Source organism: Lentzea sp. NPDC037011 (assembly GCF_055607425.1).
This window is the reverse complement of record NZ_JBVJRT010000001.1, coordinates 543,247-598,616: the sequence shown is the minus strand read 5'-3', so window position 1 is coordinate 598,616 and position 55,370 is coordinate 543,247. Positions and strand designations below refer to the sequence as shown.

At 71.4% G+C, this 55,370-nt stretch carries 57 protein-coding genes and 3 tRNA genes (2 of these 60 only partly in view); 24 read left to right on the top strand and 36 right to left on the bottom strand.

Annotated elements, in window-relative coordinates:
* The 11 genes from ACZ7CH_RS03045 to ACZ7CH_RS02995 all read right to left on the bottom strand — a co-directional run.
* Positions 1-322, bottom strand: partial view of a hypothetical protein gene (locus ACZ7CH_RS03045; RefSeq protein WP_470373055.1) — the 5' portion only. 1,055 nt of this gene lie to the left of the window's left edge; the window shows 322 of its 1,377 coding nt (coding positions 1-322); its start codon is at positions 320-322; the stop codon falls past the left edge of the window.
* Positions 322-1,302 carry a Ppx/GppA family phosphatase gene (locus ACZ7CH_RS03040; protein WP_360399876.1) on the bottom strand — a complete coding sequence of 327 codons (981 nt, stop codon included), beginning with the start codon at positions 1,300-1,302 and terminating at the stop codon, positions 322-324. The genes ACZ7CH_RS03045 and ACZ7CH_RS03040 overlap by 1 nt, the downstream gene beginning before the upstream one ends.
* A 27-nt stretch (positions 1,303-1,329) precedes the next feature.
* The gene (locus tag ACZ7CH_RS03035) at positions 1,330-2,010 is read right to left on the bottom strand and encodes a response regulator transcription factor (protein ID WP_360399879.1); all 681 of its coding nucleotides are present in this window, start codon (positions 2,008-2,010) and stop codon (positions 1,330-1,332) included.
* Positions 2,007-3,179 (bottom strand): sensor histidine kinase, encoded by a 1,173-nt coding sequence (locus ACZ7CH_RS03030; protein ID WP_360399882.1) that lies wholly within the window; start codon positions 3,177-3,179, stop codon positions 2,007-2,009. Before ACZ7CH_RS03030 ends, ACZ7CH_RS03035 begins: the two co-directional genes overlap by 4 nt.
* A gap of 188 nt (positions 3,180-3,367) precedes the next feature.
* Entirely contained in the window at positions 3,368-4,114 is a 747-nt protein-coding gene (locus ACZ7CH_RS03025; protein WP_360399884.1) for a phosphoglyceromutase, read from the bottom strand.
* Positions 4,115-4,412: 298 nt separating this feature from the next.
* Entirely contained in the window at positions 4,413-5,978 is a 1,566-nt protein-coding gene (locus ACZ7CH_RS03020; protein WP_470369915.1) for an AMP-binding protein, read from the bottom strand.
* A 395-nt stretch (positions 5,979-6,373) separates the two neighbouring features.
* On the bottom strand, positions 6,374-7,246 hold the full coding sequence (locus ACZ7CH_RS03015) for a DUF4349 domain-containing protein (protein WP_470373054.1): 873 nt from the start codon (positions 7,244-7,246) through the stop codon (positions 6,374-6,376).
* Positions 7,247-7,306: 60 nt separating this feature from the next.
* Entirely contained in the window at positions 7,307-7,786 is a 480-nt protein-coding gene (locus ACZ7CH_RS03010; RefSeq protein ID WP_360399893.1) for a type III secretion system chaperone family protein, read from the bottom strand.
* Positions 7,783-9,030: a D-inositol-3-phosphate glycosyltransferase gene (gene mshA, locus ACZ7CH_RS03005; protein ID WP_470369913.1), complete on the bottom strand. Its 1,248-nt coding sequence runs from the start codon at positions 9,028-9,030 to the stop codon at positions 7,783-7,785. The genes ACZ7CH_RS03010 and mshA overlap by 4 nt, the downstream gene beginning before the upstream one ends.
* Positions 9,027-9,791 (bottom strand): alpha/beta fold hydrolase, encoded by a 765-nt coding sequence (locus ACZ7CH_RS03000; protein WP_360399899.1) that lies wholly within the window; start codon positions 9,789-9,791, stop codon positions 9,027-9,029. The genes mshA and ACZ7CH_RS03000 overlap by 4 nt, the downstream gene beginning before the upstream one ends.
* Positions 9,792-9,912: 121 nt before the next feature.
* The gene (locus ACZ7CH_RS02995; protein WP_458434295.1) at positions 9,913-11,016 is read right to left on the bottom strand and encodes a L,D-transpeptidase; all 1,104 of its coding nucleotides are present in this window, start codon (positions 11,014-11,016) and stop codon (positions 9,913-9,915) included.
* An 88-nt stretch (positions 11,017-11,104) separates the two neighbouring features.
* On the opposite strand from ACZ7CH_RS02995, the gene ACZ7CH_RS02990 reads away from it, so the two are divergent.
* Positions 11,105-11,875 carry an SDR family NAD(P)-dependent oxidoreductase gene (locus tag ACZ7CH_RS02990; RefSeq protein WP_458430104.1) on the top strand — a complete coding sequence of 257 codons (771 nt, stop codon included), beginning with the start codon at positions 11,105-11,107 and terminating at the stop codon, positions 11,873-11,875.
* Here ACZ7CH_RS02990 and ACZ7CH_RS02985 read toward each other — a convergent pair.
* Together ACZ7CH_RS02985 and ACZ7CH_RS02980 are read right to left on the bottom strand one after the other, a co-directional pair.
* A complete protein-coding gene (locus ACZ7CH_RS02985) occupies positions 11,829-12,845 on the bottom strand; it encodes a chymotrypsin family serine protease (RefSeq protein ID WP_360396878.1) in 1,017 nt (338 codons plus the stop codon). The genes ACZ7CH_RS02990 and ACZ7CH_RS02985 overlap by 47 nt on opposite strands.
* A 91-nt stretch (positions 12,846-12,936) precedes the next feature.
* Positions 12,937-14,037, bottom strand: a complete 1,101-nt coding sequence (locus tag ACZ7CH_RS02980; protein WP_360396877.1) for a UDP-N-acetylmuramate dehydrogenase — start codon at positions 14,035-14,037, stop codon at positions 12,937-12,939.
* Here ACZ7CH_RS02980 and ACZ7CH_RS02975 point away from each other — a divergent pair.
* The 5 genes from ACZ7CH_RS02975 to ACZ7CH_RS02955 are packed head-to-tail and all read left to right on the top strand — an operon-like array spanning position 14,036 to position 18,038.
* The gene (locus tag ACZ7CH_RS02975) at positions 14,036-14,524 is read left to right on the top strand and encodes a DUF2505 domain-containing protein (protein ID WP_470373053.1); all 489 of its coding nucleotides are present in this window, start codon (positions 14,036-14,038) and stop codon (positions 14,522-14,524) included. The genes ACZ7CH_RS02980 and ACZ7CH_RS02975 overlap by 2 nt on opposite strands.
* On the top strand, positions 14,503-15,309 hold the full coding sequence (locus tag ACZ7CH_RS02970) for a class I SAM-dependent methyltransferase (protein ID WP_470373052.1): 807 nt from the start codon (positions 14,503-14,505) through the stop codon (positions 15,307-15,309). Before ACZ7CH_RS02975 ends, ACZ7CH_RS02970 begins: the two co-directional genes overlap by 22 nt.
* Positions 15,310-15,318: 9 nt before the next feature.
* A complete protein-coding gene (locus ACZ7CH_RS02965; RefSeq protein WP_470373051.1) occupies positions 15,319-16,044 on the top strand; it encodes a maleylpyruvate isomerase N-terminal domain-containing protein in 726 nt (241 codons plus the stop codon).
* Positions 16,045-16,057: 13 nt separating this feature from the next.
* Positions 16,058-16,933, top strand: a complete 876-nt coding sequence (purU, locus tag ACZ7CH_RS02960) for a formyltetrahydrofolate deformylase (RefSeq protein WP_470373050.1) — start codon at positions 16,058-16,060, stop codon at positions 16,931-16,933.
* A gap of 28 nt (positions 16,934-16,961) precedes the next feature.
* Positions 16,962-18,038 (top strand): LOG family protein, encoded by a 1,077-nt coding sequence (locus tag ACZ7CH_RS02955; protein ID WP_470373049.1) that lies wholly within the window; start codon positions 16,962-16,964, stop codon positions 18,036-18,038.
* On the opposite strand, the gene ACZ7CH_RS02950 is transcribed toward ACZ7CH_RS02955, so the two are convergent.
* The gene (locus tag ACZ7CH_RS02950) at positions 18,006-18,566 is read right to left on the bottom strand and encodes a YbaK/EbsC family protein (RefSeq protein ID WP_360396871.1); all 561 of its coding nucleotides are present in this window, start codon (positions 18,564-18,566) and stop codon (positions 18,006-18,008) included. The two genes, ACZ7CH_RS02955 and ACZ7CH_RS02950, sit on opposite strands and share 33 nt — an antisense overlap.
* A 241-nt stretch (positions 18,567-18,807) precedes the next feature.
* Here ACZ7CH_RS02950 and ACZ7CH_RS02945 point away from each other — a divergent pair, with 241 nt between their 5' ends.
* Positions 18,808-19,569, top strand: a complete 762-nt coding sequence (locus ACZ7CH_RS02945; RefSeq protein ID WP_470373048.1) for a MerR family transcriptional regulator — start codon at positions 18,808-18,810, stop codon at positions 19,567-19,569.
* A 27-nt stretch (positions 19,570-19,596) separates the two neighbouring features.
* Here ACZ7CH_RS02945 and ACZ7CH_RS02940 read toward each other — a convergent pair whose 3' ends face one another.
* The 5 genes from ACZ7CH_RS02940 to ACZ7CH_RS02920 form a co-directional block, all read right to left on the bottom strand.
* Complete coding sequence (locus ACZ7CH_RS02940; RefSeq protein ID WP_360396869.1) at positions 19,597-20,145, bottom strand: type 1 glutamine amidotransferase domain-containing protein; 549 nt, start codon at positions 20,143-20,145, stop codon at positions 19,597-19,599.
* A gap of 9 nt (positions 20,146-20,154) precedes the next feature.
* Positions 20,155-20,811, bottom strand: a complete 657-nt coding sequence (locus ACZ7CH_RS02935) for an alpha/beta fold hydrolase (RefSeq protein ID WP_470373047.1) — start codon at positions 20,809-20,811, stop codon at positions 20,155-20,157.
* Positions 20,808-21,101 carry a DUF2516 family protein gene (locus tag ACZ7CH_RS02930; protein WP_360396893.1) on the bottom strand — a complete coding sequence of 98 codons (294 nt, stop codon included), beginning with the start codon at positions 21,099-21,101 and terminating at the stop codon, positions 20,808-20,810. Before ACZ7CH_RS02930 ends, ACZ7CH_RS02935 begins: the two co-directional genes overlap by 4 nt.
* Before the next feature lie 179 nt (positions 21,102-21,280).
* Entirely contained in the window at positions 21,281-21,955 is a 675-nt protein-coding gene (locus ACZ7CH_RS02925) for a hypothetical protein (protein ID WP_360396867.1), read from the bottom strand.
* 5 nt (positions 21,956-21,960) lie between these two features.
* Positions 21,961-22,338 (bottom strand): helix-turn-helix domain-containing protein, encoded by a 378-nt coding sequence (locus ACZ7CH_RS02920; RefSeq protein ID WP_360396866.1) that lies wholly within the window; start codon positions 22,336-22,338, stop codon positions 21,961-21,963.
* Between the two features lie 117 nt (positions 22,339-22,455).
* On the opposite strand from ACZ7CH_RS02920, the gene tgmC reads away from it, so the two are divergent.
* Together tgmC and ACZ7CH_RS02910 are read left to right on the top strand one after the other, a co-directional pair.
* A complete protein-coding gene (gene tgmC / locus ACZ7CH_RS02915; RefSeq protein ID WP_470373046.1) occupies positions 22,456-23,523 on the top strand; it encodes an ATP-grasp peptide maturase system methyltransferase in 1,068 nt (355 codons plus the stop codon).
* A gap of 70 nt (positions 23,524-23,593) precedes the next feature.
* Positions 23,594-25,600 carry an NACHT domain-containing protein gene (locus tag ACZ7CH_RS02910; RefSeq protein ID WP_360396864.1) on the top strand — a complete coding sequence of 669 codons (2,007 nt, stop codon included), beginning with the start codon at positions 23,594-23,596 and terminating at the stop codon, positions 25,598-25,600.
* 169 nt (positions 25,601-25,769) lie between these two features.
* Here the strand turns inward: ACZ7CH_RS02910 and ACZ7CH_RS02905 are convergent, their stop codons facing one another.
* The 4 genes from ACZ7CH_RS02905 to ACZ7CH_RS02890 are packed head-to-tail and all read right to left on the bottom strand — an operon-like array spanning position 25,770 to position 29,958.
* A complete protein-coding gene (locus ACZ7CH_RS02905; RefSeq protein ID WP_458430093.1) occupies positions 25,770-26,486 on the bottom strand; it encodes a Long-chain-fatty-acid--CoA ligase in 717 nt (238 codons plus the stop codon).
* Positions 26,487-26,519: 33 nt separating this feature from the next.
* Positions 26,520-28,766: an FtsX-like permease family protein gene (locus ACZ7CH_RS02900; protein ID WP_470373045.1), complete on the bottom strand. Its 2,247-nt coding sequence runs from the start codon at positions 28,764-28,766 to the stop codon at positions 26,520-26,522.
* The gene (locus tag ACZ7CH_RS02895; RefSeq protein WP_470373044.1) at positions 28,763-29,437 is read right to left on the bottom strand and encodes an ABC transporter ATP-binding protein; all 675 of its coding nucleotides are present in this window, start codon (positions 29,435-29,437) and stop codon (positions 28,763-28,765) included. Before ACZ7CH_RS02895 ends, ACZ7CH_RS02900 begins: the two co-directional genes overlap by 4 nt.
* Entirely contained in the window at positions 29,434-29,958 is a 525-nt protein-coding gene (locus tag ACZ7CH_RS02890; protein WP_360396860.1) for a PadR family transcriptional regulator, read from the bottom strand. Before ACZ7CH_RS02890 ends, ACZ7CH_RS02895 begins: the two co-directional genes overlap by 4 nt.
* 85 nt (positions 29,959-30,043) lie before the next feature.
* Between ACZ7CH_RS02890 and ACZ7CH_RS02885 the strand changes: the two genes are divergently transcribed.
* Positions 30,044-30,532 carry a CGNR zinc finger domain-containing protein gene (locus tag ACZ7CH_RS02885; protein WP_360396859.1) on the top strand — a complete coding sequence of 163 codons (489 nt, stop codon included), beginning with the start codon at positions 30,044-30,046 and terminating at the stop codon, positions 30,530-30,532.
* Here the strand turns inward: ACZ7CH_RS02885 and ACZ7CH_RS02880 are convergent.
* On the bottom strand, positions 30,505-31,752 hold the full coding sequence (locus ACZ7CH_RS02880; protein WP_470373043.1) for a DUF445 domain-containing protein: 1,248 nt from the start codon (positions 31,750-31,752) through the stop codon (positions 30,505-30,507). The two genes, ACZ7CH_RS02885 and ACZ7CH_RS02880, sit on opposite strands and share 28 nt — an antisense overlap.
* 29 nt (positions 31,753-31,781) lie before the next feature.
* Here ACZ7CH_RS02880 and ACZ7CH_RS02875 point away from each other — a divergent pair, with 29 nt between their 5' ends.
* The 5 genes from ACZ7CH_RS02875 (at position 31,782) to ACZ7CH_RS02855 (ending at position 38,031) form a co-directional block, all read left to right on the top strand.
* Positions 31,782-32,945 (top strand): pyridoxal phosphate-dependent aminotransferase, encoded by a 1,164-nt coding sequence (locus ACZ7CH_RS02875; RefSeq protein ID WP_360396858.1) that lies wholly within the window; start codon positions 31,782-31,784, stop codon positions 32,943-32,945.
* Positions 32,946-33,041: 96 nt separating this feature from the next.
* Positions 33,042-33,572: an RNA polymerase sigma factor gene (locus ACZ7CH_RS02870; RefSeq protein WP_470373042.1), complete on the top strand. Its 531-nt coding sequence runs from the start codon at positions 33,042-33,044 to the stop codon at positions 33,570-33,572.
* Complete coding sequence (locus ACZ7CH_RS02865; protein WP_470373041.1) at positions 33,569-33,928, top strand: hypothetical protein; 360 nt, start codon at positions 33,569-33,571, stop codon at positions 33,926-33,928. The genes ACZ7CH_RS02870 and ACZ7CH_RS02865 overlap by 4 nt, the downstream gene beginning before the upstream one ends.
* Positions 33,925-36,042, top strand: coding sequence for a CHAT domain-containing protein (locus tag ACZ7CH_RS02860; protein ID WP_470373040.1), 2,118 nt, complete (start codon positions 33,925-33,927; stop codon positions 36,040-36,042). Before ACZ7CH_RS02865 ends, ACZ7CH_RS02860 begins: the two co-directional genes overlap by 4 nt.
* A gap of 960 nt (positions 36,043-37,002) precedes the next feature.
* Positions 37,003-38,031, top strand: coding sequence for a hypothetical protein (locus ACZ7CH_RS02855; RefSeq protein WP_470373039.1), 1,029 nt, complete (start codon positions 37,003-37,005; stop codon positions 38,029-38,031).
* Positions 38,032-38,330: 299 nt separating this feature from the next.
* Here the strand turns inward: ACZ7CH_RS02855 and yczR are convergent, their stop codons facing one another.
* Positions 38,331-39,767, bottom strand: a complete 1,437-nt coding sequence (gene yczR / locus ACZ7CH_RS02850; RefSeq protein WP_470373038.1) for a MocR-like transcription factor YczR — start codon at positions 39,765-39,767, stop codon at positions 38,331-38,333.
* 61 nt (positions 39,768-39,828) lie between these two features.
* On the opposite strand from yczR, the gene yczE reads away from it, so the two are divergent.
* Positions 39,829-40,467, top strand: coding sequence for a membrane protein YczE (gene yczE / locus ACZ7CH_RS02845; protein WP_470373037.1), 639 nt, complete (start codon positions 39,829-39,831; stop codon positions 40,465-40,467).
* On the opposite strand, the gene ACZ7CH_RS02840 is transcribed toward yczE, so the two are convergent.
* Entirely contained in the window at positions 40,433-40,960 is a 528-nt protein-coding gene (locus ACZ7CH_RS02840) for a Clp protease N-terminal domain-containing protein (RefSeq protein ID WP_360396851.1), read from the bottom strand. The two genes, yczE and ACZ7CH_RS02840, sit on opposite strands and share 35 nt — an antisense overlap.
* Entirely contained in the window at positions 40,957-41,166 is a 210-nt protein-coding gene (locus ACZ7CH_RS02835) for a helix-turn-helix domain-containing protein (protein ID WP_065915808.1), read from the bottom strand. Before ACZ7CH_RS02835 ends, ACZ7CH_RS02840 begins: the two co-directional genes overlap by 4 nt.
* A gap of 64 nt (positions 41,167-41,230) precedes the next feature.
* On the opposite strand from ACZ7CH_RS02835, the gene ACZ7CH_RS02830 reads away from it, so the two are divergent.
* Positions 41,231-41,932, top strand: a complete 702-nt coding sequence (locus ACZ7CH_RS02830; RefSeq protein ID WP_470373185.1) for a protein phosphatase 2C domain-containing protein — start codon at positions 41,231-41,233, stop codon at positions 41,930-41,932.
* Between the two features lie 46 nt (positions 41,933-41,978).
* Here the strand turns inward: ACZ7CH_RS02830 and ACZ7CH_RS02825 are convergent.
* From ACZ7CH_RS02825 to ACZ7CH_RS02805, 5 genes are all read right to left on the bottom strand, one after another.
* A tRNA-Phe gene (locus ACZ7CH_RS02825) sits at positions 41,979-42,052 on the bottom strand.
* 14 nt (positions 42,053-42,066) lie between these two features.
* A tRNA-Asp gene (locus ACZ7CH_RS02820) sits at positions 42,067-42,140 on the bottom strand.
* Between the two features lie 54 nt (positions 42,141-42,194).
* A tRNA-Glu gene (locus ACZ7CH_RS02815) sits at positions 42,195-42,267 on the bottom strand.
* Positions 42,268-42,513: 246 nt separating this feature from the next.
* Positions 42,514-43,131 carry a ScbR family autoregulator-binding transcription factor gene (locus ACZ7CH_RS02810; RefSeq protein WP_360396850.1) on the bottom strand — a complete coding sequence of 206 codons (618 nt, stop codon included), beginning with the start codon at positions 43,129-43,131 and terminating at the stop codon, positions 42,514-42,516.
* Positions 43,132-43,254: 123 nt separating this feature from the next.
* The gene (locus ACZ7CH_RS02805) at positions 43,255-43,500 is read right to left on the bottom strand and encodes a hypothetical protein (RefSeq protein WP_360396849.1); all 246 of its coding nucleotides are present in this window, start codon (positions 43,498-43,500) and stop codon (positions 43,255-43,257) included.
* Between the two features lie 154 nt (positions 43,501-43,654).
* Here ACZ7CH_RS02805 and ACZ7CH_RS02800 point away from each other — a divergent pair, with 154 nt between their 5' ends.
* The 4 genes from ACZ7CH_RS02800 to ACZ7CH_RS02785 all read left to right on the top strand — a co-directional run bounded on the left by ACZ7CH_RS02800 (position 43,655) and on the right by ACZ7CH_RS02785 (position 47,169).
* A complete protein-coding gene (locus ACZ7CH_RS02800; RefSeq protein ID WP_360396848.1) occupies positions 43,655-43,951 on the top strand; it encodes a hypothetical protein in 297 nt (98 codons plus the stop codon).
* Positions 43,952-44,007: 56 nt separating this feature from the next.
* Positions 44,008-44,214 carry a heavy-metal-associated domain-containing protein gene (locus tag ACZ7CH_RS02795; protein ID WP_360396847.1) on the top strand — a complete coding sequence of 69 codons (207 nt, stop codon included), beginning with the start codon at positions 44,008-44,010 and terminating at the stop codon, positions 44,212-44,214.
* A complete protein-coding gene (locus tag ACZ7CH_RS02790; protein ID WP_458430082.1) occupies positions 44,214-46,454 on the top strand; it encodes a heavy metal translocating P-type ATPase in 2,241 nt (746 codons plus the stop codon). The genes ACZ7CH_RS02795 and ACZ7CH_RS02790 overlap by 1 nt, the downstream gene beginning before the upstream one ends.
* Before the next feature lie 415 nt (positions 46,455-46,869).
* Positions 46,870-47,169 carry a hypothetical protein gene (locus ACZ7CH_RS02785; protein ID WP_360396845.1) on the top strand — a complete coding sequence of 100 codons (300 nt, stop codon included), beginning with the start codon at positions 46,870-46,872 and terminating at the stop codon, positions 47,167-47,169.
* 91 nt (positions 47,170-47,260) lie between these two features.
* Here ACZ7CH_RS02785 and ACZ7CH_RS02780 read toward each other — a convergent pair whose 3' ends face one another.
* The gene (locus tag ACZ7CH_RS02780; RefSeq protein WP_030473173.1) at positions 47,261-47,464 is read right to left on the bottom strand and encodes a cold-shock protein; all 204 of its coding nucleotides are present in this window, start codon (positions 47,462-47,464) and stop codon (positions 47,261-47,263) included.
* A gap of 325 nt (positions 47,465-47,789) precedes the next feature.
* On the opposite strand from ACZ7CH_RS02780, the gene ACZ7CH_RS02775 reads away from it, so the two are divergent.
* Positions 47,790-48,938 (top strand): L,D-transpeptidase, encoded by a 1,149-nt coding sequence (locus tag ACZ7CH_RS02775; protein WP_470373036.1) that lies wholly within the window; start codon positions 47,790-47,792, stop codon positions 48,936-48,938.
* Here the strand turns inward: ACZ7CH_RS02775 and ACZ7CH_RS02770 are convergent.
* Positions 48,935-49,750 carry a glutamate ABC transporter substrate-binding protein gene (locus tag ACZ7CH_RS02770; RefSeq protein WP_360396890.1) on the bottom strand — a complete coding sequence of 272 codons (816 nt, stop codon included), beginning with the start codon at positions 49,748-49,750 and terminating at the stop codon, positions 48,935-48,937. The two genes, ACZ7CH_RS02775 and ACZ7CH_RS02770, sit on opposite strands and share 4 nt — an antisense overlap.
* An 82-nt stretch (positions 49,751-49,832) precedes the next feature.
* Positions 49,833-50,648, bottom strand: a complete 816-nt coding sequence (locus ACZ7CH_RS02765; RefSeq protein WP_470373035.1) for an oxygenase MpaB family protein — start codon at positions 50,646-50,648, stop codon at positions 49,833-49,835.
* Between the two features lie 34 nt (positions 50,649-50,682).
* Here ACZ7CH_RS02765 and ACZ7CH_RS02760 point away from each other — a divergent pair, with 34 nt between their 5' ends.
* Both ACZ7CH_RS02760 and ACZ7CH_RS02755 read left to right on the top strand, forming a co-directional pair.
* On the top strand, positions 50,683-51,093 hold the full coding sequence (locus ACZ7CH_RS02760) for a PPOX class F420-dependent oxidoreductase (RefSeq protein ID WP_360396842.1): 411 nt from the start codon (positions 50,683-50,685) through the stop codon (positions 51,091-51,093).
* 72 nt (positions 51,094-51,165) lie between these two features.
* Positions 51,166-51,675 carry a hypothetical protein gene (locus ACZ7CH_RS02755; RefSeq protein ID WP_470373034.1) on the top strand — a complete coding sequence of 170 codons (510 nt, stop codon included), beginning with the start codon at positions 51,166-51,168 and terminating at the stop codon, positions 51,673-51,675.
* On the opposite strand, the gene ACZ7CH_RS02750 is transcribed toward ACZ7CH_RS02755, so the two are convergent.
* Positions 51,672-55,370, bottom strand: the 3' portion of a protein-coding gene (locus ACZ7CH_RS02750; RefSeq protein WP_470373033.1) for a DNA repair ATPase. It continues 720 nt past the right edge of the window; 3,699 of the gene's 4,419 nt are visible here — the last part of the coding sequence; its start codon lies off the right edge, out of view — the gene reads right to left on this strand; the stop codon is at positions 51,672-51,674. The genes ACZ7CH_RS02755 and ACZ7CH_RS02750 overlap by 4 nt on opposite strands.

The following is a 55,370-nucleotide window of genomic DNA, read 5'->3' as shown; positions in this document are numbered from 1 at the left end:
GGGGCTTGGGTGCCTTCGGGGGTGCGGCGGGCGGTGTCACCGGCGGCACCGGCTGGTAGGCGGTCCGCTCGGAGGACGGTTCGGGTGCGGCGCGGCGACCGGCCGGTGCCGGGTCGTCGTCGCGCACGGCCATGAGCCGGCCGCTGTCGGACAGGACGCGCTCGATGATCGACTGGGGCGCGGTCTCCGGCTGCTGGACGTCGTCGTCGTCCTCCGCGCGGCGGCGTCGCCGACGTGGCGCCTCCCCCGAGCTGCCGCCGTACTGGGCGAGCAGCTCAGCGACAGTGCGCTGCGTGTGCTCCGATCCGCTCTCTCGACTCATCAACTCCACCGTGCCCCGGTCTGGCTGGTACGTCCAGTATCGCTCTGGTCCGTCCCATCAGTGTGGTCCAGCCGCCGGAGGATGACACCCTCCCGGAGCGCCCACGGGCAAATCTCCAGCTGCGTGAGTGACAGGGCTCGCATGGTTGCCTCCGCGACCAGCGCACCCGCGACGAGCTGGTGCGCACGCGAGGTGCTGACACCTTCCAACTCGGCGAGGTCGCTGGCCGACATCCGGGAAATGAACGCGATCAGCTGCCGCAGGCCGGCGTCGGTGAGCACGCGACGCGCCCTGGGCCCGGCAGACGATGGCGCGGCCCCGGTGAGCCGCGCCAGCGTTCGGAAGGTTTTCGAGGTCGCAACCACCCGATCGGGTTCTCCCGCGCGTTTCAGCTTCCGCGCCACGGGCGCGAGCTGCTCGGCGAGCCATTCGGTGGTCTCGCGGACCTCTGACCGCCGTGGTGGGTCCTTCTTGAACCGGGTCCTGGTGAGCCGGCCGGCGCCGAGCGGCACGGAGAACGCCATCTGCGGGTTCTCGTCGCGCCCGACGGCGAGCTCGAGGGAGCCGCCGCCGATGTCGAGGCACAGCAGCTTGCCCGCCGACCAGCCGTACCAGCGGCGGACGGCGAGGAACGTGTACTTCGCCTCGTCCTCGCCGGACAGGACCTTCAGGTCGACCCCGGTCTCGGTGCGCACCCGGTCGAGCACCTCGGCCGAGTTGCCCGCCTCGCGCACCGCCGAGGTCGCGAACGCCATCAGGTCCTCGCAGCCGGAGCGCTTGGCCGACGCCTTGGCGGCGGCCACAGCGCGAACCAGCTGGTCAGCACCTGATTTGCTGAGCATTCCCCCGGCGTCCAGCTGCTCGGCGAGCCGCAGGATCGTCTTCTCGGAGGTCGTCGGGATCGGGTGGGCACCACGATGCGCGTCCACCACGAGGAGGTGGACGGTGTTCGAACCCACGTCAAGGACGCCCAGGCGCACGCCGGAAACGGTACCTGGTCGTGTCCGTCAGGACTCGAACTTGTAACCCAGACCCCTCACGGTCACCAGGTGCCGCGGTGCCGACGGGTCCGGTTCGATCTTCGACCGCAGCCGCTTGACGTGCACGTCCAGCGTTTTCGTGTCGCCCACGTAGTCCGCGCCCCACACCCGGTCGATCAGCTGGCCGCGGGTCAGCACCCGGCCCACGTTCCGCAGCAGGTACTCCAGGAGGTCGAACTCCTTGAGCGGCAGGCTGACGTCCTGGCCGCCGACGGTGACGACGTGGCGCTCCACGTCCATCCGCACCGGGCCGGCCTCCAGGATCTGCGGGAGCAGGTCCTCGGACTCGCCGCCGCGGCGCAGCACCGCGCGGATGCGGGCGATGAGCTCGCGGGCCGAGTAGGGCTTGGTGACGTAGTCGTCGGCACCCAGCTCCAGGCCCACGACCTTGTCGATCTCGCTGTCGCGCGCCGTCACCATGATCACCGGCACGGCGGAGCGCAGGCGCAGCTGCTTGCACACGTCCGTGCCGCTCATGCCGGGCAGCATGAGGTCGAGCAGCACGATGTCGGCGCCGTTGCGGTCGAACTCCTCCAGCGCCTCCTGGCCGGTGGCCGCGAGCGCCGCGGTGAACCCCTCCTTGCGCAGCAGGAAGGCGAGCGGATCGGCGAAGGACTCCTCGTCCTCCACGATGAGCACCCTGGTCACAGCTCTCCTCCAGTGTCACCCGCGCCGGTGTGGACGAGGGTCGGGTCGATCTCGGTCGCCGCGGCCGGCAGCCGCAGCGTGAAGGTGGACCCCGTTCCCGGGAGGCTCCACAGCTTCACCTCACCGCCGTGGTTGGCGGCGACGTGCTTGACGATCGCGAGGCCCAGGCCGGTGCCGCCGGTGGCCCGCGACCGGGCCTTGTCGACGCGGTAGAACCGCTCGAAGACGCGCTGCTGCTGCTCCTCGGCGATGCCGATGCCGCGGTCGGTGACGGCGATCTCGACGTGCCCGTCGACCAGCCGGCGGCTCACGCTCACCGGGCTGCCGGGCGGGGAGTACGCGACGGCGTTGTCCAGCAGGTTCGTCAGCGCCGTGACCAGCAATGACCGGTCACCGGGCACGACGAACCCGCTCGGCTCGTCGGTGGTGATCGAGATGTTGACGGACTCGGCGGCGAGCTTGGAGCGCGACAGCGCCTCGTTGACGACGACGTCGATCTCGGTGTCGGACAGCTCCGGCAGCTTCTCCGCGCCCTGCAGCCGCGACAGCGCGATCAGCTCGGTGACGAGCGTGCCGAGGCGGGTGGCCTCCTGCATGATCTTCGCGCTGAACCGGCGGACCTCCTCCTGGTCGTCGCTCGCGTCCAGCACGGCCTCCGCGAGCAGCGCCAGCGCGCCGACCGGCGTCTTGAGCTCGTGGCTGACGTTCGCCACGAAGTCGCGCCGGGTCTTCTCCAGCCGCACGGCCTCGGACTCGTCGTTCGCGTCGACCACGGTGAAGCCCTCGGTGAGCAGCCTGACCTCGGCGTGCACCGCCTCCGGCTGCCGGGCGCGGCGCTGGCCCTCCAGCGGCGACAGGTCGACGTAGACGACCTCGTTGCTGTTGCGGACGGCCTCGGCGGCCTTGCGCGCGCGGTCGTCGACGCGGTTGTTGCGGACGACCCCGAGCTCCTCGGCCCGCGGGTTGTGCAGCACGACGTCACCGAAGTGGTTCAGCACCACGATGCCGTCGTGGGCGTCCTGGACGATCCGCTGCATCAGGTCGGCCACCGTCAGCCCCTCCGGGGCTTTGGGGTTCCTGGGAGCGGTGAACCTGCCAACGAAGAATGCGGCGATCACGCCGATGAGCGCGACGCCGATCGACACAGCGAGGTAACCCGTTGTGGTCACGAGGCGAATGGTAAGCAGCTCAGAGGTGTCCCGGCCTAGTGCCGAAGCGTGAACCGTGATACCCGCGACACCTCAGTGGACGGTTGTTCCGCACCTGGTCAGCCCCTGTTCACCCAACCGTGATGCACGGGGCGGAACGCGGGGGCCCCGCGTTCCCCTCGGGGGAACGCGGGGCCCCCGCGTGACTTTCAGCGACCCTGGTTGGCCACCGCCGCGATGGCGTCCTTCGCGGCCTCGGGGTCGAGGTACTCGCCACCCGGCTTGATCGGCTTCAGGTCCTCGTCGAGGTCGTAGCGCAGCGGGATGCCGGTCGGGATGTTGAGCCCCGCGATGGCCTCGTCGGAGATCCCGTCGAGGTGCTTCACGAGCGCGCGCAGCGAGTTGCCGTGCGCGGCCACCAGCACCGTCTTGCCGGTGCGCAGGTCCGGCACGATCGCCTCGTCCCAGTACGGCAGCATGCGCTTCACGACGTCGAGCAGGCACTCCGTCAGCGGCAGGTCGGGGCCCAGCCCCGCGTAGCGCGGGTCGGTGTCCTGGCTGAACTCGCTGCCCGGCTCGATGGGCGGCGGCGGGGTGTCGTAGGACCGGCGCCAGAGCATGAACTGCTCCTCGCCGAACTCCTCCAGCGTCTGCTTCTTGTTCTTGCCCTGCAACGCACCGTAGTGGCGCTCGTTGAGGCGCCAGTCGCGCTTGACCGGGATCCAGTGCCGGTCGGCGGCGTCGAGCGCCAGGTTCGCGGTCATGATCGCGCGGCGCATCAGGCTGGTGTGCAGGACCTCCGGCAGGACACCGGCCTCCTTGAGGAGCAACCCGCCGCGGCGGGCCTCCTTCTCGCCCTTCTCCGACAGGGGAACGTCCACCCAGCCGGTGAACAGGTTCTCCGCGTTCCACGTGCTCTCGCCGTGGCGGAGCAGCACCAAGGTTCCGACAGACATGGCGGCTAGCCTGCCATGCCGGACCTCCCGCCGTACCCCGTCCCCACGCTGACGAAGGCGATCGCTTGTGTCGTCAGCCAGCTCTGACAGCGCACGCGGGGACCTTTCGTACTCGCGGGGAGCGCACGCGGGGACCTTTCGTACTCGCGGGGAGCGCACGCGGGGACCTTTCGTACTCGCGGGGAGCGCACGCGGGGAGCTTTCGTACTCTCGGAGAGCACGAAAGGTCCCCGCGTGCGTTCACCACATACGGCGAACGGCCCCGGCGGTGATCGAGCCGGGGGCGTTCGGACCGCGGTCAGGACTGTTCGCGGGAACGGAGGTCCTTGCGGAGGATCTTGCCCGACGCCGACTTCGGGATCGCCTCGATGAACTCCACCACGCGCACCTTCTTGTGCGGTGCGACGTGCGCGGCCACGAACGACATCACCGCGTCCGCGTCGATGGACGAGCCGGCCTGGCGCACCACGAACGCCTTCGGGACCTCCTCGCCGTCGGCGTCGCGGACGCCGATGACGGCCGCGTCGGCGACCTCCTCGTGGGTGAGCAGCACGGCCTCCAGCTCGGCCGGCGGGACCTGGTAGCCCTTGTACTTGATGAGCTCCTTGACGCGGTCGACGATCGAGACGACGCCGTCGTCGTCGATCACGGCCACGTCGCCGGTGCGCAGCCAGCCGTCCTCGTCGATGGTGGCGGCGGTGGCGTCGGGGTTGTTCAGGTAGCCCTTCATGACGTTCGGGCCCTTGCACCACAGCTCGCCGCGTTCGCCGACGCCCACGTCGGAGCCGGTGGCCGGGTCAACCAGGCGGCACTCCAGGTTCGGCACGATCAGGCCGACGGTGCCGACCGAGATGTCGTCGCGGCCGTCCGGGATGGCGTGGCTGACCGGGGACATCTCGGTCATGCCGTAGCCCTGCACGACGCGGCAGCCGATGCGCTTGCGGACGGCGGCGGCGAGGTCGGCGTCGAGCGGGGCGGCGCCGGAGAAGAGGGTCTTCAGCGGGGACAGGTCGTAGTTGTCGACGATCGGGTGCTTCGCCAGCGCGACGGCGACCGGCGGGGCGATGTAGACGCGGTCGGTCTTGTGCTCGGCGATCACGCGGAGGAACTCGGGCAGCTCGAACTTCGGCAGGGTCACGACGACGCCGCCGATGTAGAGGCCGTTGTTCATCAGGACCTGCATGCCGTAGATGTGGAAGAACGGCAGCACCGCGAGGATCCGGGTGTGCGGGCCGACGTCGCTGAGGATCGACTGGCACTGCACGATGTTCGCCACCAGGTTGCGGTGCGTGAGCATCACGCCCTTGGGCAGCGCGGTCGTGCCGGACGAGTACGGCAGCACCGCCACGTCCTCGGCCGGGTCGATCTCGACCTCGGGCACCGGTTCGGTGTTGGCGAGCAGCTCCGGCAACGACGGGTAGCCCTCGGCGCCGTCGAGCACGACGACGTCGGTGACACCGGCCTTCGCGGCGCCCGGTGCGGCGTTGGGGAGCAGCACCGACACCGTGAACAGCATCTTCGCGCCCGCGTCGTGCAGCTGGTGGGCCACCTCGTCGGGCGTGTAGAGCGCGTTGATCGTCGTCGCCGTGGCACCCGCGCGCAGGATGCCGTGGAACACGACGGCGTAGTACGGCGTGTTCGGGCTGAGGACGCCGACCACGTCGCCCTTGCCGATGCCCCGCGCGGCCAGTGCGGCGGCCAGGCGGTCGACGGCACCGGCGAGCTGGCCGTACGTGAGCGACGTGCCGGACATGCCGTCGATCAGCGCAACGCGGTCCACCCGGTCGGCGATGTCGCCGAACAACAGCTGGTGCAGCGACACGTCGGGGATCTCGACGTCGGGGAACGGACTGCGAAAGACCATGCGGCGACCTCATTCACTCGCTGTACACCCAGCCTGCGCCGTCATCGTGAGCCAGCCCACTGAACAGGTCAAGCAAGTCGGGATCGCTACAGAGACGTTACTTCGCGCCGCTAAATACACTCGAATGGAGCAATCCGAGCACTTGTGATCGCAACCAGGTATCTGGGAAGTTGGTCACGCCTCCGCGAGTCGGCTCCCACGCTTAACTCGACAAGCGGACGGCAAGGGCGCGGTTCGTCATCCCCCGTCGGATCGCGTGGCCCGCTTGAGATCCGTCGGCTCCCCCCGTCCACGGATCGACGCAGCGGGGACCTTTGACGCGGGACGGCTCGATGCGACTCCCCCTCTCTCCCGAGCCGTTCCGCGCTTCACAAAGGACCACTCTCAGTAGATCGTCAGGCGTCTGCTTCGACCGTTGGAGTGACACGCTTCCGGCGACGCAGCCAGAAGATCACCGCCACCGTGGGCGCGCCGAGCACCAGGACGAACGGCAGCAGGCCGCCGACCCCCACCAGCACCAGTCGCAGCACGTGCACGAGCGCGTTCCAGCCGGCCACGAAGGCGTCGCCGAACCCGGTGCGCTCCGGCGCCGGCGGTGCGATCGGGGTGGTGCTGACCTGCACCGTCAACGTCGCCAGCGCGGCCTTGCCCTTCAACGACTCGCTGCGCCGCTGCAACGACTCCAGCTCGCTCTGCCGCTTGGTCAGCTCGCCCTCGACCTGCGCGATCTCGGCCGTCGACCCGGCCCGCTCGAACAGCACGCGCAACCGCTCGACGCTGGCCTTCTGCGTCGCGATCCGCGCCTCGACGTCGACCAGCTGGTCGGTGACGTCCTCGCTGCGGACCTCGCTGCGCGTGACGTCGCCGTAGTCCTCCAGGCTCCGCACGACCCCGTCGAGCTCGTTCGACGGCACCCGCACGGTCACGCTCCCACGAGCCTGGGTCGAGCTCTCCTGCCCGGCGAACCCGCCGACCTGCTGGGCCTTCGCCTTGATGTCGCTGATCGACCGCAGCACGTCGTCGCTGCGCAGGTCGACCGTCGCCGTGCGGACCAGCTGCCGTTCCTGCTGCTGCACCGACTCGGCGGACTGGTTCTGCTGACCGCTGTTGTCCTGTTGCTTCTGCGCCCCCGTCGGCTGTGCGGCCCGCTGCTGCGGTGCGGCGTTCTCCGCGACCGACGAGCCACCGGAACTCTTCGAGTCCGCGCCGCACCCCGTCGCGAGGACGGCCAGCAACGCGACTCCCACCCACAGCACTCGTCTGCTCATGCCCGTCGGACGGAGCGGGGGGCCGCCGGAGTTGCCGTCCAGACCGAAACGAGGCGGCGCCTACTCCGAAACGAGATGTTCGAAGGCCCGCAGGTTCGCCAGCGACTCGCCGCGCGACACCCGCCACGCCCACTCCCGCCGGATCGCGTCGGCGAACCCGATCTCCAGCAGCGGGTTGAAGTCGCCGTCGGCGGCCTCCAGCACCTGGCCCAGCACCCGGTCCAGCTCGTCCGGGGTCACGGCGTGCTTGCCGATCCGCCCGACCAGGTGGATGTCGCCCTCGGCGTCGATCGTGTAGTGCACCCCGTAGAGCCGGGCGTTGCGCCGCAGCAGGAACCGGTAGACGTCCTCGAACGACTGGTCCGGCCGCCGGCACACGAACGCCTCGACGACCAGCGCGTGCGCCGTCTCGACCAGCCACACGTTGGTCTGCAGCTTCTTGGTGCCCGGCAGCGTCACGAAGAACCTGCCCTCTTCACGACGGTCGTACTCGATCTCCCGTTCGTCGAGGAACGACTTGATGACGGCGTCGACGGTCACGCGAAAACCTCCCGGCGGAACACTTCTGCCGCCTCCTGGTACCCCGCGAGCAGGGCGTCAGTCGTGCGGTCCCAGGAGAAGCGTCGCGCATGGCCGACCGCGTTGCTCGCCAGGTGCTCGCGCTGCGGCAGCGCCACGTCCGCGAGCGCCCGCGCCCAGGCCTCGGCCTCGTGGCCGTGCACCAGCACCCCGGACACACCGTCGTTGACCGCCACCGGCAGCCCGCCGACCGCGGCCGCGACCACCGGCGTCCCGCAGGCCTGCGCCTCCAGCGCCACCAGCCCGAACGACTCGTTGTGGCTCGGCACCGCGACCAGGTCTGCCGCCCGGTAGACCTCCGCCAGCGCCGCACCCGGCTGTGGCGGCAGGAACCGCACCACGTCCGCGATCCCCAGCCGGCCCGCGAGCTCCTCCAGCGCCTTCGGCTGCTCCAGCCCGCTGCCCGACGGCCCGCCGACGACCAGCACGACCAGCCGCGACCGCAGCCCGGGGTCGCGGACCAGCATCTCCGCCGCGGCGCGCAGCAGCACGTCCGGCGCCTTCAACGGCTGGATCCGGCCGACGAACGCGAGCACCACGGCGTCCGGCGGGATGCCGAACCGCTGCCGCGCCGCGGCCTGGTCACCCGGCGTGAAGCGATCGAGGTCGACCCCCGGCGGCACCACGGCCACCTTCGACGGCTCCGCCTCGTACAGCTTGACCAGCTCGGCGGCCTCGATGTCGGTGTTGGCCACCAGCCGGTCCGACTCGGCGACCACCTGCTCCTCGCCGATGACCCGCATCCGCGGCTCCGGTGCGTCGCCCTCGGCCAGTGCGAGGTTCTTCACCTTGGCCAGCGTGTGGGCCGTGTGCACCAGCGGCACGCCCCAGCGTTCCCGCGCCAGCCAGCCGACCTGCCCGGACAGCCAGTAGTGCGAGTGGATCGCGTCGTAGTAGCCCGGCTCGTGCCGCGCCTCGGCCCTCAGCACGCCCGCGGTGAACGCGCAGAGCTGCCCCGGCAGCTCCTCCTTGCCGAGCCCTTCGAACGGCCCGGCGGCGACGTGGCGCACCCGCACGCCCGGTGCCAGCTCCGCGACCGGCGGCAGCTCGCTGGACGTCGCGCGCGTGAAGATCTCGACCTCCACGCCCCGCCGCGCCATCCGCGTCGCCGTCTGCACGATGTAGACGTTCATGCCGCCCGCGTCGCCCGTGCCGGGCTGCTCCAGCGGGGAGGTGTGCACGCTCAGGACCGCGACCCGCTTCACCGGACCACCTTCTCGAGGTCCGCGGCGAAGCGGTCCCGCTGCTCCAGGAAGGGCGCGTGCGCGGTGTCGGGGTAGAGGCTCAACTCGGCTCCGGGGATCAGGGCGGCGGAGTACTCGGCGGCGGCAGGGGCGACCACCTGGTCTTGGGTTCCGTGCACCACCAGGGTCGGCACGTCGACGGCCCTCAGCACGTCGGCGCTGCCCACGTCCCTGCGGAACAGCTCCCCCCGCACCTTAGGGCTCGTGGTGAGGGCGGCGGCAGTGAGCGCGTCGACCGTCCCACCAGGTAGACGCGGTGCCATCGCACGGCAGAAGTCCGCGAGCGCGGCGTCGTCGGTGATCGCGGCGGGCAGCGCGGCCCGCATGACCGGCCCCGTCTCGCCGCCGGGGCGACCGCGGCCGATCTCGGTGATGGCGCCCACCAGCACCAGGCCGGTGATCTGCGCGGTGCCGTGGAACCTCAGGTGGTCGGCGACCACGAGACCGCCGTAGGACCAGCCGACGACGGTCGCGGGGCCGGTGTGGTCGAGCACGGCCCTGAGGTCGGCGGCCCACCGCGCGCTGTCGCGGTAGTCGCCGAAGTCGTCGGACTCGCCGTGTCCGCGCAGGTCGACGGCGTAGGTGCGGAACTCCGGCAGGTCCCAGGCGGCACCGGTCTGCGCCCAGCCGTGGACGAGCACCACCGGTGGCGCGTCAGGAGGTCCCGCCGCACGGACGGCCAGTCGTCCCCCACCGGCCACCGTCACGCGTGTCAGCTGCACACAATGACGAACGACCTGGTCGACGCACACATTCCCCTCAGCCCGAACGTCACGCGGGGCCCCGCGTTCCCCTGTGGGAAACGCGGGGCCCCGCGTGACAGCTGGAGCAGCACGGGGGCGCCTACTTGACGGCGGACTTCTCCTTCCACTGCGCCCACGGGATCTGCCAGTCGTACCAGTCGAACTGCGCCGGCAGCGTGGTGATGGAGCCGGTCACCTCGACCGGGTCGCCGACCAGCGCCGAGTCGTAGTACGCCTTGGCGTCGGCCTCCAGCAGGTTCGCGCAGCCGTGCGAGGTGTTGTTCTTGCCGATGTTCGCGGCGTTGTCGTTGTTCTCGTGGATGAACTCGCCGTGGTTGGAGAACCGCACGGCCCACTTCTTCACGACGTTGGTGTAGCCGTAGCGCGGGTTGTCGAACGAGAACGTCTCGTGCTTCGACATGACCACGAACGTGCCGTTCGGCGTGGTCAGCTCCGGGTCGGCGTCCCGGCCGAACGAGGCGGCGTAGGACGCGACCTGCTGGCCGTCGCGCAGCACCACGAGCTGGTGCGTCGGATTGTTGATCTTCACGACCTGGTTGCGGCCGATGGTGAACTCGCTGGTCACGTCGGCCTTGCCGAACGCGCCGCCGCCGTAGTTCACGCCGTAGAGCTTGGCCTCGACCTTGACCTGCGTGTTCGCCGGCCAGTACTGCTCCGGCCGGTAGTGCACCTCCTGGGCGGTCAGCCACGCCCACGAGCCCTGCACGTTCGCCGAACTGGTGACCTTCAGCGCTTTCTCGACGGTCGCCTTGTCCTGCACCGGCGCCTCGAACTTCACCATGATCGGCGCCGCGACGCCGACGGTCTGGTTGTCGCCCGGCCACAGCGTCGCGCGGGTCTGCGAGCCCGGCGCCACCGTGGTGAACGACCCCGTGAGCTCGACCGGCTTGCCGTCGGTGCCGACGGCCTTGCCCGAGTAGCTGTAGGTCTTGCCGTAGCCGAGGGGCTCGGCGTTGGTCCACCCGGTCCTGTCCTCGGTCAGCGTGCCCTTGACCTCTTTGCCCTCCGGTGACTTCAGCGCCACCGCCTCCAGCTTGCCGTCCACCACCGCCACCTGCACGGGGGACGTGACCTGGACGTCCTTGGTGCCGTCCACGGGGGACACGGTCACCTTCGCGGACGGGAGCGAACTGTCCGGCTTCGCGGACCCTGCTTCGACGCTCGAGCACGCGGACAGCAGCATCAGGCCGGCGAGCAACGCACCAACGGTTCTCTTCACGGTTCTGACCTCCACAAACCAAGACGTCCAGCCCGACCGCCTGGTGCGAGTGATGTCAGTCACACCCGGGTCGACGCCTACGATCGGGGTCGTGAATCGACCTGTCGCAGTAGTGACCGGAGCGAGCGCGGGCATCGGCGAGGCGACCGCGCGGCGGCTTGCCGCCGAGGGGTTCCACGTCGTGCTCGGCGCACGTCGTCTGGACCGTCTCCACGTTATCGCGAAAGAGATCGAGGGGACCGCGATCGAGCTGGACGTCACGGACGCCGGCTCGGTCGCGGCGTTCGCGGAGGGGGTACCCCACGCGAACGTCCTCGTGAACAACGCGGGTGGTGCGCGCGGTCTCTCGACCGTCGCCGAGGGCGACCCGGACGAATGGCGGTGGATGTGGGAGTCGAACGTGCTCGGCACGTTGCTCGTCACCAAGGCCTTCATCCCGAAGCTGATCGCGTCCGGTGATGGCCACATCGTGTCCGTGACGTCCGTCGCGGCACGTGACGCCTACGACAACGGCTCCGGCTACACGAGCGCGAAGCACGCGCAGTCGGCGCTGCACCGGACGTTGCGCGGCGAGCTGCTCGGCGAACCGGTGCGGGTCACCGAGGTCCTGCCGGGCATGGTCGAGACCGACTTCTCCGCCAACCGGTTCGGCGGCGACACCGAGCGCGCGGCCAAGGTCTACCAGGGCCTCACGCCGCTGACGGCCGACGACGTGGCGGACGTCATCGCGTTCGCCGTCACCCGGCCCTCGCACGTGAACCTCGACGAGATCGTGCTCAAGCCGCGGGCCCAGGCTTCCGCGACTCGGGTACACCGGGTGTGAGCAACTCCACGTCCAGCAGGCGCAGGACGGGCTCGATCGGGTTCGCGAACCCGGTCGTGCCCGTTCCGCCGACGTAGAGCCCGACGACCCGGTTGTCCGCGTCGACGAGCACCGCGCCCGAGTCGCCGTGGTCGCCGAAGCGCTCGGCCGAGTGCACGCGGACCTGGTCGCGCAACGTCCGCACGCCCAGTTCGGCACCGAAGTCGAGCCGCAGCGTCGCGTCCACCGACGTGACCACGCCGTAGGTCAGACCCGTTGTGCGGCCCCGTTTCCGCACCGACGAGCCGACCACGGCCGGTGCCGTCCCGGTCAGCGCGCCGACGTCGAGCACCTCCGCGCGGAACGGCCGGCCGCCCATCCGCAGCCCCGCCGCCGAGACCGACCCGGCCAGCGCGGCCCGGTCGAGCACGGCCACCTGGTCGGCACCGACCAGCCCACCGTCCACTCTGGACGGGTGCAGGAACTCGTCGCCGACCGCCCACGCGTCGTCCACGCAGCCGACGTGGAACGTGGTGAGCCCCACCACCTTCCGGTCTTCGCGGGTCACCGCGAACGCGCCCAGCGTGCCCACGACCACGTAGTCGCCCGCGACCGGCACGTCCGGCGGCACCATCCGCACCGCGCGCGCCGGACCGATGCTCAGACCGCCGCGCAGCACCGGATGCCGTTCCGCCGCACCGGGTTCGCCGAGCACCTCGGCCGAGCGCGAGAGCCGCGCCCGGTGCAGCACGACCGTCTCCGCGACCACGTCGGTCGGCACGCCGGCGACCTCCGGCGGGATCTGCTGCGGGTGCTCGGGTCCCTTGGTGCACACGTAGACCACGATCGCGGTCCGGCCGGTGGGCCGGCCGCCGGTGTACTTCTCGCCGATGTCGACGCCGATGACGCCGGGCCGGGCGAGGAACTCGTCCTCGACCATCCGCTTGACCGGCCGGATGACCTCTCGCGCGCTGTCGTCGAGGTGGCTCATGGCAACCTCCGTTCCACCCCTACCTCAATGAAACACGCGAAGTAGCCGTTCGTCACACGGAGTCACCCGGACGGCGGTGGGAGCCGGGGAGCTACAGCGAGACGCCCACGAAGACCGGCTCGGGGTGCAGCTCGACGCCGAACGCCGACCGCACCCCGTCGCGCACCTCGCGCGCCAGGTCCAGCAGGTCCTCGGTGGAGGCGGTGCCGCGGTTGGTCAGCGCCAGCGTGTGCTTGCCCGACAACGCGACCCGGCCGCCGGGACCCTGGTGGCCCCTGCGGAAGCCGGCGCGTTCGATCAGCCACGCGGCGGACAGCTTCCGGAAGCCGTGGCCCGCCGGGTAAGTCGGCACGTCGACGTCGGTGCCGAGGCGTTCCGCGATGCGGATCAGCACGCCGGAGAACGTCGAGTCGTCGAGGATCGGGTTGGTGAAGAACGAGCCGGCGCTCCACGTGTCGTGGTCGGCGGGGTCGAGCACCATGCCCTTGCCGCGGCGCAGTTCCAGCACGGCCTTGCGGGCGGCGTCGGCCGGCACGCGGTCGCCCTGCGCCACGCCGAGGACCCGCGCCAGCTCGGCGTAGCGGATCGGCGCGGACATGCCGCCCGCGGTCAGCGAGAACCGGGTCCGCAGCACGACGGCGTTGTCCGTGTTCTTCAACACGCTGGTGCGGTAGGCGAGGCCGAGCTTGGCCGCGGGCACCTGGTGCACCTTGCCGCTGCGCCGGTCCAGCAGGTCGACCGACTGCAGCACCTGGGAGATCTCGACGCCGTACGCGCCGACGTTCTGCACGGGCGTGGCGCCGTTCGAGCCGGGGATGCCGGACAGGCACTCCAGTCCGCCGAGGCCCTGCGCGACCGCCTCGGCGACGACCGCGTCCCACTCCTCGCCGGCCTCGACGGTGAACTGGACGATGCCACCGCCCAGCGGGTCGAGCCGGAAGCCCTTGGTGGCGACCTCCACGACGGTGCCGTCGAAGCCGGAGTCGGAGATCACGAGGTTGGACCCGCCGCCGAGCACGAGGACCTTCTCGTCGGCGGCGGCGTCGGCCGTCCGCACGGCGTCGACCAGCTCGGCTGCGGTCGTGGCGTGGACGAACCGCGCGGCCGGTCCACCGAGTCGGAGCGTGGTGCGCTCGGCCAGAGGCACGGACTGCGTGGTGGTCACGGACGTCAACGGTAGCCTCCGCGACATGGCACGCCGCATCGAGCACCACACCACCTCACCCCGTTCGGCGGAGGAGGTCTTCGGCGCGATGGTCGACGAGACCCACCTGCGCGACCGGCTGGCCGCCATCGGGGGCCCGAACGCCGAGCTGATCTCGTTCACCTCGGTGGAGGGGAAGACGTCGTACCAGCTCAAGCAGGGCGTGCCCGCCGAGCACCTGCCGTCGGTCGCCAAGGCCGCGCTGGGCGGCGACCTGGTGATCCAGCGCACGGAGAACTGGGCCGCGGGCGCGGGCACGGTCGAGGTGACGATCAGCGGTGTGCCCGGCCGGCTCGACGGCGCGTTCACGATCACCGACGACGGCGCCGGCTCGAAGCTCACCCTCACGGGGGAGGTCAAGGTCGGCATCCCGCTGATGGGCGGCAAGCTCGAGAAGATGATCGCCGAGCAGGTCGCCGTGCTGATCGACAAGGAGAGCGAGTTCACCTCGCGATGGCTCGCACACCGCGGCTAGCGGCCGGCCGGGCCCGCGCGCTCGGCCTGCCCACGCGCGGCACGACCAACCCGAACCGCCTGCGCCGGGTCGACCGGTGGATGACCGGCACGCTCGCGGGGTTCCTGCGCGACGCCGCGGACCCGCTGGTGGTCGACCTCGGGTACGGCGCGACGCCGATCACGACCGTCGAGATGGCCGCACGCCTGCGGACGGTGCGGCCGGACGTGCGCGTGCTCGGGCTGGAGATCGACCAGGAGCGGGTGGACGCGGGCAAGGCCGTCGCCGACCCGCCGCTGCTCGACTTCCGGCGCGGCGGGTTCGAGCTCGCGGGCGCGCGGCCGGTGCTGCTGCGCGCGTTCAACGTGCTGCGCCAGTACACCGAGGAGCAGTCGTTCGAGGCGTGGGACACGATGCTGTCCCGGATGGCGCCCGGCGGCCTGGTCGTCGAGGGCACCTGCGACGAGATCGGCCGGCGCTGCACGTGGGTGACGTTGTCGGCGGAAGGGCCGCGGACGTTCACGCTGGCGTGCAAGCCGTCCGGCATCGACGTGCCGTCCGACCTCGCCGAGCGGCTGCCCAAGGCGCTGATCCACAGGAACGTGCCGGGCGAACGGGTGCACGCGCTGCTGGCCGAGCTGGACGCGTGCTGGGCCACCGCGGCCCCGTTCGCTCCCTTCGGACCCCGTGCGCGCTGGGTGGAGTCGGCGCGGCTGCTGGCCGAGCGCGGCTGGCCGGTGGTGGACGACCGCAAGCGCTGGCGGCTGGGCGAGATCTCGCTCGAATGGGCCGCCGTCGCACCCTAGGGTGGGCCGGTGGACTTCGTCGCGCAGATCGAGAAGCAGGCTTCGTCGTTGCGTTCGGCCGCCGAGCAGGCGGGTCCGGGTGCCGCGGTCCCCACGTGTCCTGAGTGGACGGTGCTGGAGCTGGTGCGGCACATCGCCGAGGTGCACACGTGGGCGGGCACCTGCGTCGTCACCGAACCCGCCGCGGGCCGCCCGGGGTGGCCGAAGGCGCCCCGGGACTGGGACGAGGCGCTCGCCTGGTGGGACAACGGGCTCGCGACGCTCGTGCAACGGCTCCGCGAGGTGCCCGCCGACCGTCCGGCCTGGACGTTCCACGGCCCTCAGGTCGCCGGCTTCTGGGCGCGCAGGCAGGCGCACGAGACCTCGGTCCACCGCCTGGACGCGCAGCTCGCCACCGGTCACGACCTGCCGTCGCTGGTCTTCGGCACCGAGTTCGCGGCGGACGGCGTCGACGAGTTCCTCACGGTCATGATGCCGCGCCAGCTCGTGCTCGGCCGCACCGTCGAGGTGACCGGCCGGGTCCTCGTGCACGCCGCCGACGCGGGACGGGCCTGGGAGGTCTGGCTCGCGCCCGGCGAGGCACCGGTCGTGACGGACGTGCTCGACTCGGCCGTCGACACCGACGCCACCCTCGCTGGCACCGCCGACGCGGTCTACCGCGCGCTGTGGGCCCGTCCGAGCCACGCGATCGTGTCCGGTGACGAGTCGCTGTTGGCGGCGCTGCCCAGGGCGTGAATACTCGTCCGTCGTGTCATCGCCTGAACGCCGCTATGTGATCACCTTCGGCTGCCCCGACCGCACCGGCATCATCGCGCGGATCTCCACGTTCCTCGCGGAGAACGGCGGCTGGATCGTCGAGGCCGCGTACCACACCGACCCGGAGACGGGCTGGTTCTTCACGCGTCAGGAGGTCCGCGCGGACTCCCTGCCCTTCGACTCCACCGAGCTGCGCACCCGCTTCGCCGACGTGGCGGCGTCGCTGGGCGCGCGGTCGACGTGGACGGTCACCGACACCGGCGAGCGCAAGCGCGTGGTCATCCTCGTGTCGAAGGAGGGCCACTGCCTGTACGACCTGCTGGCCCGCGTCGCGACCGGCGAGCTCGACGTGGAGGTGGCCGCCGTCATCGGCAACCACCCCGAGCTCGGCGACATCACGCGCGCGCACGGCATCCCGTTCCACCACGTCCCGTTCCCCGTGAACGACCCCGAGGGCAAGCAGGCCGCCTTCGCCCAGCTGCGCCAGCTGGTCGACAAGCACGACCCGCACGCCGTGGTGCTGGCGAGGTTCATGCAGATCCTGCCGCCGGAGCTGTGCGCGCACTGGTCCGGCCGCACGATCAACATCCACCACAGCTTCCTGCCGTCGTTCATCGGCGCCCGGCCGTACCACCAGGCGCACCGGCGCGGTGTGAAGCTGGTCGGGGCGACCTGCCACTACGTGACGGCGGACCTCGACGCGGGGCCGATCATCGAGCAGGACGTGCTGCGGGTGCACCACGGCGACAGCGTCGCGGACATGGTCCGCAAGGGCCGTGACATCGAGAAGGTCGTTCTGGCCCGCGGGCTGCGGTGGCACCTGGAGGACCGGGTGCTGGTGCACGGCAACCAGACGGTCATCTTCTAGCCGGCAACACGGGGCATAGGCTTTTCCCGTGCGGACCGAAATCACCGACCTCGACCACCTGCGGGCAGCGCCCGACCTGCGCAAAGCCGTCATCGTCGGGCTGGACCTGACGCGTGAGGACGTGCGCGTGCCGATGGACGGCGCGCTGCTGCTCGGCTGCACGCTCAGCGAGACGATGCAGCGCCGGGCGGAGGCGGCGGGCGCGTTGATCTTCCCGGTGATCCCGGACGTGCCCTACGACGTGTACCGCTCGCACCTCTACACGCCCGGTGAGCTGTTCGCGGGCTTCGACCCGGCTGACCCGAGGACCTACGCCGACACCCCGGACGCGGTGATCTACCGGCACAGCAAGCAGCAGGGCCACCACCCGGACCCGCTGCACGCGCTGGCCGAGCGCCTGCACGACCACTCGATCACCGAGGCGCTCGACGAGGTGCTGACCGGCCGGCCGGTCGCCGTGATGGGCGGTCACGCGCTGGCCCGCGGCTCGGACGGCTACCGCAACGCCGTCGAGCTCGGCGCCGCACTGGGCCGCGCGGGCCTGACCGTGCTGACCGGTGGTGGTCCCGGTGCCATGGAGGCCGTGCCGCTGGGCGTGCGCTGCGGCTCGGCGGACGCCGACGTGCTCGCGCAGCTGGCGAAGGCGCCGTCGTTCGGCGGTGACGACGAGTCGATCGGCCGGTGGCTGGCGGCGTTCCCGGAGGTGCCGTCGTTCGAGGTGCCGCGCACGATCGGCATCCCGACCTGGTTCTACGGCCACGAGCCGCCCAACCCGGCCTGCGAGCTGCACGCCAAGTACTTCGCGAACTCGGTGCGCGAGGAGGGCCTGCTGACCATCGCGACCGGCGGCATCGTCTACACGCCGGGCAAGGCGGGCACGGTCCAGGAGGTCTTCCAGGACTTCACGCAGAACTACTACGGCAGCGTCGGCCCGGCCGCGCCCATGATCTTCCTGGGCACGGCCTTCTGGACCGACGAGGTCCCGGCCGCACCGCTCGTGCAGAAGCTCGCGGCCGGCCGGGACGCCGAGCGGTGGATCCTCGTGACCGACGACGTCGACGAGGCCGTCGCGCTACTGCTCAAGTACGCGGGCGAGCTCGGGTAGCACCTCGGCGCCCGCCAGCGTCAGCAGCACGTCGCCGGGGATGAGGATCTTGGAACCGCGGATGCCGCTGCCCACCACCAGCTCAGGAGCGGCGGCGACCTCGGGCGACACCAGGACCGGCCAGTCCGCGGGCACCCCGATGGGCGTGATCCCGCCGTACTCCATGCCCGTCAACGCCACTGCCTCGTCCATCGGCGCGAACGACGCCTTGCGCGCGTCGAGCCGCCTGCGGATGACGCCGTTGACGTCCGCACGCATGGTCGCCAGCACCATGCAGGCCGCATAACGGACCTCACCGCCGCGCTTGCCCGCGACGACCACGCAGTTCGCGCTGGCCTCCAGCGGTGAGCCGTAGTGGGCGCAGAACTCGGCGGTGTCGGCGAGCGAGGGGTCGATCTCCGCGACGGCGACGCGGTCGGCGCCGTCCAGCTCCTTCAGCGCTTTCGCGACCGGTTCCGCGACCAGGTCGAGGCGCGACAGCACAGGTACGGGTTCCAACGAACCACCGATGGTCCACACACCTCTCATCCTCCCCCACTCCCCCTCCACTTTCCGGCACGCGGGGGCCCCACGTTCCCCTCGGGGGCACGCGGGGACCCCACGTTCCCTCCAAGGGCACGCGGGGACCCTATGTTCCCTCCAAGGGCACGCGGGGACCCCGCGTGCGCTCCTGGAGTACGAAAGCGCCCCGCGTGCACTTGAAAAGTCGCGTTGACATTGACGTTGCGTCAACCTTTAGCGTCATTGGAGAGCGCGAAGGAGAGAAGAGATGGCCTGGTCGATCGCCCAGGTGGCCCGGATGTCGAAGGTGACGTCCAGGACGCTGCGGCATTACGACTCGATCGGGCTGTTGCCGCCGGCCTGGGTCGGCGACAACGGTTACCGCTACTACGAGAAGGAGCAGGTGCACCGCCTGCAGCAGATCCTGCTGCTGCGCGACCTGGGCCTGGGCCTCGACGTGGTTGCGGAGGTGCTGAACGGCACTGACCAGCTGACCGTCCTGCGCAACCACCACCGGTGGCTGCGCGACGAGCAGCGGCGGCTGGACCGGCTGGCGGGCACCGTCGCGCGCACGATCGCCGAACTGGAAGGAGGGGACGAGGTGAAGATGGAAGAGCTGTTCGACGGCTTCGACGCGAAGAAGCAGGAACGGCACGAGGCAGAGCTCGTCGAGCGCTACGGCGAGGGTGCGAAGGAGCACATCGCCGAGAGCAATCGGAAGATGAAGGGCTGGAACCGGGCCGACGCGGACCGGTTCATGGCCGAGTGGCAGGACATCGCGACACAGCTCGGTGCCCTGTACGTCGCCGGCGCGGCGGTCGACACTCCGCAGACGCAGGAGCTGGTCGACCGCCACTACCGCTGGATCTGCCTGAGCTGGACGCCCAACCGGGAGTCCTACAAGGGCCTCGGCGACCTCTACGTCGACTCGGACGAGTTCCGGGCCAACTTCGACGTCGAGGGTGCCGGCAACATGGCCGAGTGGACGCGTGACGCCATGGCGCACTACGCCGAGACGCGTCTGAGCTGACGCAGGGCCGGGAGCTGCAGATCCCGGCTACTCGGCCAGCCCGAACGCCTTGAGCGCCTCGCGGTTGAAAGCGGGCAGGTCGTCCGGGTTGCGCGACGTCACGAGCGTCCACCCGTTCATGTCGCACACGCGGACCTCCTGGTCGGCCCAGTCACCGCCCGCGTTGCGGATGTCGGTCTGCAGGCTCGGGAACGAGGTCAGCATCTTGCCGCGGACGACGTCCGCCTCGACCAGCAGCCACGGCCCGTGGCAGATCGCCGCGACCGGCTTGCCCTGCGCGACCAGCTCCTTGACCAGCCGCACGGCGTCGCCGTCCATCCGCAGGAAGTCCGAGTTGGCCACCCCGCCGGGGATGACCGCGCCGTCGTAGTCGTCGGCCTTGGCGTCGGCGAGCTTGGTGTCGACCGGGAACGCGTCCGCCGGCGTGAGGTGGTTGAACCCGCGCACCTCGCCGAGCTCAGGCGCGAGCAGCCGCGGCGTGCCACCGGCCTTCTCGACGTGCGTCCACGGGTCGGTGAGCTCGACCTGCTCGATGCCCTCCGAGGCGACCAGGAATGCGATCTTCTTCTCAGCCATGTCGTTCGGTTACCCGCCGAAGAACTCGACCAACCTGTGGCGTACCCCGGTGCGGTGGGTGATCATCGGCGCGGGCGAGTCGACCAGCCACAGCTCGCCGTTCGGGAACGCACCGGCGGTCGCCTTGGCGACGTCCTCGGGGTGCAGCGGGTCGTTCGTGGCGGCGATGACCAGCACCGGGACCTCGACGTGGGCGAGCAGTCCGGCGTCGGCGACGGCGACCTGGCCGGGCAGCTGTTCGGCCGCGGCTTCGAGCCTGGTGAGCGCCTGCCGGCGGTCCTCGACGTAGGCGGGCGGGCCGGCGGTGAGGTCGGAGAGCTGCTGGAGCGTGACCGCAGGGCGCGGCTGGTCGAGCACCGCGGGCAGCAGCAACGCCACCCGCCGGAATCGCCGCGGCTGCCGCGACAGCAGCCTGACCAGGGCCGCGGCCCCCAGCGAGACGCCGACCGCGTGGTCGGCCTCGACTGTGGCGAGGTCGTCGGCGATGCGCCCGTAGTCCCAGTAGCCGGGCGGCGCGTCGGGAGCCGACCCGTGGGAGGGCAGCGTCACGACCACGCGGGTGCCGGGCAGCCCGGAGGCGGGGATGCGCGCCTCACCGGGCGTGGCCCCCAGCCCGTGCGCCACCAGGGTGACGGGCGAGCCGGAGCCGTAGGAGTTCGTGATCACCAGCGCGGGCCGCGCTGCACCTCGATGAGTCTGGGGCGCACGTCCACCATGTACACGAGCACCGCGACGAGACCGGCGAGCCAGAAGATCGACCCGAAGGTGCCCGGCGAGAACAGCAGCATCGCCGCGGCTCCACCACCGGTGATGCCCAACCACGCCGGCTTCGTCATGCGCTCGGCCGCGGTGTAGGCGTCGACGCGCTGGCTCAGCGCGTGGAAGAACGCGAACAGCCCGAGGATGGTGAACCCCAGGTCGGCGAGGAAGTACACGATGCCGTCGAGGTTCCAGATGCTGAAGATCGGCACGGGGAACACAGGACCAGCCTACGTGCCCGTGCGCGTCAGCGGGAACGGAGCGTCGGGCAGGGCCCGATCCGGCCCGCGGGACGCACTTGCGCCGGACGCACCGGAGGGGGAGCACGCCGTGGCGCGCTCCCCCTGCGGAGGAACTTCAGCGGGTCCTCAACGACTCACTTGGCGGTGTCGTCCGTCGTCGTGGTCGGCTTCTTGACCGCGGCGGTGGTGCCGGTGCTGCGGGTCGTGGTCGCCGGCTTGCGCGGCGCGGTGCGGTTCGCGGCCTTGCGGGTGGTGCTGCGGACCTCGGACGCGGCCTCGCCACCGACCTCGACGATCTCCTCGGCCAGCTTCTCGGCGGTGTCCTCGACCTGGACGGCGACCTTCTCGCCGACCGAGCGGGTGCGGCGGGTCACCTTGCCGAGGACGTCGTCGGCGAGCACGCGGGCGTCGGCGGCGGCGGTCCCCGCGCGCTTCTGGGCGGCCCCGACGGCCTGCTCGACCTGCTCGACGGCCTGCTTGACCTGCGGCTGGGCCTTGATCTGCTCGAGGGTCTGCTCGCCCTGCTCCGCGAGGTAGCTGTAGAGGTTCACGGCGGAGGCGGTGTAGGCGTCGACCAGCTTCTTCAGCTCGGCGGGCTGCAGCTTCTCGCGCAGGTCCTTGAGCTCGGTGGGCAGGTCGGTGGCCTTCGCGGAGGCCTCCTCCGCGCGCTCCCTGGCCTTGCCCAGCGCCTCGACCACGGCCTTGGCGGCGAGGTCACCGGCGCCGAGGGCGGCGAGGAGGGCCTGGCGGGCGGCGTGCGCGCCCTGCTCGGCGGCGGTGCGGATGTCGTCCTGGGTGAGCTTCGGCATGGAGATCACTCCTCCTTGGTCTTGGCGGCGTTCTCCCGCCGGAAAGATTCGTAGACGTCGAGCAGCACCTGCTTCTGCCGCTCGGTCAGATCGGTCGCGGCGACGACGGCGTCCGCCAACGCACCGCCTTCGCGCTGCTGGAGGATCCCGGCCTCGACGTAGAGCACCTCGGCCGAGATGCGCAGCCCCTTGGCGATCTGCTGCAGGATCTCCGCACTGGGCTTGCGCAGTCCCCGCTCGATCTGGCTCAGGTACGGGTTGGAGACACCGGCCTGCTTTGCCAACTCCCGCAACGAGATCTTCGCGGTGTTGCGCTGCTCGCGGATGAAGTCCCCGATGTTGCGGCCGAGGTCCGCGACGGCTTTGTCGATGGACTTGTCCATTGGTTCCCGCTCCCGTTCCTCGTGCACCGACCACGTTAGCGAGGGGTGCTAGCAGTTGCAAGCACTCTGCTAGCAATCGCTGCGTGTGCTGCGCCACAGGGCTACCGTGGAGGGGTCATGGACGACGCCGGAGCCCTGCGCGCCGAGCTGGCCGACCACCTGCTCGGCACCGGTGTGCTGCGCGATCCCCGGTGGCTCAAGGCTTTCCGCGAGGTGCCGCGCCACGAGTTCCTGCCGCGCTTCTACCGCCAGCGGCACGACGGCGACTGGGAACCGGTCACCGCGGAGCACCCCGGCTGGCTGCAGCTCGTCTACACCGACCGGGTCTGGGTTACCCAGTTCGACGGTGACGACACGGTGACCGGTGGCACACCGACGTGCTCGTCGAGCATGCCGGCCATCATGGCGATCATGCTGGAGGCGCTGGAGGTCCACACCGGACAGTCGGTGCTGGAGGTGGGCACCGGCACCGGGTACAACGCCGCTCTCCTGTGCCACGCCCTGGGCGCCGACCGCGTGACGACCGTCGACGTCGACCCGCACCTCTCCACACGGGCCCGCGAACGCCTGCACCGCAACGGTTTCAACCCCACCTGCGTCATCGGCGACGGCGCGCGGGGTCATCCGGCGGGAGCGCCGTACGACCGGGTGCTCGCGACGTGTTCCGTGACGACGATCCCGCCCGCGTGGCTGGAGCAGACCCGGCCCGGCGGCCTCGTCATCACCACCCTGCACCGCCCCATCGGCGCCGGGCTCGTCCGGATCGTCTCCCGCGGCGACGGCACCGGCGAGGGCCGGGTCCTGGTGGAGGACGGCCGCTTCATGCCGTTGCGCGCGCACGCCCGCAAGCCCGCGCTCGCCGGCACGGGCGCGTTCGACCGCAGGACCACCACGCTGCCGATGGCCACGGTGGTCGACCCGGCCAGCCCGTTCGAGTTCTTCGCCGGCGTCGCGCTGCCCGACGTCGTCGCGGGACAGGACTGGCTGGGCCACCCGGACGGCTCCTGGGTGCACCACCACGGCTCGCACGTCGACCAGGGCGGTCCGCGACGGCTGTGGGACCTGGCGGAACAGGCGCTGGCGCTGTGGGAGGACCTGGGCAAACCCCGGCGGCAGCACTTCGGTGTCACCATCGGTCATGACGGCCAGTTCCTCACCTTCGACGGGCGGAGGTGGCGACTGTGATCAACAGCGAACGGCACGACACGGCTCACTGAACCGACCCCGGGCGGATGCGGTGCGTCATGATGCGCGCATGTCCAGATTCCGCCAGCAGGCGCTGCTGGCCGGCTGCGTGCTGACCGCACTGCTCACGGCTGCCGGTCTGTTCGTCACCGACCACGGCATCAACCCGCACGTGTGGCTGGGCGCGCTCGCCGTGGTGTTCCTCGGCTTCCTCGCGCTGCTCGACCCGTGGGTGCGGCGCAGGCACAACGCCGAGCTGAGCACCGAAGAGCACCTGGACGCCGCCTGCCGCGCCCTGGCCACCGCTCTGCAGGCGCAGTGGAACGAGGAGGTGCGTTCCCGCGGCCTCACCGACCCGGACGTCCTCGACCTGCACTGGACCGCACCCGAACTGGACCTGGGTGACGGACGGAACGCACCCCCCGGCCACAGCGACGCGGTGGTCGGCGCGTTCGAACGGCAGCCCCACCGCCGGATGGTCGTCCTCGGCGAGGCGGGCACCGGGAAGACGACGGTCGCGATGCTGCTGACGTGCGGCCTGCTCGACCGCTACGACGGCGGCATGGTGCCGGTGCTGCTGCCGTTGTCGACGTGGAACCCGGCGGTCGAGGACATCCGCACGTGGTTGACCCGCCGCCTCTACGAGGACCACCCGGCCCTGAGCAACACCGAGCTCTACGGCAGCTACGCCGGTGACCTGCTGATCGAGCAGCACCGCGTCCTGCCGGTGCTGGACGGCCTCGACGACGTCCCCGCACACCAGCGCGCCGACGCACTGGCGCGGATCGCGAAGGCGTTCCCCGCCACGCGCCCGCTCGTCCTCACGTGCCGCACCGCCGAGTACGCCCAGGCCGTGCACCTCGCGGGCCCGCTGCACGGCGCCGACGTCGTCGAACTGGCCCCGCTCGACCTCGACGAGGTCGCCTCCTACCTGCGGGCGAGCGCAGACAGCGTGGGAGCGGCCCGCTGGGAACCGGTGTTCATCCACCTGCGCGAGGAACCGGACGGCCGCCTCGCCGACGCCCTGTCCACACCGCTGACGATGTGGCTGGCCAGCATGGTCTACGCCGACTTCGAGGCGGAACCGACCGAGCTCCTCGACCGCGGCCGCTTCCCGGACGCCCGCGCCGTCTGCGACCACCTCTGCGACGAGCTGGTCTCCCGCGCCTTCGGCAACCGCGCCGCCGCCCACCACGCCAGGGCCAGCCAGGTCTGGCCCCGCGACAGGGCGCGCAGGTGGTTGGAGTTCCTCGCGCACGAGATGCGCGACCGCGGCATCCGCGAACTGGCCTGGTGGGAGCTGCGCCGCTCGGTCGGCCGCACCTGGCTCGCCCTGCTCGGCGCACTGGCACTGGGCGCGATCGGCGGCTTCGGTGTCGCCTGGCTGATGGCCTACTCGATCACCCCGAAACTCGCCCCGCTCAGCGGCCTGGTCGCCGGCGTCCTGGTCGGCGGCGCCGCACTGACCGCCTCGCAGGAACGCAAACCCAAGCCACGCCTGGGAATCTCGCGCTCCCTGCTCCTGGTCCCCGGCGTCCTCGGCCTCGCGGCGGGCCTCGTCTTCGGCGCGCTGTACGGGTTGTCCGCCGGTCTGGTGGTCGGCCTGGGCCTCGCGGTGGCCGTGGCACTGCGGTTCGCGTTGTCCAGCACGGCCGAGCTGTCCCAGGCCTCCAGTCCACAGTGGACCATGGCGCGCGACCGGATCGCCGTGTGGACCGGGTCGCTGGTGCTGGCCGTGGTGTTCGGTTCAGCGGCGGCACTGGTGTTCGGGCCGAACCAGACCGGCATGGTCGGGCTGGGACTGGCTTCCGGGCTGATGCTGGGGTTCGCGCTGGCCGTGCTGCACCTGCGGTGGTGGTGGTTCACCGTGGCGCGGATCTGGTTGGCGCTGCGGGGCAAGCTGCCGTGGGAGCTGATGGTGTTCTTCGAGGACGCGCGCAAGCTCGGGGTGCTGTGTCGGGCCGGGGCCTGCTACCAGTTCCGGCACGGGCTGGTGCAGGACCGGCTGGCGGAGCACGGTGCGGCGGCCGGGGGTGGGGTCGGGAAGGCGCGGTTGCGGCGGAAGGACCGGGTGTAGGGCTGTCGAGCGCGGACGGCGCGAGGCGGTGCGCGAGCCGAACCGCGTGGGCAGCGCAGGCGGAGCGGCGCAAGCCACGCCACGCCACGCGGGCTGAACGGCGCGGGATGAGCGGAGGCACCGGAAGGCGCGGGCGTCTTGTGCGGTACGCGGGCGGGAGCCTGGGCCGTCAGAGGTGGCGCATCCAGAGGTTCGTCTCCTCGTAGACGCCGCGATCCCCCTCGAACACCACGACGTCGTGGCCGCCGGGTACGACGTACCGGCCGGACCGGGGGAAGTGCAGGCCGGTCCACCTCTGCCACTCCGCGGCGGTGCCCGTCACGACCATGGAGCGTTCGGCCGGGCCGAGGACGGTGGCGCCGAGGCGTTGGTGGGTGCGGATCCACGGGTCCAGGTGCAGGCCGTCGGGGCGGGTCCAGGTCGCGAAGTCGGCCATCGGGGTGAGCGGGTAGTTCGCCTTCAGGGTGGGGCGGACCGGTACGACGACGCGGGACAGGCCGTTCGCGAGGGCGCGGGTGCGGAGGGCGGTCAGGACCGCGGCGGCCAGGCCCCGGCCGGCGTGGGTGGCTCGGACGGTGGCGGCGAGGACGCACAGGGTGTCCGGGGTGGTGCCGGACTCGTGGTCGCGCACCGATTGGACGATGGCGCCGTCGTAGCCGCCGTCGGGGAGGGTGGACGGGGTGCCGTCCCAGCACAGGGCGACGGCCACGGCGTGGGCCAGGACCTCCGAGCCGTCGAGTGCGAGCACGTCGTACTGCGGGAAGTACTGCTGGACGGTCTTGCGGTACCGGTTGGAGATCGGGTCCTTCAGGACGAACAGGGGCCACTCGCCGACCAGCGCCGCCGTGGAGAGGTGCGGGTGGTCGGAGGTGGTGACGATCTGCACGGGCCTGATCGTAGGCACGTGCAGATCGGCACCTCACTCCGTGCGCAGGCCGAGGGCGCCGGTCGCCTTGCGCAGGGATGGCAGCGTCAGGGCGGTGACCAGCAGGACCAGGGCCATCGCGGCGGCGGTGACCAGGGCGATGCCCTGCCAGTCGAAGGCGACCTCGGCTCTCGACACCCTCACCGAGAGCACGCCGAGGCCGATGCCGGTGGCCACCGACACCACCGTCGACAGCACCAGGGGCAGCCCGTTCTGCCACAGCAGGGAACGGGCCAGGGTGGCGCGCGGGACGCCGGACGCGGCCAGCACGGCCAGCGGGCGACGGCGTTCCCTGACCTGTTCGAGGCCCACCACCAGCATCGATGCACCGGCCAGCAGCAGGGTGACGGCCATGCCGCCGTACAGGCCCTGGCGCACCAGCCCGAACACCCGCTCCACCTCCGACATCCTGGACTGGCCGCCGGAGAACGACCGCACGCGCCACGAGTACGGGGCCACGGCGTTGCGGGCGTGTTCGGCGGCGTCCGGCGTCGCCAGGTCGAGCTGGGCGATGTACTCGACGCCGCGGGTGCCGAGGGTGAGGCCCTGAGCGGCGGCCGGGGTGAGGTAGTAGCCGCCGGTGGTGGCGCCGGAGACCTCCTCGACCACGGCCGGGGGCAGCCACCGCTGCTCGCGGTCCCTGCCGACGGCGAGCGGCACGCCCGGCGTGACGGTGAAACCGCCGGTGGCCTCCCGCGCCAGGTACGCCTTGCCGTCGGTGCACCCGGTCACCGGGAGCTGCGTCCGCAGCGCGGCGCAGGTGCCCACGACGATCGACACGGACGACCGCTCGCCGGTGCTGCCGGACGTCCAGCGCAGCTCGTGCACGGCACGCACCCCGGCGCTGCGCGCCAGCGCGTCGCGCAGGCCCGGTGTGGCGGTGGTGTCGGTGACCCGCATGGCCAGCACGTCCTGCGGGGACCGCGTCAGCTCCCTGTCCACCACCTCGTTCTCGACGGCGGCGAGGACCATCTGCAACGTCACGGTGCCCGCGAGCACCACCGCGACGCCGCCCACGACCCGCGCGGCCGTGCCGCTGTCGAGCTGGAGCCTGCGCACGGCCAGCTGCAATGCCGGGGTGCCGCCGCGCAAGCGGAAGACGACCCGCTCGACCAGCCACGGCAGCAGCACCGGGATGCCGAACATCAGCAGCACCACGCCGAGCACGACGGGCAGCTCCTCCGGCTGCTGGTCGCCGGTGACCCGGCCGGCCTGGCTGGCCAGCAGCGCCGCACCGGCGACCGTGGGCAGCAGCCGCCACCACAGCCTGCGCCGCACCGGACGCTGCTTGCGCACCACGCCCAGCGGCTCGATGATCGTCCGCCGCATCGAGAACAACGACGTGGCCACCGCCAGCACCGGCACCCCGACGAGCACCGCGACCGTCAGCGCCGGCGCCGGGGTCAGGTCCTCCGGGAACACCACCAGCTGCTCCAGGACGACGTCGTCCGAGAACGGCCGCAGCGCGTAGAACAGCCCGAACCCCGCGGCGAGCCCGACCACCGCGCTGGCCAGCGCCTCACCGGACGCGATCAGCCGCACCCGTCTCGCACCGGCGCCGACCAGCCGCAACGCCGCCAGCCTGCGGTCGCGCTGGGCCGCGGCCAGCCGCGCGGCCACGCTGACGAACACCAGCACCGGGAACAGCAGGACGATCACGCCCACCATGCTGAGCAGCCACAGGATCGGCGCGAGCCCCCCGCCGCCGTAGTGCGCGCCCCAGCGGTACGTCTCGTTGCTCCCGGTCGACACGATCGAGGCGTCCCCGGCCAGGAACACCAGGTCGAGCGGACCGGTGAGCCCCTCCCTGCCGATGGTCCCGACCACCCGCTGCGGCAACCGCGGCCGCAGCAGCGCGCCCTCCTCGCTCGCCAGCAGCTCGGCGAGCGCGGGCGACACGACGACCTCCCCGTCACCGGGCAGCCGGTCGACACCGGGCGGCACGGGGGCGTCCGGCGAGAGCACCTTCACGTACCGGCCGCGCACCAGCTCCGCCCGGTACTCCAGGTGCACGACGCTCACCAGCAACGGCGCCGGCCCGGTGCCCTCCGACACCGGTTCGCTCGCGTCCCCGCGCTTGTCGCGCACGTCGATGGCCCCCGGCAGCGAGGCCGCGAGGACCAGCACGGCCACGCCCAGGCCGATGCCGAGTCCCTGCAGGACGAGCCGCGCCCACGACTTCCGGCTGCCCCCGACCGCCAGCCGGACCCCGAGGGCGAGGTCGCCGATCACCCGCTTCACCTGGCCGGCTCCACGTCCCGGGACCGCCCGTCGCGCACCACGACCTCACGGTCGGAGTAGGCGGCGACCCGCGGCTCGTGCGTGACCAGCACGACGGCCGCGCCCGTCTCCCGCGCCGCGGTGGTGAGCAGGTGCATCACCCGCTCGCCGTTGAGCGAGTCGAGCGCGCCGGTCGGCTCGTCGGCGAAGATCACCTTCGGGCCGGTGACCAGCGCGCGGGCCACGGCGACGCGCTGGCCCTGGCCACCGGAGGTCTCACCGGGCCGCTGGTCGGCCACGCCGTCGACCTCCAGCCTGGTCAGCCACTCGTGCGCGGCGCGCTCGGCCGGTTTGCGCCGCATCCCGCTCAGCCGCAACGGCAGCGCCACGTTCTCCAGGCAGGTCAGCTCCGGCACCAGCTGGCCGAACTGGAACACGAACCCGAACTCGGTGCGCCGCAGCTCGCTGCGCTCGTGGTCGGACATCCGGGTCAGGTCGCGGTCGCGGTAGGTGATCGTGCCGCTGTCCGGCGGCAGGATGCCCGCGACGCAGTGCAGCAGGGTCGACTTGCCGGACCCGGACGGCCCCATGACCGCCACGACCTCGCCCTCGCGGACCGTGAGCCCGGCGCCGGCCAGCGCGTGCGTCTTCCCGAACGACCTGTGCAGCTCCTCGGCCCTCAGCAGCGTCATCGCGCCACCTGCTCCGCGAGCTGGTCAACGCGGGCGGCCGTCAGCTCCAGCCAGCGCAGGTCCGCCTCCAGGTGGAACAGCGCGAAGTCGCAGATCAGCTGGTCGGCCAGGTCGCCGCCGGTCTTGCGCCGGGTCAGCTCGCGCATGGTCCGCAGGTGCGCGGAGCGCTGGACGTCCAGCACCTCCACCGCGCTGCGGCCGGACAGCAGCGCCAGCACGACCTTCGCGTAGAGGGTGTTCTGCAGGTACGGCTCCGGCTTCTCCGGCGTGCCCAGCCAGCGCTCCACGTCGGTGACCCCGGCGTCGGTGATGGCGTACCGCTTGCGCTCCGGACCGTCGCCCGCCTCCACTCCGGCCTCGGTCACCAGGCCGTTCTTCAGCAGCCGCGACAGCGTCGAGTAGACCTGCCCGTAGTGCAACGGCCGGTCCTGCCCGAAGCGCTCGTCGTAGGTGCGCTTGAGGTCGTACCCATGCCTTGGACCACCCTCTAGCAGGCCCAACAGTGCGTGACCGATCGACATGCGGACGACTGTACACCCCGTGTATACACCGGGTGCATTCCCGGATGTCCTGACGGGCAACCGCCGTGGCGCCTACAGTGGTGGGGTGACTGGTCTGACTGTCGGCTGGGATCACGACGTCGAGCTGCTGCTCGACTTCCTGAACACTCGACACGTACTGGACAGTGAAGCCTCCTGGCGCGCGTGGGTGACCGAACGCGGCCTCGGGCGGAGCGGGGAGATCGCACAGGCGCGCGCCGCGCGGGCGGCACTGCGCTCGTCCATCGAGGGGTCGTCAGGGCCGCGCACGGCGGCCGGCGTGGTGCACGTCGAGCTGACCGGCGGCGTCCCGATGCTCGCGAGCAGCGACGCGGTGGGCGCGGTGCTCGCGGCGTCGGCCCGCCTCGCGGTGCTCGGGTCGTGGGAGCGGTTCAAGATCTGCCCCGCCGACGACTGCCTGCGCGCGTTCTTCGACAGATCCCGCAACCGCTCCCGCACCTGGTGCTCCATGCGGGTGTGCGGCAACCGCGAGAAGGCCAGGACGTTCCGAAAACGCTCGCGCGCCTCTCAGAACAGCACGTTGGCCACGGTGTAGATCACCAGACCGGCCAGCGCGCCGACCACGGTGCCGTTGATCCGGATGAACTGCAGGTCCCTGCCGACCTGCAGCTCGATCTTGCGCGAGGTCTCCTCCGCGTCCCACCGCTCGACGGTGTCGGTGATGAGCGTGGTGATCTCGGCCCGGTAGTTGCTCACGACGTACCCGGCGGCCTGCTCCAGCCAGCCGTCGACCTTGGCGCGCAGCTCGAGGTCGTCGGTCAGGTTGGTGCCGAGCGTGACCAGCCCCTGCATCACCCTCCTGCGCAGCTCGCTGGACGGGTCCTCGGCGGCGTCGAGCAGCATCTTCTTCGCCGTGCCCCACGCGCTGCTGATCAGCTTCTGCACGTCGGGGTGGTTGATGACCTGCTGCTTGACCTGCTCGGCGCGCTGCAGGGTGGCCGGGTCGTTCTGCATGTCCGCGGAGAACTCGATCAGGAACTGGTCCACGGCGAGCCGCATCGGGTGGTTGACGTCGGTCTTCACCGCCCACGCGAAGTTGACCAGCTCGGTGTGGACCTTGTCGCCGAGCATCGAGTCGACGAACCTGGGCGACCACGCCGGCGCGCGGTCGGTGACGATGAGGCTGACCTTGTCGTAGTTGTCGCGCACCCACTCGTAGGCCCGGTCGCACATCAGGTCGACGAGCTTGTGGTGGGCGCCGTCGGTGAGCACCTGCTCCAGGAGCTTGCCCAGCGGCGGGCCCCACGGCTTGGCGGTGACGCGCTTGACGATCGCCTGCTCGACGACGGCCTGCACGTCCTCGTCCTTGAGCACGGTGATCGCGCCCTTGAGGACGTTCGCGAGCTCGTTGGTGACGCGTTCGGCGTTCTCCGGCTGCTTGAGCCACGCACCGGCGCGCTCGGCGATGCCCGCGCGGCGCAGCTTGTCCTGGACGATCTCCTTGCTCAGGAAGTTGACGCCGACGAAGTCGCCGAGCGTCTTGCCGAACATGTTCTTGCGGGTCGGGATGATCGCGGTGTGCGGGATCGGCAGGCCGAGCGGGCGCCGGAACAGGGCCGTGACGGCGAACCAGTCGGCGAGCGCGCCCACCATGCCGGCCTCCGCGGCGGCCCGGACGTACCCGACCCAGGCGCCCTCGAAGGCGTGGGTCCCGAAGAAGACGACCGTCGCACCCACGAGGAAGCTGGTGGCGACGACCTTCATCTTGCGCAGGTCTGTGCGCTTCTGCTGGTCAGCGGCGGTCAGTTGCTCCACGGCACCATTGTCCGTGAAGATCCTGCGTTGTGCGGGTACCAGCGCTAGTCCCCAGGTTGCAGCCGTTCACCTCGACGATCTTCGCGGAGATGACCGGGCTGGCCGTGCAGCACGACGCCGTGAACCTCGGTCAGGGCTTCCCCGACACCGACGGTCCGGCGTCGATGCTCGCGGCGGCCCAGTCGGCCATCGCGTCGGGCGTCAACCAGTACCCGCCGGGCCCCGGCATGCCGGTGCTGCGCGCCGCCATCGCCGCGCACCGGTCGCGCTACGGCACCTCCTACGACCCGGACACCGAGGTCCTGGTCACGGTCGGCGCCACAGAGGCGATCGCGGCCTCGCTGCTGGCGCTGGTCGAGCCGGGTGACGAGGTGGTGCTGGTCGAGCCCTACTACGACTCGTACGCGGCGTCGGTGGCGCTCGCGGGCGCGACCAGGGTGACCGTGGGGCTGCGCGAGGACTCGTCCGGCCGGTTGGCGCTGGACGTCGACGCGCTGCGGGCCGCGGTCACGCCGCGCACGCGCGCGATCCTGGTGAACTCGCCGCACAACCCGACCGGCACCGTGTTCACCGTCGACGAGATGCGCGCCATCGCCGCGTTGTGCGTCGAGCACGACCTGCTGGCGATCACCGACGAGGTGTACGAGCACCTGGTCTTCGACGGCCGGCAGCACGTCCCGCTGGCCTCGCTGCCGGGGATGGCCCAGCGGACCCTGTCGATCTCGGGCGCGGGCAAGACGTTCAACTGCACCGGCTGGAAGATCGGCTGGGTGTGCGGCCCGGCCGAACTGGTCGCGGCGGTGCGCGCGGCGAAGCAGTTCATGACGTTCGTGGGCGGGGCGCCGTTCCAGCCCGCCGTCGCCCAGGCGCTGACCACCGAGCTGGACTGGGTCACGGCGCTGCGCGACTCGCTGGCGGCGAAGCGGGCCCGGCTGGCGGAGGGGCTGCGCGCGGCGGGCTTCGAGGTGCGGTCGTCGGAGGGCACGTACTTCATCTGCGCCGACGTCCGCCCGCTCGGCTACACCGACGGCCTGGCGCTGTGCCGCGAGCTGCCCGCGCGGATCGGGGTCGCCGCGGTGCCCGTGCAGGTCTTCACGGACCGGCCGGCCGAGTGGCAGCACCTGATCCGGTTCGCGTTCTGCAAGCAGGACGCGGTGATCGACGAGGCCGTGGAGCGACTCCACAAGCTGTAGTTGTCCACAGGTGTGGATGAGTTTCTCCACACCTGTGGACAAACCACTTTCGGGTGAGCGGCGGAGCCGTGCCGACGGCGTTCCACTCCAAATGGCATGAACTCCAACACCGAGGTCGTCCAGTCCGCACGAGCCGGGGCCACGGGCTGGGACGCGCTCGTCGAGCGCTACTCACGGCTGGTCTGGTCGGTGCCCAGATCGTTCCGCCTGAGCCACGCCGACGCGGCCGACGTCTACCAGTGCACGTGGCTCTGCCTGGCAGAACACCTCACCCGGCTGCGAGATCCCGAGGCCTTGGCCGGGTGGCTGCTCCGTACCGCAACCAGGCAGAGCATCGCCGTGCTGCGCAGCCGCGGCCGTGAGGTCCCGGTCGACCGCTGGGAGCCGGAGTCGGCCCTGCCGACACCCGAGGACGTCGTGCTGGGCGACGACCGCGCCCACCGGCTGTGGACGGCGCTGGTCACGTTGAACGAACGCTGCCAGCGGCTGCTGAGGATCGCCGCCCACAGCCCCGAGCTGAGTTATGCACAGGTTGCCGACGCCCTGGGGATGAAGCTGGGGAGCGTCGGCCCGACGCGGACCCGGTGCCTCACCGCGCTGCGCCGGAAGCTGGCGGTGGCGCGGTGAGGGACCCGTTGCTCGACGAGATCGCCGCGCTGTTCGGTGCCGACGTGCCCCCGGCCGTCGGTGCGCCGGTCCCGACCGGCCTGACCCCCATGGCGGTCGTCGACGAGCCGGTCCGCGGCCCGTCGCGGCAGCTCGTGTTCCACGTCGGCACCGGCCGGATGTACCTGCAGCTCGACGGCCCGCGCCTGACCGGCGTCCTGGACGGCGTGACCGGCACCGTCGAGGTGCGTTCACCGGAGGCCGTGCGGGCGGTCGCGCCGGACGCCGAGGGCTGGTTCCGCGCCGAGGTCGCGCCGGGGCCGGTGTGCGTCTGCGTGCCGGAGCTGGGCCTGACCACGGACTGGTTCGTCGCGTGAGCGCCAGCGCCGACCCGCGGGCCACCATCGCCGGCACGGTGGTCCGCGGCTCCACGGCCGAACGCGCCCAGGCCCTGCACGACCTGAGCGTCGCCCACGTCGAGCTCGGGCACCTCGACGAGGCGGCCGCGCTGGCACAGCGCGGCCTGCGGCTCACCGGCGAACCGCGGTTCCGGCTGACGCTCGCGTGGATCGACCTGGACCGGGGCCGTCGCACCCGGAGCCTGCGGCACCTCGACCTCGCCACGCCGCAGCTGCGCGGCAACGAGCTCGCGCGGGCGCGCTGCCTGCGCGGGCTGCACCTGTGCCGGTCGGCCGACCCGCGTCCGGCAATGGCCGAGCTGACCGCCGTGATCAGGGAGCTGCGCCGGTACGACGACCAGCGGTGGCTCGCGAACGCGTTGATCGGCAGGGGCATCGCGCGGTGCTACGCCCTGCGGCTGGCCGGCGCGGACGCGGACTTCACGGCGGCCGCGGCGGCGCTGCGGACGATCGGCGAGAGCGGCCGAATCGCGATGTGCCTGCACAACAGGGGTTTCGTCGCGATGCTGGCCGGTGACCTGCCGTCGGCGCTGCGGCGGTACGAGGAGGCGGCACGGGCCGGTCTCGACTCCACGAGCCGGCCGGAGGCGCTGGTCGACCGGGCGGAGGCGTTGCTCGCGGCCGGGCTGGACGAGGAGGCGCACCGGGTGGTGGAGCCCGCGCTCGCCTTGCTGGAGCGGTGCGGACGGCGGTCACCGGAGGCGGTGCTGCTCGGCGCGCGGTGCGCGTTGCGACGCGGGGACACCGCCACGGCGCTGCGGCTCTACCGGAAGGCCGGACGACCGGACGGCGAGCTGATGCTGGCCGCGGGCGAGGTCGACGCGGTCGCGGCCCAGCGGTTCCGCGGACCGGCCAGGACCAGGGCGCTGGGGTGGCTCGCGCAGGCAAGGCGGTCGGACCGGCGGGGTGCGCTGGCGGCGTGCCGGGCCGGGCTGCGCGTCCTCGACGAGGACGGCGCCGGGCTCGCCAACGAGTGGGTGCGGCGGGAGCTGACCGGACGCGCGCTCGACCTCGCCCGGACGCCGCGCGAGGTGCTGCGGTGGGGCGAGCGGCACCGCCGCAGCTACCCGTCGCCGTTGCCGCCGGGCGATCCGGCGCTCGCGAGCGCGCTGGCCGGGCTGCGGCGGGCGCGGGCGCTCGGCGGTCCGGTCGAGGCGCTGGAACGGGACATCCGCCGGCTGACCGTCGCCACGGCCCGGCGGTCCCCCTCCGGCGACGAGGTTCCCGGTCACCTGCCGGTGGTCAGCTTCGTCGTCCACAGGGGACAGGTGCTGGCCGTGACGCCGGAGAGCGTCCGCGTCGTGGCCGATCCGGCCGCGCTCGTCCAGGCGGCCAAGCTGGCGCTGCGCGCGGGCCGCACGGTCGACAACGACCTGTTGCCGCAGGTGGAGGAGGTCGTGGTGGTCCCGGACGGCGTGTTGCGCGACATGCCGTGGGCCGCGCTCCGGCCGAAGGTGCACGTGGTGCCGGCGTTGGACCGCTGGTGCCCACCGCGACCCGGTGGCCGCAGGGTGTGGGTCGCCGGACCGGACCTCGGCCACGAGGAGGTGACCGCGCTGCACCGGGAACACGGCGGCACGGTCCTCGGATCCACTGTGGAGGAGACGCTGCGGGGCCTCGAAGGCGCCGGCATCGCCCACATCGCGGCGCACGGCGTCGTCAACGCGGACAACCCGCTGTTCTCGTACCTGGAGCTCGACGACGGCCCGCTCTACGGCTACGACCTCGCCCGCGTCGAGCACCCGCCGCAGGTCGTCGTGCTCTCGGCCTGCGAGTCGGGCCTCGCGCGGGCGTTCCTCGACGCCGGCACGAGGGCGGTGCTGGCGAGCGTCCTGCCCGTCCCGGACCGGCAGGTCGGCGCGGCCATGGCGGCGGTCCACCGGCGGCTCGACCACCCCGCGGCGGCCGCGCGCGCCGTCGCCCACCTGGGCTTCAGCTGCTACGGCACCGGCACGAGCGTCGCGGCGTGCAGCGCGGCGGCGAACGAGGTGCCGGTGCACAGCGACTGCGCGGAGCCGACGCTGGCGGGCACGTCGGTCCCGTTGGTCACCACGTCGACCCACGGGCCGTGACCGGAGAACGGGTCGGAGGTGCCCACGGCGGTCACGGCGGGCAGGGCGGCGGGCCACCACGGACGGGCGGACCCGCCGTTGCCCGCGGCCGCGACGACGTTGCCGCCGCACGCGGCCAGGACCGGCGGGCAGGCGTCGTCGAACGTGTAGGTGCCGGACGACACCAGGACCACCGGCACCGAGCGGGTGGCGCGCAGTGCGGCGGCGAGGGCGAGGTCGGAGCCGAAGCCGGACGGCGTGAGGACGGGGAACGGGCGGACGGTCGCACCGTGGTGTCGCAGCACACCGGCGACCAACGCGCCGTGCGGGGCATCGAGAGGGGTGTCCAGCAACGCCACGGACCCCTCCCCTCGCAACGACGGCAGGTGGCCACCGATGACCGGGCGGGAGGTGCCGATCATGATCGGGCAGGCGAGGTGGACGTGGTGCGGTGCGGCACCGACGTCGCGGGCGATGGGGACGACGCGCAGTGCGTGCGCCGCCTTCAGGTGCATCCGGACGGCCCCCGGAACGGCCTCCTCGTGCGAGCAGACACCCCGCAAACGCTTGCGCACAGTGGGTGCGTCCTCCGGGAGCACGATGACTTCCCCCGAACGGACCAAGCACTCGTTCGGACCGCCTGGATCGTGCACGTGCACCGGACCGAGGGCCTCCGACGCGTGACCGGCCAGCTCAGAGAGGCTCTTGACCTGTTTCGGTGCGTCCACAGCGGACACCATCCCGCGCTGCGGCGAGGTCCACAGGAGACCGGAGCGCGATGTCACTCGATCCGATGACCACACAGACGGTGTTCGCGCCCGATCGGGGCGAACACGGACAGCCGCACGTGACCGCCCTTCCGTGTGGTTTGCGGCGAGTTGGTTCGCAAAACCACCCACCGGTGCTAGACATAGCTCAACGTCGACCTCCGACGGCGCTGCGGCGTTGACGGTGGCCCGAACGGTGGACGGTGGTGATCCTGTGGCCGGTGGTGGAGCTGTCGCACTGCTGCTGCGGGCCGCTGCCCTCGGTGGGTTCACGGCCGCGGCCTGGCTGATGGGCGGCTCGCCCGCCTCGGCCGACGCGAACCCCGTGGAGGCACCGCCCGCCGTCGAGATCACGACCGAAGCTCCCGCACCGCTCGACCCGGCCGCACCGGTCACGGCACCGCAGCCGGTCCAGGAGCAGAGCCCCGAGACCGCCGCGCCCACCGCACCGCTGGCCGAGCAGGCGACCGAGACCCTGGCAGCGACCCCGGCCGGCGAACCGCAGCCGCTCGACCGACCGCAGGCCCTCGACGAACCGCAGGCCGCGGACGAACCGCAGGCGCTCGACGCCTCGCAGCTGTTCACCGCCCCGAGCCTGAGCGACGACCCCGCGGGCTGGGCCACCGCGTTCACCACGTCCTTCATCGAGCAGCACCAGCCGGTCGACGACGTCCCGGTACCGGGGTTCGTCCCGCCGAACCGGCCGGAGGACCCCGCCGGGGACGACGACCACGACGACGGCCCGGTGCTCGACTTCACCGGCGGCACGCACTCCAACTCCCGGTCCGGCACCGTCTCGAACAAGGCGCCGCCCGAGGTGATCAGGGCGAAGGCCCAGGTCCGCGCCGCGCGGCTGGCCGCCAGGGCCGCCGCCGAGCTGCCCGCTCCTCCGCCGCCGGCGGCCGCGCCCGTCGCGGTCGCGGTCGCGAAGTACGTGCCGCAGCCGCTGCGGACGTTCAGCCAGCCCACGCCACAGGCCGAGCCCGCGCCGCAGCAGGCCGACCTCACCTGGACCGAGCCCGGCAGGGACGCGCCCGCTCCGGCGCCCCAGCCCGCCCCGGTCACCACGACGGCGTCCGCGTCGTCGAGCCACACCGACAACTCCGGCGGCACGCGCGGCGTGCTGGCCGTGCTCACGTCGCGCAACGAGCTGTTCCCGCCGGCCACGTGGTCGGTCGAGGAACGCCGCGACGGTCGGTCCCCCGGCAGCCTTCCCGGCCTGCCGAGCACGTCACCCGACTGAGTCCGACAGGACAGGTCTGCCCTCTGCGCGATTTGTGACCGTCTCGTGCCGTCGCGCCAGTAACTCCTCCTCGTATTTCCCGTTGTACGCAAGGAACCCCCAGTCTTCCTGACCTGCCAACCGCGCCCTGGCAGGTCGGGTCTGGTCCGAGTGCCGCGCTGCCCCCGCAGCCTCGGACCGCACGGGGAAACCTGCGGACGGGGGACGCCAATCCCTGGGACGTCCCCCGCCGCAGGCCACTCCGTTGGCAAGTTCGTCGGCCCGGTCTCCACCGCTGTGGGAGACCGGGCCGACGTGTCTCACGCGACCGGCACCGAGACGTCGGCATCCGACGGAAATCCAGTGCCCGCAACGGATGCAGCTACCACACCCAAACGGCCGATCGCCTCGCGCAGCACTTCGGGCGACTGCGTGTACGGCACTCGGAGCATCTGCTCGCAGCCGCCGTGGACCGCCCAGCGCGGGCCGGGCACGAGCCGCAGGCCGTGGTTCTGCGCCACCACGGCGATCCGGGTGCTCACCGGCGCGTCGAGCGTGCACCACAACCCGAGCCCACCGGCCGGGACCTGGAAGCTCCACTGTGGACAGTGCAGCCGCAGCGCCTCCGCCGCGACGTCCCGCTGAGCGGCGAACTCCAGGCGCCGTTGCCGCAACACGGGGTCCGCGTCCGTCAGCAGTTCGGTGAGCACCAGCTGCTCGAACACCGGGGTGCCGAGGTCGATCGCCGCGCGCGTGGACATCAGCCGGTGCACGATCTCCGCCGACGCCCGGATCCACCCGACGCGCAGTCCACCCCAGTGCGACTTGCTCGCCGATCCGAGCGTCACCACCAGATCGCCGCCGAACGCCGCCATCGGCGGTGGCATCCGGTCATCGGTCAGCGACAGCTCGACCAGCGTCTCGTCCACCACCACCGGCGTGTGCGCCTTCCTCAACGCGGCGGCGAGCGCTTCACGGCCGGCCGCGGGCAGCAGGGCGCCGGTCGGGTTCTGGAAGTCCGGGATGAGGTAGGCCAGCCGGGGACCTGCCTGCCGCAGCGCCGCCTCGTAGGCGTCGACCTCCCAGCCGTCGCCGGTCATCGGCACGGGCACCGGGATCGCCGACGCGGCCCGCACCGCCTCCAGCGCGTTGGGGTAGGTCGGCTGCTCCACGAGCACCCGGTCACCCGGTCCCGCGAACAGCCGCAGCGCCAGCGCCCACGCGTGCTGCGCGCCCGAGGTGACCACGATCTGGTCCGGTGACGTCGGCAGCCCCCGTGCCGCGTACCGGTCGGCGATCGCCTGCCGCAGCACGGGCAGGCCGCGCTCGTGGTACCCGTGCGACACCAGGTGCTCGGGCATCCGCGCCAGCGCCGCCGCCATCGCCTGGCGCAGGCCGGGGTGGGCGGGCGGCGCGCACCGGGTCAGGTCGATCAACGCGTCGTCGCCGCCGACGATGCCACCGCCGCCTCCGACCGGGCCGTCGATCCACGATCCGGCGCCGCGCCGGGATGCGACCAGCCCCTCACCGCGCAGCTGGTCGAGCGCGGCCGTGATCGTCGTGCGGCTCACCGGGAGTGCGTCGGTGAGCTCGCGCTCCGACGGCAGCCGGGTGCCGACCGGCAGCCGGCCGTCCGCCACGAGCAGCCGGATCGCGGTGGCGAGGTCGGCCGACCCCTGCCGGGCACCCTGCTTGCGCCACGACCCGAGCAGCCGAGCCAGCCGAGCACCCGATATACGTCCACCTGGTGGGAGCATGAGGCCAATTTCCCAGAATTGGCTATGGATTACCAGGCCAATCGCGCCTCAGTATGACCACATGGCCTCCACGACCGCACTCCACCAGGTCTCCGTCCGGATCTCCCCCGCCCGTCGCCTTCCGCAGCTCCTCGCCGGGCTGTGGCTCTACGGCGCGAGCATGGCGCTGCAGATCCGCGCGACGCTCGGCCTGAACCCGTGGGACGTGCTGCACGAGGGCCTCACCGAACGCACCGGCCTGAGCTTCGGCCTGATCACCGCGATCACCGGCGTGCTGGTCCTGCTGGCGTGGATCCCGCTGCGGCAGAAGCCCGGCGTCGGCACGATCGCGAACGTCGTCGTCATCGCACTGGCGGTCGACGCGACCCTCGCGATCCTGCCCGCGCCGCAGGGGCTCGTGCCCAGGATCGTGTTCCTGGCGCTGGGCATCGTGCTGAACGCGGTCGCGTTCGCCGCCTACGTCGGTTCCCGGCTCGGACCGGGCCCGCGCGACGGCCTCGTCACCGGGTTCTGCCGCCGCACGGGCCTCTCGCTGCGCCTCACGCGCAGCGTCCTCGAACTGCTGGTGCTCGGCACGGGCTGGCTGCTCGGCGGCACCGTCGGCATCGGCACGGTCCTGTACGCGCTGGGGATCGGCCCGCTCTCGCAGCTGTTCCTGCCGCACCTCACCTGGCACGAGCGCTCGCAGCCCGCTTCCTGATCTCGGCGTACCCGACCCCGCGTTCGGCCAGCACCTCGGCCACGATCCCCTTGCCTTGCAACAGAGCCAGCACGAGGTGCTCGTTGCCGAGGTGGTTGTGGCCGAGGTCGCGGGCCTCGCGCAGGCTCTTCTCCAGCGCCTTCTTGAACTCCGGCTCCAGCGGCATCCCGAACCAGCGCCGCCGCGGCCCCGGCCGCAGCACGCCCGTGCCGAGCGACTGCTCGACCGAGTCGATCACCTGGTCGACGTCGATCCCCAAGCCGCGCAACGCATCCGCGTCCGCCTTGGTCAGCCCGCCCTTGCGCCGGTAGTCGCGGAACTCCGCCTCCAGCTCCTCGCGCGGCAGGTCGAACCCGGCCAGCACCGGCGTGTCCAGCAACGCCAGCAGCAGGTGCTCCACGCCGACCTCGCCCGCGTGCACCCGTTCCGCGTCCGCGACCGCCTTCTGCACGGCCTCGCGCGCTTCCTTCGTGAACCGCTCCGCGATCATCATCGTCCCCCGTGCTTCTTGTGCACCGCCTGGCGGGACACCCCGAGCTCCGCCGCGATGTCCTGCCACGACCAGCCCTGCGCCCGCGCACTGCGGACCTGGGCCGCTTCCAGGTGTTCGAGCAGTCGCCGCAACGCGCTGACGGCCCGCAACCCGATCTTCGGGTCGCGATCACCGGCCGCTGTGGCGAGATCCGTCGCTTCCGTCATGCCGTCAACGTACGTTGACAATGAGGGTTCGTCAACCGGGGTTGACACGTACGGTGGAGCGGTGATGATCGAGACTGCCGAACAGGGCGCTCCCGGACGCGTCACCGAGGACCGGATCCGCGTGCTGCCCAACGCCGTCGTGGTCCTCGACGGGGTCACCTCGCGCACCCGGCCGCCCGACCGCAACGGCGGCTGGTACGCCACCCGGCTCGCCGACGAGCTGGCCAGGACGATGGACGCCGGCACGCCGTTGACCGAGCTCCTCGCGCAGGCGATCACGTCCCTCGTGGCGGAGCACGACCTCGTTCCCGGCGACTCCCCGGCCGCCACCGCGGCGATCGTGCGGTGGGACGACGAGACGATCGACGCCCTCGTCTTGTGCGACACCCCGGTCGTCGCGTTCGGACGGACCACGGACGTGGTCGAGGACACCCGGCTGGCCAACCTCCGGCCGGACCCGGACATCCTGCGGTGGACGAACAGGCCCGGCGGCTACTGGGTCGCGGAGGCCGATCCCGAGGCGGGCCGCCAGGCGCTGACCGCGAGCTGGCCGCGAGAGATGATCAAGAAAGTGGTCGTCGCCACGGACGGTGTCTCGTGTGGAGTGTCCGAGTACGGGCTGTTCTCGTGGGACGAGCTCGCGGAGCTCCCGCTCGGTGCGGCGCTCGACCGGATCAGGGAAGCCGAGCGCAGTGATCCGGAACACATCCGGTGGCCGCGCTGCAAAACGCACGACGACCAAGCCGTCGTCCGGATCACCGCATGAACGAAAGAAGCCCCGCGAGACTCGCGGGGCTTCTTTCGAAGAGGGATGGCCAGGGGCGGGGTCGAACCGCCGACCTACCGCTTTTCAGGCGGTCGCTCGTACCAACTGAGCTACCTGGCCATGAGAGAAAAAAGCGACCCAGACGGGACTCGAACCCGCGACCTTCGCCGTGACAGGGCGACGCGCTAACCAACTGCGCCACTGGGCCTTGCTCTTGCTGTCGTGCAGATCGTACCTTACTGCATCATCTTGCTTTACTGCGTGCCCCCAACGGGATTCGAACCCGCGCGACCGCCTTGAAAGGGCGGGATCCTAGGCCGCTAGATGATGGGGACTAGCTGGTCTCTGGAAGCATCGTAAGCATATGACATAGGTCCGCGCACCTCCAAAACGGGGGTCTCACTTATGCCTTGACCTGCCAAAACCGTCGAAAAAGCAGGCCGGACGAAGCGCGCGGGACGATCTCGCGGAAGCGTCCGGAAACGGCAAATGCCAGCTCAAGGGCCCAATCGGTGGTGAACACGGGTCGAACGGAGGTTTTCCGACGATCTTGTGTGACCTGGGTAACTCCGCAGGAGCGGTCAGGAGAGCCCGTCCCAGGCGCTCAGCCACGCGTCGTTCGCGACGGAGGGCAGCACCAGCCGGAGCACCTCGCGCAGCCGGTCGGGGAAGTCGGCGCACATCGTGGTCGCCGAGGAGATCAACCGGGCGCCGAGGGTCGCGCCGCAGATCGTCCGCGCCACCGCCGCCGGGTCGACGCCCTCGCGCAGGTGACCGCACTCGCCCGCCTCCGCCACGTAGGCGGCGATCATCTTCTCCCACATGAGGTGGGAGTTCGGGACGCCCGGATAGCCGACCTCGCGGTCGGCGGTCAGCCGCACGCCCGCCCGCAGCACGACGTCGGCCGCCATCCGGTCGGCGGACTCGACGACCATGCCGACGAGGGTGTGCAACGGGTCGAGGCCGCGCGCGTGCCACCGCTGCCGCATCTCCACCCAGAAGTCGTGCTGGTACTCGGTGAGAGCACCGGCGACGGCGTCCTTGGACGCGAAGTGGAAGTAGAACGCGCCCTTGGTGAGACCGGCGCGCGCGAGCACGGCGGTCAGCGACGTGCGGTCGTAGCCGAGCCGGTCGAACTCCTGCGCCGCGGCGCGGAGAATCGCCTCCCGTGTCGCATACGCCCGGTCTTGCTGGGGCATGGCTCCAGGTTAGTCGTTGCCGCTAAAGAGACCCGTGGGTATGTTTCCAGGTGCGGCCCTGTTTCGAGACGCGCTCCGGGGGGTGCGCGCCTCGGCCAGGGCCGCCTCTGCTTCGCTACCGCCTCACCGCTGGACCGGCGGTGTCCCGCCGTCCTCGCCGGGTGACAGCCCCAGCATGTCCAGCAGCGTCCTGCAGTCCTCGGTGCCCAGTGCGCTCCGCGCGACCGCGAGCCTGGCCCGGTGGACCTGTTCGTCGGAGATCCGCGAGGGCTCTCCGCTGCGCTGGGCCGGCACGTTGGGGCCGCCCTGCCTCTGCATGCCGTCGTCCTGCGTCCACAGGAACTTGCGCACTTCCAGTGAGCCGCTCATGAGTGCCCTCCCCGACTTGAGGTTGGCGCGAGGCTAAGCGACCTGGGACAACGGCCGCAGCCCCCCGCAGAGTGATTCCACCAACACCCAGCGTTACTTTCCGTACAGGTGTGCCGTCTGTCCGATGGGGAGGTGGCCAGTGGAAGATGGACCGATGACCGACCCCACGCCGGAGCCTTCCCCCGAAGCCGCAGGCCAAAACCCCCGACCTGCGCCGGAGCCCGGGGGTGACCCCCAGCCGGGCACCATCCCGCCGGCACCCGATCCGCAGGAGATCCTGAAGGCGATCAGCGGGATCGACCTCGCCACGATCGACGCCGACATCGAGTCCGCGTTCGGTTCGCGGATGGCCCAGCTGGACGAGATGCTCGCGGGCCTCGACTCGCTGGTGGACAAGATCGAGAAGGACATCCAGAACCTGGACCAGCCGAAACCCGACGGTCCTCAGTAGAGTCGCCATACCCTGGGTGGGTATCATCGGAGTCCCGATCGAGAGGAAGGGACTCCATGTCCGTCACTGCCACCTACACCGTCACCGGCATGACCTGCGGCCACTGCGTCAGCTCGGTCACCGAGGAGCTGTCCGAGGTCGCCGGCGTGACCGGTGTCGACGTGGTGCTCGAGACCGGAGCGGTGACCGTCACGAGCGACCGCGAGCTGGACCGGTCCGAGGTCGAGGCCGCCGTGACCGAGGCCGGGTACCAGGTCGCCTGATGACCACGACCGAACCCCGCCACGTCGAGCTCAGCATCAGCGGCATGACCTGCGCCTCCTGCGCGCGTCGCGTGGAACGCAAGCTGAACCGGCTCGACGGCGTCTCCGCCACCGTGAACTACGCGACCGAGAAGGCCAGCGTCCAGTTCCCGGTCGGCATGCGCGTGGACGACCTGGTGTCGACCGTGCGGGCGGCGGGGTACGACGCGCGGGAGCCGGTCGCCGAGCCCGAGGAGGGCGACGCCGGTGACCTGCGGCTGAGGTTCGTCCTCGCCGCGTCGCTGGGCGTGCCGGTGATCGCGTTCTCGATGGTTCCGGCCTGGCAGTTCCCCACCTGGCAGTGGGTGTCGCTGGCGCTCGCGAGCGTGGTCGTGTGGGTGTGCGGCTGGCCGTTCCACCGTGCGGCCGCGGTCAACCTGAGGCACGGCGCCAGCACGATGGACACCCTCGTGTCGATGGGCGTCACGGTCTCGTACCTGTGGTCGCTCTACGCGTTGGTGTTCGGCGCCGCCGGGACCATCGGCATGCGGCACGAGTTCAGCCTGCTGCCGCGGCCGGCGTCCTCCGGCGACATCTACCTCGAGGTCGCGGTCGGCGTGACCGTGTTCCTGCTGCTCGGGCGGTGGCTGGAGGCCCGGTCCAAGCGCAGTGCGGGTGCCGCGCTGCGGGCGTTGCTGACGCTCGGCGCCAAGGACGTGGCGGTGCTGCGCGACGGCGTGGAGACCCGCGTGCCGGTAGAGCAGCTCCGGGTCGGCGAACGCTTCGTGGTCCGTCCGGGTGAGCGCATCGCCACGGACGGGGTAGTCGTCGAGGGCAGCTCGGCCGTGGACGCCTCGATGGTCACCGGCGAGTCGGTGCCGGTCGAGGTGCGCGAGGGCGCACCGGTCGTCGGCGGGACGGTCAACGCGGGCGGCCGGCTGGTCGTCGAGGCCCGCTCGGTCGGCGCGGACACGCAGCTCGCGCGGATGGCCCGGCTCGTCGAGCAGGCGCAGGCGGGCAAGGCGGACGTGCAGCGGCTCGCCGACCGGGTGTCGGCGGTGTTCGTGCCGGTCGTCGTCGCCATCGCCGCCGTGGCGTTCGGGGCCTGGCTGCTCGCCGGGCGGCCGCTGGAGTTCGCGGTGACGACGGCCGTGGCGGTGCTCGTCATCGCCTGCCCGTGCGCGCTGGGGCTCGCGACGCCGACGGCGTTGCTCGTGGGCACCGGCCGCGGCGCCCAGCTCGGCATCCTGGTGAAGGGCCCGGAGGTGCTGGAGTCGACCCGGCGCGTGGACACGGTGGTGCTCGACAAGACCGGCACCGTCACCACGGGCCGGTTGGCGCTCGTCGACGTGGTCCCGGCCGACGGCGTGTCCCGCGCCGAGGTGCTGTCGTGCGCGGCGGCGGTCGAGAACGCCTCCGAGCACCCCATCGCCGCGGCCATCGTCCGCGCCGCACCGGAACCGAGGCCCGTTTCCGACTTCGCGTCCACGGACGGCGTCGGCGTCAGCGGCGTGGTGGACGGCCGCCGCGTTGCCGTCGGCCGGCTGCGGAATGCCGAAGTCCCCGAATCGCTGTCCGCGGCGGCAGTCGTGCACGCCGATCGCACGGTGGTCGCGGTTTCTTTTGACGGCGCGGTCGTCGGGTTGATCGCGGTGGCGGACACCGTGAAACCCACGTCCGCACAAGCAATTCGCGATCTGCGGGAACTCGGCCTGCGACCTGTCCTGCTGACGGGGGACAACGCTGTCGTCGCTGCGGCGGTGGCACGGGAAGTCGGCATCGACGAGGTGATCGCCGACGTGCTGCCCGCCGGAAAAGTCGAGGCCATCCGGAATCTGCAGGCACAGGGCCGAGTCGTGGCCATGGTGGGCGACGGCGTGAACGACGCGCCCGCGCTCGCGGCCGCTGACCTGGGGCTGGCCGTGGGAACCGGCACCGACGCCGCCATCGAGGCGAGCGACCTGACCCTGGTGCGCGGCGACCTGCGCGTGGCTGCGGACGCAATTCGGTTGTCACGCAAGACGTTGGGCACGATCAAGGGGAATCTGTTCTGGGCGTTCGCCTACAACGTCGCTGGACTTCCACTCGCGGCGCTCGGGCTGCTCAACCCCATGCTCGCGGGGGCCGCGATGGCCTTCAGCAGCGTGTTCGTTGTTACCAACAGCTTGCGACTGCGGCAATTCCGCCCATCGGCAACTCAAGAATCTTCCGCGCAACCTCTCCCGCAGCGCCGCGTGCGCGTGCAACAATCCGATTGCTGACACACCCCCGGTCAGCGCCTGTGGAGATCCCCTCCGGCCCCCGCGTTCCTCCCCCTGGCGCGGGGGCCTCTCCTCTTCTCCGGCCGACCTTGCTCGGCTGACGCCTCGCCGCGGTCGGTCGGAGGTGCCTTCTGGGGGCCGAGCCCCCAGACCCCAGCCGGGGGCCGCCCCGGACCCCCAGCCGGCTCGACGCCGAGCCGGCTCGCCACCGCTGCTCCCGCCGCCACCTCCCGTTGCTCCCTCCGCCACCTCTGCCCCCGCCGCCACCTCCAGGAGGACACGCGGGGACCCCGCGTGCCCTCCTGGAGTACGAAAGCTCCCCGCGTGCACTTCGGCAGCAGCGGGGGAGGCACATGGGCGGGTGACTCAGGTCACATGGGTTTGGGTTCCGTGACCGAGCCGTTATCGTGTTCCGGTGCCTATCGGATCCCTCGGACGCTCCAAGTCCGGCCGTCACCGCCCCGCGGACGAACCGCAGGAGACGACGCCCGACGAGGAGCTGACCTCTTACTTGGCCGCACTGGCCCCGGACTCGGACAACGAGACCACCGCCTCGGGCTTCGGCAACGCGCAGGTGTACCAGCTGCGCCTCCAGCTGATGGCCAACGAGCAGCTCAAGGAGCTCGCCGCCGAACGCCAGACCTCCCCCGGCGCGCTCGCCACGGAGTGGGTCATGCAGCGACTGGAGTGGGAAGCCCGCCAGCGCGGCAACTGACCCCTGCGCAGTCACCCCAGCACGAAGAAGGACCCTCGGCCGAGCCCGGCCGAGGGTCCTTCTCAGTTACGTCTTGCTGCGGCGAATCACATCAGATCGCGCGGACGTTCTGGGCCTGCGGGCCCTTCGTGCCCTGACCGACCTCGAACTCCACGCGCTGGTTCTCCTCCAGGGTGCGGAAGCCCTGACCCTGGATCTCCGAGTAGTGGACGAAGACGTCAGCGCCGCCGTTGTCCTGGGCGATGAAGCCGAAGCCCTTCTCGGAGTTGAACCACTTGACAGTGCCCTGTGCCATGTACCTGCCTCCATCGCAGGAAAGCTTGGGGCTGCACCGTGCAACCCCGGCCGTCCCGGGGGCGTTCGGCCCGCTCGAATCGAGCGCACAGCACGCCCGCGTGTCGTTCCGCGAGCGTGTGAAGCACGAACACAGAAACCACGGCCTGCGCGGAGAAGCCTAACGTGTGCCGCGTCATAGCACTACAGGTGAAATCCAGCCAGCCGAGTGCCTCAACAGGACCAAAGGCGCTGGTCCATGAGGGTGATAACGAACCCTTGAGCAACTCGTTGGTGGCTCGCGCGTCCTCTGAGCATCAGTTCCAGGGGGATCTCGGGGAGAACGCGTGTTCCGGCCGTTCATGTTGGCTGTACTGCTGGGGTTGACCGCGTGCGGCGGCGCGCCCGACGCACCGTCGGCGCCCGATGCGGCACCGGTCGTGCAGGAGAAGGCGAAGGCGGCGGTGACCGTCACGCCGGCGTCGGGTGAGGGGATCAGCCCGGCGGGTCCGTTCGAGGTCGGTGTCACCGGGGGCAAGTTGACCTCGGTTGCGCTCACCGGTCCCGGCAACCGCGTGGTCAAGGGTGAGCTGACCGGTGACCGGTGGGTGGCCACCGAGGACCTGGGCTACGACAAGGCTTACACGTGGTCCGGGTCGGCGAAGGGCGAGGACGGCGCGGACGTGCCGGTCTCCGGTTCGTTCCGCACGGTGAAGCCGGGCCGCCTCACGAGCGCGTCGGCGAACGTGGGTGACCACCAGACCTACGGCGTCGCGATGCCGGTCAAGATCACGTTCAGCGCGCCGGTGCAGGACAAGGCGTCCGTGCAGAAGGCCATGACGGTCACGACGTCGGTGCCGACCGAGGGCGCGTGGGCGTGGCTGTCGGACCGCGAAGCGCATTGGCGGCCGAAGGAGTACTACAAGCCGGGCACGCAGGTGTCCGTGGACGTCAACGTCCACGGCGTCCCGTTCGGCGGCGGCGCGTACGGCGCGGAGGACCTGCACGTGCAGTTCGCTATCGCGGACCGCGCGCTGGTGGTCAAGGCGGACACGCAGTCGCACCGGTTCGTCGTCTACCGCGACGGCGTGCAGCTGCACGACTTCCCGGCCTCGTACGGGCTCGACACCGACCCGCGCCGGGTCACCCGCTCCGGCACGCACGTGGTGATGCAGAAGGAAGCCAGCCGCACCATGTCCAGCACGGTGTTCAACTACAAGGACGTCCCGGTCACCTGGGCCGTGCTGCTGTCGAACAACGGCGAGTTCGTCCACGAGTACGCCGGCTCGATGTACGCGCAGGGCAAGGAGAACGTGTCGCACGGCTGCGCGAACCTCTCACCGGCCGACGCGAAGACGTTCTTCGACCTCACGATGATCGGTGACCCGGTCGAGGTGCTGAACTCGTCGGTCAAGCTCGGGCCCGCCGACCGCGACTACTACGACTGGGCGCTCGACTGGGAGACCTGGCGGTCGAAGTCCGCCGTGACCGGCTAGGACTTCTCGGTGATCTGGGGCGGCGCCGGGATCGAGTAACCCGACGGGCCTACGTTGCGTTCCAGCGCCCGCTTCCACTCACCGGTCGAGATCATCTTCTCGATGGCCTCGTTGACCTCGGCGCGGCTCTCGTCGTCGCCCTTCGGCAGGCCGATCCCGTAGCGCTCCTCGGAGAACGGCTTGCCGACCAGCTTGAGCAGCTCCGGGTTCTCCGCCGCGAAGCCCGCGAGGATGACCTCGTCGGTGGAGACGGCGTCGACGTTGCCCGCCATGAGAGCGATCACGCAGTCCGAGTACTGGCCGTACTCGATCAGCGTGACGCCCTTGGCGTAGTCGTTCTTCACCTTCTGCGCGGACGTGGACCCCTTGACCGAGCACAGCTTGCGGCCGTCGAGGGTCTCCGGACCGGTGATCGAGGTCTCGGTGAAGCGGACGAGCATGCCCTGGCCGGTCTCGAAGTACGGGCCGGCGAACGCGACCTTCTCCTTGCGGGCGTCGGTGATCGAGTAGGTCGCGACGACCAGGTCGACCTCGCCGCTCTCCAGCATCGACTCCCGGACGGCGCCGCGGGCCTCCTTGAAGGTGATGCCTGTTTCCTTCACGCCCAGCTCGTTCGCCACGTACTTGGCCACGTCGACGTCGAACCCGACGTAGCGGCCGTCGAGCCGCCGCTCGCTCAGTCCCGGCTGGTCGTACCGGATGCCGATGGTCAGCTTCCCGGAACCGGCACGACCGACGACGGTGGCCGTGTCACCGCTCCCACAAGCAGTGGCGAACACCGCGACAGCAGCGAGAAGCGCAGCACGACGGATCACGACAGGACCTTCCGGGGTGGTGTGGAGTCGTGCGCAATGCTACGTACCAGCGGCGATTATCAACTGTGATGTGTGACAACTACGGCAGTCGCGCCCTGCTGGGTGTCACATGACGCCCCTCACGTTCCACGGCACGGCGCAGGTGTCCGGGCGGTGCCATCCTGCGGATCTTGCCCGGCACCAGGAGTGCTGTTCGGCGCAACACCCGCAACCACCGGTCCGGGTTGGCGTACGGCTCGTGCCCGTGCAGCTCCACCGCCCATTCGGGGAGCACGGAGTACGCCAGATGACCGACCAGCACGCGGTAGAGGGGCAGGCCGTGACGAAGCCACCCCTTGACGGGCGGGCCGTGGAGGAACTCGTAGATCACCTCGGAGTCCGCGGTGCGGCGCAACGACGACCGCATCGAGTCGAGGTACTCGGCCATCTCCCCGCGTGAGCCGGGCACGTCCTCCTCGTGCAGGCCCACCAGCGTGGCCGCGAACCGCTGTTCGGCGTAGTACCGGTCCTTCTGCCGGTCCGTGAGGCCGTAGCCCGCGCGGTCGAGCACCGTCTCGAAGCAGTGCACTTCCGAACAGTGCACCCACAGCAGCAGTTCCGGTTCGTCCACCCGGAACGTCCTGCCCTCGTGGTCGGTCGCGCGCAGGCTGCGGTGCGTGGCGCGGACCCGTGCCGCGGCGGCGGCGATCTCCTCGCCGGTGCCGTAGACGCCGAGCCCGACGAAGTCCGCCGTGCGCTTGAGCCGGCCGAGCGGGTCGGCCTGGAAGTTCGAGTTCTGGACGACACCCGCGACCGCCTTCGGGTGCAGCGCCTGGAGGTAGAGGCTCGCGATCCCGGCGATCCACATCATCGGGTCCGCGTGCAGCTGCCAGCTGACCGTGTTCGCATCGAGCATGCGAGCATCGTCGCGCCTGGCCAAGATGAAAGCCATGGACCTCGACCAGGCACGGGACGTGCTCCGCAGCCAGCACCGCGCGGTGTTCAGCGCGATGAAGTCCGACGGGACGCCGTCGATGTCACCGGTGCTCGTGGCACTGGACGACAACGGCGACGTGCTCGTCTCGACGCGCGCGACCGCGTACAAGACCAAGCAGGTGCAACGGGATCCGCGCGTGTGGCTGTGCGTGCTGCCGGACAGCTTCTTCGGGCGGTGGATCCAGATCGCGGGAACGGCGACGGTCGTGCCGCTGCCCGAGGCGATGGACCTGCTGGTCGAGTACTACCGCACGATCTCCGGCGAGCACCCCGACTGGGACGAGTACCGCGCTTCGATGGAACGCGAACAGCGGGTCGTGCTGCGCATCGCGCTGACCACCGCCGGACCGGACCGGACGGGCTGAGTAACACCGTTAGCGGGCACAACGATTCCACGGGGACGGCAGCGGACACGTCATCCGGACCTGGGGAGCGCGATGAGTGGTGCCAGACGCCGCGGCTACTTCACAGCCGCGGTGGCGATGCTCGGTGCCGCCCTGGTCACGGCACTGATCACCGCGCCGCCGGACCGTCCCGTGGACATCCGCCTCGTCGCACCGCCACCTCCGCCGCCCGCGACCGTGATCGCGTCGGCCACCACGACCCTGGTCGCCATCGGCCCCGTGGTGCTCGACACCCACGTGCCGCCTCCGCCACCACCACCTCCGCCGCCGCCCCCACCGCCGGGGGACGCACCGCACCGCCCTGGACCGCCCGACCGCGGTCACCGGCCCCCGCCACCGCCACCGCAGCCGGGTCCGCCGCTGCTGGACCTGCTGCGCTGCGACGCCGAGTACTTCGACAAGCTGGTCGAGAAGGACTTCGAGCGCTGCCTGCCGTGGCCGATGTCGCCCAAGGAGCTGTGCAAGTTCCTCGACGACCACCGCCTTCGCCCGGTCGAGGTCCGCGGCCCCGACGGGCGCAGGCTCAACGCGCCGAAGTGCTAGCCCTTCAGCTCCCGCAACCTGCGCAGGTTCGACTCGGCGCGTGAGCCGAGCAGCTGCGCCTCGCCCAGGTAGTGGTCGTCGATCAACGCCTCCACCTCGGCGTCGTTCATCGCCGGCACGACCCGCGCGGCCATCCGGTTCATGTTGCGGTAGCTGCCCTGCAGCAGGAACGGTTCGCCGTCCGCGCCGGCCGCCGAGGCGATGTACGCCTGGTTCACCCTGAGCACGACTTCCTGGACGCGTTGCAGCTTCCGCAGCACGGACAGCATCCGGTCGAGCTGCACCGTGTCGTGGCCGGTCTTGACGTCCTGGCCGGAGGCGAGGCGCACCAGCGGTTCCACGTCCACGCCCGCGAGCGTCGGGTTGGCCGAGGACGCGTTCTCCAGGTAGCTCAACGCGAAGAGGGACTCGCGGCCGTGCAGCACGTCACCGAGGTTCCACACGTCCGCCCGGTTGGCGAGCATGTCCGGGACCCGGAACGCGCGGCCCGTCTCGGTGTACGGGTTGCCGGCCATGGAGACGGCGAACCGCTTGCCGCGCAGGTCGAACGTGCGTGCCTCGCCGTCCTGCACGCCGTCGATCCTGCGCTGGGCGTCGCACAGCGAGATGAACTTCTGCAGCAGCTCCGGTGAGGTGTGCTGGATGTCGTCGAGGTGCAGGAGGACGTTGGAGCCCAGCGCGAACGCAAAGTTGATCCGCTCGACCTCCTGGCGGGCCGTGGCGTTCGGTGCCTCGCTCGGGTCGAGGGACGTGACGCCGCTGCCCAGCGCCGGGCCGTTGACCTTGACGAACACCATGCCGAGGCGGTTCGCGACGTACTCGACCAGCGTCGTCTTGCCGTAGCCCGGCGGGGAGATCAGCATCAGCAGGCCGGTGCCGTCGTTCAGCTGCTTGGCGAGGTTGTCGCCGATCAGCGGCAGGTACACCTCGTTCAGCAACCTGTTGCGCACGAACGTGTTCAGCACCGCGGGCCGGTACTCGTCGAGCCGCAGCCGCCGGCGTTCCCCTGCGAGCAGCTCGTCGCGCTGCCGCTGGTAGGCCCGGAACGCCGGCACGTGCTCGCCGCCGAACCGCCGCAGCCTGGTCAGCGCCTCGTCCAGGCGCAGGTCCAGCGACTGGTCCCGCACCCGCGGGTGGGAGCCGAGCAGGCCGGTGACGGTCTCGCTCAGCGCGGCGCTGGAGTCGTACCGGGGCAGGTCGGTGAGCAGCACCGCGACCACCTCGGGGAACTCGGGGCAGTCCTCGTCGCCGAGGAACCCGCGCAGCCACGCCTCGATCAGGTCGCGGTCGTGCAGGTCCTCGTCCACGACCGCGCGGAACCGGTCGATCACCGTGCGGGCGGCCTTGCTGGTGACGAAACCCGTTGGTGCGCAGGCGAGTTCTTCGAACAGGTACTCGGCGGCGAGCGGGCTGATGCCGAACTGGGCCGTCAGCTCCGGGATGCCGTGCGTGCCACCGAACACCGTGCGCGCGCGGGCCAGCGACTCGGCCTTGCGCGTCCACACGGCACGGTCCTCCTCCGGTTGCGCGGCCCAGAAGAGCTGGGCCTCCGCGCGTGCGTCCGGCGGGTACCGCAGCAGCCCGGCGCCGGCGTGCAACCGGTGCAGGACAGCGAGGATGCGTTCGGCGTCGTGGTCGTGGACGCCCTTCTCGTAGCCCTCGTCGTAGCGTTCCGCGGCGGCCACCGACACGTCCGTGCGGCCCTCGGCGAGCAGGCACGCGGCCAGGTGCTCTGAGCGGTAGACCTCCGGCGTCTCGGAGACCAGCAGCTGGTCCCAGAACGGCCGGGTGGCCGCGAACGCGGGGTCGGTGACCTCGCCGCGGTAGTCGGTCCCGGTGACGGCGAAGTACATCCGGCCGTCGCGCGGCACGAGGGTCAGGTTCATCGGCTCGGTCGTCACCGGGAAGCGGTGCCTGCCGAGCACGATCGACGCGCCGTCGTACAGGTCGGCGCGGTCCCGCAGCGCCCGGCCTCCCTCTTGCCGGGCGTCGCGCAGCTCCGCTTCGAGCTCGTCGGCCCGCACGTCACCGAGCTCGCGCAGCTGGGTGGCGACGGTGCGGACCTTGGCGACCATGGGGTCGCCCGCGAAGTAGGTGTTGATCTCGTCGACCGACGTCAGCTTCTCGACGCGGCGCCGGATGGTGCCGAGCACGCGCTGCGCCGACTGGACGAGCCGGTCGGCCTTGCGCGCCCGTTCGTCGAGCAGGGTCTGCTTGCGCGCGGAGAACGCCTCGTAGACGTCCGTGCGCTTGGCACCGACCTGGGCGAGGAAGTCGTCGAACTCGGCGAACCGCGACTCCAGGTTCTCCAGCTGCAGCAGCAGCCGGCCGAGGTGGTCGTCGCAGCTCTGCGGTGTGGCGGCGACGGCGAGCGCACCGGTGACGGCCTGGCCGAGCAGCGCGAACTCCGCGGCGAACTCGGCGCGGCCCTCCGCCTCGGCGAGCGCGCGCCTGCGACCGTCCACAGTGGCCCGCGCGCGGTTCACGGCGGCCAGGACCTCGCCGATGCCGGCCAGGATCTGCGTGCGGGTCGTGGTGTCGGCGGCGTCGAGCGTGCTGACGACCTCGGTCAGCACCTCCAGACCGGCCTGCTGCTGTGCGAGCCGGTCGTGCAGCGGTCCCGCCTCGGCCGCGGTCGCGAGCCCGGTGGCCGCGATCCGGTCGATCTCCTCGTGGTACTGGGCGAACGCGTTCTCACCGCTGAGGAACGCGACGGCACGGCGGGCCGAGTCGGCCAGCGCCTCGACGAGTGCGGTCTCCCTGCGGCCCAGGTCGTCGAGGTCGACGTACCGGACGTCCCGCAACGTGATCAGGCGGCCCTGCGCGGACCGCAGGTCGGCCAGCAACCGCACCCACTCGTCGGCCGACCGCGGCGCGGCCGAGCGGGACAGCCGGACCAGCGACGCGAGCTGCTCACCGGCCTCGTGCAGCTGCTGGGCGGCGTTCTCGGTGAGCACGCGGACCGACTCGAACTCGTCGAGCACCTGCTCCGCGGTCGCGCGCACGGCCACGACGTCGTCGCGCAGCCCCAGCTCGGCGAGCCAGTGGACGTTGTCGACCACCCTGGTGCACAGGGCGATCAGGCCCTCGAACACCGGTGCGGTCGGCGTCATCCCGGCGGCCATGCGGGTCACGCTCAGGCAGTCGGAGATGCCGCGGACCAGCTCGGCGTTGCCGATGCGGGCGAGCGGGCCGGACTCCTCCGGCAGCACCTCGTCGGCCACGAACGGCGTGCGCCACACCTGCATCGGGTGCACGCGCACGGGTTCGGTGCTCGTCTCGCGGAACACCACGAGCGTGCCGTCGGCGAAGAGCGAGTAGCCGTGGCACACCAGCGGGGTGGCGACCTCCTTGCGGATCACGTTGTAGGGCAGCAGGAGGCTGCGGCCCTCGCGGCGGGCGTGGTAGACGTACAGCACGTCCTCGCCGTTGGCGGAGCGGATGACCCGTTCGAACTCCAGGTCCTCGGTGTCGACGTCGAACGTCTTGTCGTCACCGGTGACCAGGTAGTAGCCGCCGGGGAAGATGATCCCCTGGTCCTCGGGCAGCCGCTGGCAGGCCTGGCCGATGCCGTCGAGCCGGGCCACGGCCTTGGTGCGCGTGTTGAACACCAGGTGCCGCCACTCGGTCTCCTTGTACGGGAGGACCCTGAGCAGCAGCAACGGCCCGACGCGCGCGTAGTGCACGTCGGCGTC

Coding starts and splice junctions, on each gene's coding strand:
- ACZ7CH_RS02800 (WP_360396848.1), top strand. CDS start 43,655: ATGACCGACCCCACGCCGGAGCCTTCCCCCGAAGCCGCAGGCCAAAAC.
- ACZ7CH_RS02925 (WP_360396867.1), bottom strand. CDS start 21,955: ATGCCGAAGCTCACCCAGGACGACATCCGCACCGCCGCCGAGCAGGGC.
- ACZ7CH_RS02970 (WP_470373052.1), top strand. CDS start 14,503: ATGGCTCGCACACCGCGGCTAGCGGCCGGCCGGGCCCGCGCGCTCGGC.
- ACZ7CH_RS02840 (WP_360396851.1), bottom strand. CDS start 40,960: ATGATGATCGCGGAGCGGTTCACGAAGGAAGCGCGCGAGGCCGTGCAG.
- ACZ7CH_RS02795 (WP_360396847.1), top strand. CDS start 44,008: ATGTCCGTCACTGCCACCTACACCGTCACCGGCATGACCTGCGGCCAC.
- ACZ7CH_RS02810 (WP_360396850.1), bottom strand. CDS start 43,131: ATGCCCCAGCAAGACCGGGCGTATGCGACACGGGAGGCGATTCTCCGC.
- ACZ7CH_RS02990 (WP_458430104.1), top strand. CDS start 11,105: ATGTCAGTCACACCCGGGTCGACGCCTACGATCGGGGTCGTGAATCGA.
- ACZ7CH_RS02780 (WP_030473173.1), bottom strand. CDS start 47,464: ATGGCACAGGGCACTGTCAAGTGGTTCAACTCCGAGAAGGGCTTCGGC.
- ACZ7CH_RS02950 (WP_360396871.1), bottom strand. CDS start 18,566: ATGAGAGGTGTGTGGACCATCGGTGGTTCGTTGGAACCCGTACCTGTG.
- tgmC (WP_470373046.1), top strand. CDS start 22,456: ATGGACGACGCCGGAGCCCTGCGCGCCGAGCTGGCCGACCACCTGCTC.
- ACZ7CH_RS02980 (WP_360396877.1), bottom strand. CDS start 14,037: ATGTCGCGGAGGCTACCGTTGACGTCCGTGACCACCACGCAGTCCGTG.
- yczE (WP_470373037.1), top strand. CDS start 39,829: ATGGCCTCCACGACCGCACTCCACCAGGTCTCCGTCCGGATCTCCCCC.
- ACZ7CH_RS02765 (WP_470373035.1), bottom strand. CDS start 50,648: ATGCTCGATGCGAACACGGTCAGCTGGCAGCTGCACGCGGACCCGATG.
- ACZ7CH_RS02830 (WP_470373185.1), top strand. CDS start 41,231: ATGATCGAGACTGCCGAACAGGGCGCTCCCGGACGCGTCACCGAGGAC.
- ACZ7CH_RS02870 (WP_470373042.1), top strand. CDS start 33,042: ATGAACTCCAACACCGAGGTCGTCCAGTCCGCACGAGCCGGGGCCACG.
- ACZ7CH_RS02835 (WP_065915808.1), bottom strand. CDS start 41,166: ATGACGGAAGCGACGGATCTCGCCACAGCGGCCGGTGATCGCGACCCG.
- ACZ7CH_RS03025 (WP_360399884.1), bottom strand. CDS start 4,114: ATGTCTGTCGGAACCTTGGTGCTGCTCCGCCACGGCGAGAGCACGTGG.
- ACZ7CH_RS02755 (WP_470373034.1), top strand. CDS start 51,166: ATGAGTGGTGCCAGACGCCGCGGCTACTTCACAGCCGCGGTGGCGATG.
- ACZ7CH_RS02805 (WP_360396849.1), bottom strand. CDS start 43,500: ATGAGCGGCTCACTGGAAGTGCGCAAGTTCCTGTGGACGCAGGACGAC.
- ACZ7CH_RS02895 (WP_470373044.1), bottom strand. CDS start 29,437: ATGACGCTGCTGAGGGCCGAGGAGCTGCACAGGTCGTTCGGGAAGACG.
- yczR (WP_470373038.1), bottom strand. CDS start 39,767: ATGCTCCCACCAGGTGGACGTATATCGGGTGCTCGGCTGGCTCGGCTG.
- ACZ7CH_RS03020 (WP_470369915.1), bottom strand. CDS start 5,978: ATGGTCTTTCGCAGTCCGTTCCCCGACGTCGAGATCCCCGACGTGTCG.
- ACZ7CH_RS02975 (WP_470373053.1), top strand. CDS start 14,036: ATGGCACGCCGCATCGAGCACCACACCACCTCACCCCGTTCGGCGGAG.
- ACZ7CH_RS02985 (WP_360396878.1), bottom strand. CDS start 12,845: ATGAGCCACCTCGACGACAGCGCGCGAGAGGTCATCCGGCCGGTCAAG.
- ACZ7CH_RS02920 (WP_360396866.1), bottom strand. CDS start 22,338: ATGGACAAGTCCATCGACAAAGCCGTCGCGGACCTCGGCCGCAACATC.
- ACZ7CH_RS03015 (WP_470373054.1), bottom strand. CDS start 7,246: ATGAGCAGACGAGTGCTGTGGGTGGGAGTCGCGTTGCTGGCCGTCCTC.
- ACZ7CH_RS02790 (WP_458430082.1), top strand. CDS start 44,214: ATGACCACGACCGAACCCCGCCACGTCGAGCTCAGCATCAGCGGCATG.
- ACZ7CH_RS02910 (WP_360396864.1), top strand. CDS start 23,594: ATGTCCAGATTCCGCCAGCAGGCGCTGCTGGCCGGCTGCGTGCTGACC.
- ACZ7CH_RS02995 (WP_458434295.1), bottom strand. CDS start 11,016: ATGCTGCTGTCCGCGTGCTCGAGCGTCGAAGCAGGGTCCGCGAAGCCG.
- ACZ7CH_RS02940 (WP_360396869.1), bottom strand. CDS start 20,145: ATGGCTGAGAAGAAGATCGCATTCCTGGTCGCCTCGGAGGGCATCGAG.
- ACZ7CH_RS02890 (WP_360396860.1), bottom strand. CDS start 29,958: ATGTCGATCGGTCACGCACTGTTGGGCCTGCTAGAGGGTGGTCCAAGG.
- ACZ7CH_RS02760 (WP_360396842.1), top strand. CDS start 50,683: ATGGACCTCGACCAGGCACGGGACGTGCTCCGCAGCCAGCACCGCGCG.
- ACZ7CH_RS02945 (WP_470373048.1), top strand. CDS start 18,808: ATGGCCTGGTCGATCGCCCAGGTGGCCCGGATGTCGAAGGTGACGTCC.